The organism is Bradyrhizobium sp. SZCCHNGR1005, assembly GCF_032489995.1.
Lineage (GTDB): Bacteria > Pseudomonadota > Alphaproteobacteria > Rhizobiales > Xanthobacteraceae > Bradyrhizobium.
Map to the genome: position 1 here is coordinate 170,408 of NZ_JAUEZC010000010.1, position 41,086 is coordinate 211,493.

The following is a 41,086-nucleotide window of genomic DNA, read 5'->3' on the forward strand; positions in this document are numbered from 1 at the left end:
TCGCGATCAGGCTGCGCTTCAACAGCCGCATCGATCATGCGCGTTCGCGGCTGAAGCTGCTCGCGCCCGATGGTACCGAGCAGACATTGACGCCGACGGCCGGCACACCGCCGGACGAGCTTGATGCCGAAGCCAAGGCGCTCGCGCCTGGCGCCTGGCGCCTGCGCTGGCAGGTGCTGAGCGTCGACGGGCACATCACGCGCGGCGATATCCCATTCACCGTCCGCTGAGCCGCCCGCCGTGTCGCTCTTTCTCGACATCTTCGGCTATCTGTCGGTGGTGCTGCGCGGGCTGACCCTGCTTGCGCAGTCGTTCACGCTGGGCGGCATCGCCTTCCAGGCGCTGCTGTTGCGGCCGCTGCAGGACAAGTTGTCAGCCGACGCGATCGTCGTGGGGAAAAAGTGCCAGCGCTTTCTGCGCCTCAGCGCGCGTGCATGGTTCTCGGTGACGCTCGCCTCGCTCGCGATCAATGTCGCGGCGCTGACCGGCACGCTCGACGTGTCATGGCGCGAAGCGGCTGGCGCGGATTTCGCGCGCTTCGAGCTTGCGGTGGCCGGCTGCGCGCTCGTCCTTTCGCTGCTGGCGCGGACAGGCACGTGGACCGCGTGGCGAACGACAGCCCTGATCGTCATCGCCGCGTTCGCGCTCGCGCTGCAGCTCAATCTGACGCATGCGGCAAGCCGCCTCGATGTGCGCTGGCCACTGATGCTCGCCGATGCCTTGCACATGCTGGGGGCGGGCGTATGGATCGGCGGCCTGCCATATTTCCTGATGGCGCTGAACGGCTGCAAGGCTGCCGGTGACGAGCGGCTGATCGGACGCCGCTACTCGCTGATGTCGATGGCCGCGGTGGCAGCCATCGTGGTCGGCGGCACCGTGATGGCGATCGCCTATCTCGGCTCGTTCGAGGCGATCTACGGCACGGCCTATGGCGTGATGACGTCAGCCAAGGTCGCGATGTTGCTGATGCTGCTCGCGCTCGGCGCCGGCAACTTCCTCGCCGTGGAGCGGCTGCGCCGGCGCGATCCGGAAGCGCCGCTGCTGCGGCTGAAGCGCTTCGTCGAGGTCGAACTCGGCGTCGGACTCACGGTGCTCATGACCGCAGGATCGCTGACGTCGCTGCCACCCGGCGTCGATCTCAGCCAGGACCGCCTGAGCTGGCAGGAGATCGTGGAGCGCGCAGCGCCGCAATGGCCGCGCCTGATCAGTCCGCCGGCCGACCAGCTCACCATCTCGCAGCTCCAGGCCAAGATCGACGCCGCCGATGCGCAGCGCGTGACCGCGCCGCCGGCTTACGTCCCGGGCGAAGGCATCATCCTGCCGCGCAGCGCCGAAGACATCGCCTGGTCCGAATACAACCACCATTGGGCCGGCATCTTCGTCCTGCTGATCGGGCTGCTCGCGCTGATCGAACATTTCAGCTGGGGCCGCTGGGCGCGGCACTGGCCGCTACTGTTCCTGGTCATGGCGGCATTCCTGTTCTTCCGCGCCGACGAGATGGCTTGGCCGATCGGGCCGATCGGCTTCTTCGCTTCGCTGCGCGATCCCGAAGTGGCCCAGCACCGTCTGTTCGTGGTGCTGATCATCCTGTTCGGTCTGTTCGAATGGCGGGTGCGGCTGCGCGGAGAGGCCGCGGGACGGGCGGCGCTGATGTTTCCGCTGACGGTCGCGGTCGGCGGCGCGCTCTTGATGACGCACTCTCACGCCATCGCCAACGTCAAGGACCAGCTGCTGATCGAGATGAGCCACACGCCGCTGGCGCTGTGCGGCATGACGGCAGGCTGGGCGCGCTGGCTGGAATTGCGCCTGCCGGGGCGGACCAGCCGGATCGCCGCCTGGGTCTGGCCGGTTGCCTTCGTGCTGGTCGGGCTGATCCTGCTAGATTATCGCGAGGCGTGAGTTCTTAGTCCTTGCGCAGGAACACGTAGTCGGCCGAATAGGGCACGCTGCGATAGGTGCCGGCCGCGTCGCAGGCGCCTTCCAGCACACCGCCCTTGGTATTTACCCGCTGCACCGTGGTGATATTGGCCAGGACGCCGTCGCCGCGATGGCCGACGGCGTTGAGCTTGAGCCAGGCGATGTCGTTCTCGGTGGCACCGATCGCGGTGCCCACCACGCGGCCCGTAACCACGCTGCCGTCCTGATGCTCCCAGTTCGGCCCCGCGTAATGGCGGCCGACCGTCTTGCCGTCTTCCATCAGCGTCGCGATCGGCTCGCGGAACGTCCAGGCGAGCTTGCCGTCCTTGTCGGTCTTGCACTCATAGACCTGCGCGCCCTCGGCATGCAGCGTCAGCACCACCTTCTCGCCGGGGGCGATCAGCGCATCGGGGATCGTGGTTTCGCCGGCGCGGGCGCTGCCGGTCAGAGCTGCAACAAGGATGAGCAGGGCAGGGGTCGCGCGCATCGACGGTGCTCTCTGGTTCGTGGAAACGAACGGGCCGCGCTGGTGGCGCGGCCCGTAATGATGCCAGTCGCACTCTGGCGAAAATGGGGAGGCGGCTTAGGCCGCCATCGCCTTGGTGAGATTTTCCGCGATCTTGTCGAGGAAGCCGGTGGTCGACAGCCAGCGCTGGTCGGCGCCGACCAGGAGCGCGAGGTCCTTGGTCATGTAGCCGGCCTCGACGGTGTCGACGCAGACCTTCTCCAGCGTGGCGGCGAACTTGGCGAGCTCCGCGTTGTTGTCGAGCTTGGCGCGGTGGGCGAGACCCCGGGTCCAGGCGAAGATCGAGGCGATCGAGTTGGTCGAGGTCTCCTTGCCCTTCTCGTGCTCGCGGAAATGGCGGGTCACGGTGCCGTGCGCGGCTTCCGCTTCCACGGTCTTGCCGTCCGGCGTCATCAGCACCGAGGTCATCAGGCCGAGCGAGCCGTAGCCCTGCGCCACGGTGTCGGACTGCACGTCGCCGTCATAGTTCTTACAGGCCCAGACATAGCCGCCGGACCATTTCAGCGCCGCCGCCACCATGTCGTCGATCAGGCGGTGTTCGTAGAAGATCTTCTTGGCCTCGAATTGCGTCTTGAACTCGCGGTCGTAGATGTCCTGGAAGATGTCCTTGAAGCGGCCGTCATAGACCTTGAGGATGGTGTTCTTGGTCGAGAGATAGACCGGGTAGCCGCGCTGCAGGCCGTAGTTCAGCGAGGCGCGGGCGAAGTCCATGATGGACTCGTCGAGATTGTACATCGACATCGCCACGCCGGCGCCGGGGGCCTTGAAGACCTCCTTCTCGATCACGGTGCCGTCCTCGCCGACGAATTTCATCGTCAGCGTGCCCTTGCCGGGGAACTTGATGTCGGTGGCGCGGTACTGGTCGCCATAGGCGTGACGGCCGATGATGATCGGCTTGGTCCAGCCGGGCACCAGGCGCGGCACGTTCTTGCAGATGATCGGCTCGCGGAAGATGACGCCGCCGAGGATGTTGCGGATGGTGCCGTTCGGCGACTTCCACATCTCCTTCAGCCCGAACTCCTTCACCCGCGCCTCGTCCGGGGTGATGGTGGCGCATTTGACGCCGACGCCGACCTTCTTGATCGCGTTGGCGGAATCGATGGTGACCTGATCGTTGGTCCTATCGCGGTTTTCCATCCCGAGGTCGAAATACATCAGGTCGATATCAAGGAAGGGGTTGATCAGCTTGTCCTTGATGTACTGCCAGATGATCCGGGTCATCTCGTCGCCATCGAGTTCGACGACGGGGTTGGTCACCTTGATCTTTGCCATGCGGATAGGGCCTCTTGGGAACAGCGCACTTTTTCGAAGAGCGGGATGTGAAAATCAGCGCGTCATAGCACCGGTCCGGGGCGGGCGAAAGCCGAGCTGGTATGCATCCGGAGCTGATTTGCCGCGTGAGCCCGGCGTTCTTCGAGGCGCTCTCGGCCTGTGCTGCGGCCCAGGCTCCCCACAGCTTCGGTAAAACGGCAAAATCGGCCATTAACCGGGTTATTTTGCTTGAGAATTCTGCCCAGCCGGGTCAACGGGGGCAGAGTGGTCCAAAGCTGGGTGGCCGGGTAGGCACTCAGCCGCTTGATGAACTGGAGAAGGATCGACGTGTCCGGGACCGACAAGACCAAGACGGGGGTGGAGATCGACGGCCCTGTCGTCATCCTGGTCGAGCCGCAGCTCGGCGAGAACATCGGCATGGCTGCCCGCGCCATGGGCAATTTCGCGCTGACGCAGCTCCGCCTGGTCAATCCGCGCGACGGCTGGCCGAACATCGCCGCCCGGCGCGCGGCGGCGGGCGCCGACCACATCATCGAAAACGTCCAGCTGTTCGCGACCCTTGATGAGGCTATCGCCGATCTCGACCTGGTGTTCGCCACCACCGCCCGGTCGCACGACCAGGCCAAGCCGGTGATGGGGCCGGAGGGCGCCGCGCGCGAGATCCAGGGCCACGTGGCCGCCGGCGGCAAGGCCGGCATCCTGTTCGGCCGCGAGCGCGCCGGGCTGACCAACGAGGAGGTGGCGCGGGCCAACCGCATCATCACCTATCCGGTCAACCCGGGCTTTGCGTCGTTGAACCTCGCCCAGGCGGTGCTGCTGATGGGCTACGAATGGTTCAAGCTGATCACCTCCGGCGCCTTGCCGTTTTCGATGCCGGAGCGCTCCGAGCGGGCCTCCCAGCACCAGATGGAAGCCTTCTTCGAGAACCTGGTACGCGAGCTCGACCGGGTCGAATTCCTGCGGCCCGTCGAGAAGCGCGAGACCATGCTGGTCAACCTGCGCAACATCTTCTTCCGGATGGAGCCGACCAAGCAGGACGTGCACACGCTGCACGGCGTGATCATGGCCATTGCGGAAGGGCGGAAGGGCCCGGCCAAGGGCGGGGTGCTCGACAGCGAGCAGGCCACGCGGCTGCGGGCGCTGATCGCCGAGCAGGGCACGGTGGCGAGCCTGCCGGATTCACGCGGCTCGTTGCGTGGGCTGGCACGGCTGCTCCGCCGCAATCCGACCGATGCCGAGCGCATGCTCTGGCATGCGCTCACCCGCGACCGCCGCTTCGCCGGCCAGTTCAAGCGGCAGACCCCGGTGGGCCGCCAGATTCCGGATTTCGTCTCCTTCGTCCATCGCCTCGCGATCGAGCTCGTGAACACCGAGGAGAGCGAGGCGATCGCCGCCGACCGCGCCGCGCGCCGCACCTGGCTGGAGAGCCGCAACTACCGCGTGGTCGATATCAACGTCGCCGATATCGAGGCCGACCTGGAGCAGGAGCTGGCACGGCTGGCGAGGATCGTTGCGGAGACGAAGTAGCTGATCGGCACCCTGAGCGGCGGCGCAGCCGTTGCCGCCGCCGGACTTGGTAACATGATCCGGCTTGGAAATGGGGGCTGGGATGCAATCGGAATGGCGGGTGTTCGTCGCTGCGGCAATGGCGGCGGGACTAGGTGCGTTGACGTCGATCCCAGGTGCCCTCGCGCAATCGTCTCCGATCATATCGTTTCCGACCATCAAGTGCCACGGGACCGGGAATATCGCCCTGGACGATCGCATCGCCGGCTGCACCGCCTTGATCGAGAGTTCTGCGGCCACATTGAGAAGCCTGAATATGGCCCGCCTTCGTCGGGCGATGTTCCATGTTCAGAAAGGCGAAATGGAGCTCGCGATCGCGGACTATGATGCAATCCTTGCCCGCGATGCGGACAATGTCCCTGCGCGGCTTGCGCGTGCCTCCGCTCATCTGCGGAAGCACGACAATGATGCAGCCCTTGCCGACTACGACCGGGTCATCGAGTCTGACCCTCAGAGCATCTATGCACTCAACGGGCGAGCGCTGGTCTATCTGGCAACAGCGAACCCGGACAGCGCGATCGCCGACTACGGACGGGTTCTCCTAATTCATCCCGAGAATGTCGGCGCCTATGTCGGCCGCAGCGGCGCCTACAGGGCCAAGCAAGATCCGGAGCGGGCGCTCGCTGATTGCAACAAGGCGATCGAGATCAGCCCGGAGCGTGAGTACGGCTATCTCTGTCGCGGTGCAGCCTATCGGGACCAGGATCAGATCGATCGTGCGGTGGCGGATTTCGAGCGGGCGACTGAGCTCAATCCCAAAAATCTGCAGGGCGACCTCAATCTGGCCAGCGCGCATGAGCGGCGCGGCGACATGGAGGCTGCGTTGGCCCGGCTCGACCAGGCTTTCAAGATCGATGCGGACAATGCCGTCCTCCATCGGGCGCGGGGAGTTGCTCGGCTGGAAAGCGGCGGATCGCGCGAGGCCATCGAGGATTTCGGCCGAGCCGCCGAGCTCAGGCCCAGGGATTCTTACGTGCAGCTCTGGCTCGATCTTGCGCGTCGCCGCAGCGGCGAACCCAGCGAGCTGGCCGAAAGCAGCAAGCAGCTGGACATGTCGGAATGGCCCGCGCCCGTCGTTCGCTTCTATCTCGGTGGCCTGACGTTCGGGGCCTTGCTTGTTGCCGCCGAAGATCCCGATCCAAACAAGCGCAAAGGCCAAGTCTGCGAAGCCAATTTCTATGCGGGAGAGCTGACGCTCGCCAACGGCGCTCAGGACGAGGCTCTCAAGCTGCTGCGCGTTGCCACCGATGTCTGCCCGAAGCATTTTGTCGAATGGCCCGCCGCTCATGCCGAGTTGCGGCGGCTCGGCAGTGGCCGATAACGGCCGGAGTACCACGGTGGATCTCCTGCAGCCGGTCTGGCGATATGAGGACGATCCTTCCGTACCTTGCCGAAGTTCACACCATGATATGCGCGAGCGTGGACGCTCGCGTTCGGACGCGATCATGCTGCATCGAGCTTTTTCTGTTCGCGGCTGGAGGAGATGACCACGCGCGACGGCGGTTAGAGTCTGCGATTCCATTTACATCGCCTGAAGCATGATCTGCGAATGCAGCTAAAGATTGTGGCGAGATCGGCGTGTGTTGCTAGCATCAAGCAACACACAAGGAGACGATCATGGCTAGGCACCGATGGTACTCGCTTACCGGTTGCGCGTTGATTTTGGCTTTAATCTCCGCCATCTCGGCGAGCGCCCAATCATCGGCGGCAAAGCGGTGCATGATCGCGGTGGGCGTCACTCCGGACGAGCGCATTGCCGGCTGCACCGCCGTGATCGAGCGCGGCAGGCCGGCGACCCCACAGGTGGTCACGGCCCGATTCAGGCGCGCCGAGGCCTATTTCCGCAAGGGAGATATCGATCACGCAATTGCCGACTACGACGATGTCGTTGGGCAGTCCCGGGCCGACCTTCGTGCCGCGTATGATTATGCCGACGCCGATCCGTCCGGAGCGGTGCCGACGAGGTCCGCGCGGACGTCGGAGCGCGTTCGGTACGTTGCGCAGGCCTATCGCGCACGGGGGATTGCGAGCTTCGAGGCGGGCCTGCTGGAGCAGTCGCAGGACGATTTCAAGCGGCTCAGCGCGATGGATCGGAAGGATGCCGAAGCCGCCTTGTGGCTGGACCTGGCGCGGCGCCGCGCCGGTCTGGCGAGCGACCTCGCCGACAGGGCAAAGCAGCTCGACATGAGCAAATGGCCCGCGCCGATCGTGCGCCTCTTCCTCGGCCAAGGGACGGCAGAGGCGGCGCTTGCTGCGGCCGAGGAGGGCAATCGTGTCATGCGAAGGACGCGGCGCTGCGAGGCGAGTTTCTTCGCCGGAGAGCTGATGCTGCAACAAGGCCAGGATGCCGGCGCCATGCGGCTGATCGATCGGGCTCTGGCTGAATGCGCGCCGGCGTCAGGCGAACGATCGGTCGCCGATGCAGAAGCGCGCACCCTCAGGGTCATGCCTTGATGATCGTCTGACGCTCGCATCGCGCTCTGGAGCAGGGGCTTCTGTGTTCGTGCGATCCCCCGTCGATCGGGCGCGGAGCACTTCGACCTCTTAAGAGGCTCCTAACGGACTCCGGCACATTTAAGGAACAACTCGCAGCAAAATGCCTGCGCGCAAGTTTACGGAACACTCGCGTTCGGTGGCTATCGTGCAGCATTGAATTTTCTCTGTTTGCGGGTTGCGGTTGTTCCATGATGAGCGAAACGAAATCGGTACTGCGGGATCTCGACGAGGCGATTGCGCGCGGCAGCGCCGAGAGCCGCGCCCGCGCGCTCTGGCACGCGACCGACCTCTTGATCGCCGGACGGTATTGTGAGGAGGAGATCGCGGTGTTCGGCGAGGTCATCGGCCGCCTGGCCGATGAGATCGAAACGGCTGCGCGCGCCACGCTGGCGGACCGGCTGGCGCGGATCGAATATTCGCCGGCGAGCGTCATCCGCAAGCTTGCCTTCGACGACGCGATCGAGGTCGCTGGCCCAGTGCTGCGTCACTCCGAGCGGCTCGACGATGCGACGCTGATCGAGAATGCCGAGACCAAGAGCCAGGACCATCTGCTGGCGATCGCTCAACGCGAGAGCCTGAGCGAGGCGGTCACCGATGTGCTGGCCTCGCGCGGCAATCGCGACGTCGCCAATGCGGTCGTCCGTAACGAGGGCGCCCGGTTCTCCGGCGCCGGCTTCCTGCATATGGTGACGCGCGCCGAGAACGATTCGATCCTGGCGGAGAATCTCGGGTTGCGCAGGGACATTCCCCGCCATCTGTTCCAGCAACTGATCGCCAAGGCTTCCGACGACGTCAAGAACCGGCTGGCCGGCGAACGTCCCGAGATGCTCGACGAGATCCATAGCTCGGTGGCGAATCTCGCCGGCGAACTGCAATCCAAATTCGGCCCCGGCTCGCGCAACTATTTCGTCGCCAAGCGGGTGGTTTCGATCCAGCACCGGCAGGGCAATCTGGATGAGCGCAGCATCGCGGGCTATGCGATGGCGCACAAGGTCGACGAGGTCACGATCGGCGTGTCGCTGCTGTCGGGCCTGCCGGTCGACGTGATTGAGCGCGCGCTGTTCGACCGCAATCGCGAATTGCTGTTGATGCTGGCCAAGGCGCTCTCGTTTTCGTGGGATACGACCATGGCCCTGCTGTTTTTGGGCGCACGCGAGCATCGCATCAGTGCGGGCGAGCTGCAGGATCTGGAGCGGGACTACGGCCGTCTCAAGGTGCAGACCTCGCGCAGCGTGCTGGAGTTCTACCAGTCGCGCAAGAATCCCGCCGGCAAGCGCACGCAGCGTGTGCCGAGCCTGCTGGCCCATTGAGGCTGCGACGTTCATGCGAGGTGGTCAAGGATGAACAATATGAGCTTCCACTTCGCATCACGTGAGCGCGTCACGCCGGGCGGCGATGACCGCTCCGCCACGGAGGCCGCTTGGCTGGTGCTCGAAGCCGCCAACGATCTCGGCGATCAGGTGGCGGTGGCCGCCTGCCGGCGTGTCATCGATGCGAGCCTGAGCGGCCTCGCTCCGGCGCTGGCGGACGTGCATCTGGTGCTGGATTATTTTCGCTAAGGCGCACAATCGTAACCGCATAGACAGCGCCATACCCGCGAAGGCGGGTATCCAGTACGCCGCGGTCTCTCGGGACATCACGAATGTCTCGGAGTACTAGATCGGCCGGTCAAGCCGGGCGATGACGCAGAAATTTGCTTTAGGAGTAAGCGCCCTCACACCGCGGCGAGCTGACCGTCCGCCTTGCTCGTCCGCTTCGCAGGCTTCTGTTTCGCCGGGGCGAACAGCGAGTTCGCCGCGATCCCGGCAGTGTCGGCGACATCAGGGTTGCGCGAGACCATGGCGGCGACGATCGCCCCGTCGATCAGAAGCGCCAGCTGATGCGCGAAGCTTTCGGGATCGAGCGCGCCCATTTCGCGCGCGAGCTTCTCGATATGAGTGAGCACCACCTTCTTGTGGCGCATCGCGATGGTGCGAAACTGCTTCTGATCCTTGTCGTGCTCGGCGACGGCGTTGATGAACGGGCAGCCGTAGAACCGATCTTCGCTGAACCAGCTTTTCAGCGCCGGGAAGATCCGTGACAGCTTGGTCTCGGCATCGCCGCCGCCGCGCTCGATCTCGCCGATGAACCACTCCCGCCACTGCCGGCCTTCGCTTTCGAGCACGGCGTGAACCAGCGCGGTCTTGGAGCCGAACAACTTATAGAGCGTGGTCTTGGCGGTGCCGGCCTCATTGATGATCGCGTCGATGCCGGTGGCGTTGATGCCGTCCTTGCAGAACAGGCGCGTCGCCGCACCGAGCAGGCGACCGTGCGCCGATTCATCGTCGATCCCCGCGCTCGCTTTTGCAGCGATGCGCTTCTTTGATGGCTGTTTGCCCGCAACCGATCTGCCCATGCGCGGCAGCTTAAACAGAGCAAGCGCACCTCATCAAGCTGCATCTTCGATGATCAACCCTGCTGCGCTCAATTTGATCGCGGCGTGCAACAGACTGCACCCGGTTTGAGCAGAAGGCCTCGGTCAGTTTCGCGGCATCCTCTCTAAGCGACGAGAAATGCTTCGGCTTTTGTTTTCCAGCTTGCTGGCACGCTTCGTGCAGGAAACAGACCGTTCGGTATCCTCGATCCCAGGGAGAAAAGACGAGATGACCGCTGTTGTTCAGAAGACGGTGCTCACGGGCTGCCTTGCCCCCATCGACAAGAACGGGCTGGAGCAGCTCATTGCCACTGGCAAGGCCAATCCCAAGGTCATCAAGACCCTGAAGTGCAAGACGGTGGCCGAGGGCAAATTCCGCCACGCCAACTACATCCGCAACCTGCCGCCTTATATCGTCGACGAGCCGCCGGGACTGCTCGGCGACGACACCGCTCCCAATCCGTCGGAGGCTTCGCTCGCGGCGCTCGGCTCCTGCCTCGCCGTCGGCCTGCATGCCAACGCCGTGCACCGCGGCTGGATCGTCAACAAGCTCGAGCTGGAGCTCGAAGGCGATCTCAACATCACGGCCGTGTGGGGCACCGGCGACGTCAGCGACAAGCCGGTCGGCTTCACCGACGTCCGCGTCAAGGTCGACATGGAGTGCGAGGGCGTCGCGCCGGAGGAGATTCAGGCGCTGGTCGCACATGTGAAGAAGTGGTCGCCGGTGGCCAATACCTTCACCCGCCCCGTCAATCTCGAAGTCGGCATCTGAGCGGGCCGGTAGCCGCCAGCAACGGAGGGCGTCATGGGTTCACTCGGATCGAATCTCGCGACCGATGACACGGGCGTCGTGCCCGTGCCCTCGATGATCGAGCAGGTCACGGCGATCGTGCGCAAGGAGCTCGCGCCGATCGCCCCTGCCATCGATGCCGGCACGGTGTATCCGGCGGAACTGCTGCGCCATCTCGGTGATGCCGGTGCCTGGGGCAGTCATGTCCCCGAGAATGGTGCCGCCGATCTGAACGCTGCGATCCAGTCGATCGCGGCGATGGGCGAGATCTGTGGCGCCACCGCCTTCATGGCGTGGTGCCAGAATACGCTGGTCTGGTACATCGCCAACTCAGCTAACAAGGCGTTGGTCGATCGTCTGCTCGATGACACCGCGAGCGGACGGTTGCTCGGCGGCACCGGCCTTTCCAACCCGATGAAGAGCTTCTTCGGCATCGAGAAGCTCAAGCTCAAGGGGCGGAAGGTCGAGGGCGGCTATGTCGTGCGCGGCGTGCTGCCCTGGGTTTCCAATCTCGGCCCCGACCACATGTTCGGCACGATCTTCGAGCGAGAGGATGCGCCCGGCGAGATCGTGATGTTCATCGCCGATTGTGCCGATCCGGCGGTGACGCTGCAGCCATGCCAGCCGTTCCTGGCGATGGACGGCACCGGGACCTATGGTGTGCAGTTTCGCGACCTGTTCGTGCCGGATGAACTGATCCTTGCCGACCCGGCTGGGCCTTTCGTCAAGAAGATCCGCGCCGGCTTCATCCTGCTGCAGGCCGGCATGGCGCTCGGCCTGATCAAGGATTGCATCAAGGTGATGCAGGAGGTCGAGGCGCCGCTCGGCCACGTCAACCGCTATCTGCCGCAACAGCCGGTCAATTTTTCCGAGCTTGCCGCCGAGCTCGCGCATGAAACGGCTGCGCTCGCCCGCGATCCCTTCAACCCGGACGAGACCTATTGGCGCCAGGTCGTCGCGCTGCGCCTGCGGGCCGGCGAGGCCAGCGTGGCGGCCGCGCACGCCGCGATGCTCCATTGCGGAGCCCGCGGCTACATCAAAGGCAATCGCGCCGAGCGGCGACTGCGCGAGGCCTATTTCGTCGCGATCGTGACCCCCGCGACCAAGCAACTCCGCAAGATGCTCGCCGACGGCTGACGCCGGCGAGAAGAGGGACCATCGAATTCCATAACAGGAGAGGCCTGCCATGACGGACGTTTTGATTTCTGCCGGCGAACTCGCTGACCTCATCACCAAAGAACCGTGTGTCCTGATCGACACCCGTAATCCCGACGCTTACGGCGCAGGCCACATTCCCAATGCGGTGAATGTGCATGAGATCTTCACCTATCTCGCCACCTCGACTCCCGAAGGTATCGAAGAGCTGAAAACCAAGTTCGCGGACGCCTTCGGCGCCGCCGGCTTGTCCGGTAACGAGACGGCTGTCGTCTACGAGCAGTCGATGAATTCCGGCTTTGGCCAGTCCTGCCGCGGCTATTTCCTGCTTAGCATGCTCGGCTATCCCAAGGTGAAGGTGCTGCATGGCGGCTTTGAGGCCTGGGTCGCAGCCGGCCTGCCTGTCACGACCGACGCACCGTCGCCGGTGAAGGCGTCGTTCTCCATCGTGCCGGAAGCCGGCAGCATCCTGATCGACGCCAAGGCGATGCTGGCAGCGGTCGGCAACCCGTCCATCGCCATTCTCGACGTGCGCGACGTCGATGAGTGGATCGGCGATTCGTCTTCGCCCTACGGCAAGGACTTCTGCCCGCGCAAGGGGCGCATTCCCGGCGCCGTGTGGCTGGAATGGTATCGCATGATGAAGCCCACGGCCGAAGGCCCGCGCTTCAAGTCGAAGGACGAGATCCTCGCCGAATGCGCCACCGTCGGCATCACCACGGAAACGCCGGTGTATTTGTACTGCTTCAAGGGAGCCCGAGCCTCGAACACCTTCCTCGCGCTGAAGAATGCCGGCGTGAAGGACGTGCGGATGTATTTCGGCTCCTGGAACGAGTGGTCGCGCGATCCGTCGCTGCCGATCGAGGAGGGCCTGCCGCTTCCTCCGGCAATGGCCAGCAAGGCGGCATAGAAGCTGCATGTTTTGCATCATCCGGCGGCTGAAGGTGTCGCCGGATGATCAGTCAGAGGGCGCGCCGCAACGTTGCTGCGCGCGGGTGCGACAAAGGGGCGCAGCACATGTCGATTTTCGATGATCCGTTCGATGCCGATAGCAGCGCGAATGCGGGCTGCGTGTGCGGCCAGCACCGTTCTGCAGCCGAACACGACCACGCCATGCTGGCGCTGCGTTGTGCGCCGGTCGCCGACACCGATGAGAAGCGGTATGAAAACGTGGTCGCCTCGGCAGTGCTGCGCGCCGTGTTTCCGCAGTCCGCAACACGCCGCGCCTTTTTGAAGTCTGTCGGCGCAGCGACCGCGCTCGCCGCGGTCTCGCAGTTCTTCCCGCTGAAGACGGCGACCGAAGCCTTCGCCGAGGCCGGCGCACCCGAGAAGAAGGACCTCAAGGTCGGCTTCATCCCGATCACCTGCGCGACGCCGATCATCATGGCGGCGCCGCTGGGCTTCTATGCCAAGGCGGGGCTGAACGTCGAAGTGGTCAAGACTGCCGGCTGGGCTGTGATCCGCGACAAGACCATCAACAAGGAATATGACGCCGCCCACATGCTGGCGCCGATGCCGATCGCGATTTCGCTGGGGCTCGGCGCACAGCCGATCCCGTTTACCGTGCCTGCGATCGAGAACATCAACGGGCAGGGCATCGTGCTGGCCATGAAGCACAAGGACAAGCGCGATCCCAAGGATTGGAAAGGCATGAAATTCGCCATTCCGTTCGACTATTCAATGCACAACTACCTGCTGCGCTACTATCTCGCCGAGCACGGCATCGATCCCGATACCGACGTGCAGCTCCGCTCGGTGCCGCCGCCGGAAATGGTCGCGAACTTGCGCGCCGACAACATCGACGGCTTCCTGGCGCCCGACAACATCTGCCAGCGCGCGATCTATGACGGCGTCGGCTACCTGCATATTCTGTCCAAGGAGATCTGGGACGGCCATCCCTGCTGCAGCTTCGCCGCCAGCCGCGAGTTCATCACGGCGGCGCCGAACAGCTTTGCGGCGCTGACGCGCGCCATCGTCGACGCGACCGCCTATGCCTCCAAGGCGGAAAATCGCAAGCAGATCGCCGAGGCGATCGCGCCCGCCAACTACATCAACGCGCCGGTCACGGTGCTGGAGCAGGTCTTGACCGGCACCTATGCCGACGGGCTCGGCGGCGTGAAGACCGACCCGAAGCGGGTCGATTTCGATCCGTTCCCGTGGCAATCCTTTGCGGTGTGGATGCTCACCCAGATGAAGCGCTGGGGCCAGATCAAGGGCGACGTCGACTACAAGGCCGTGGCCGAGCAGATCTATCTGGCGACCGACACGCGCAAGGTGATGACCGAGATGGGCCTCGCTCCGCCGAAGGACTCCTACAAGTCGTTTGCGGTGATGGGGAAGACCTTCGATCCGAGCAAGCCTGACGATTACGTCGCGAGCTTCAAGATCAGGAAGGCGTCGTGATGGGGGAGACAAGCGCGACGCCGTCGACCACGCCAATGCTGTCGTCCCGGCGCACGCCAGGACCCATACGCCGTGACCTTTCTTTGGGCACCTGCGGCGATGACCTTTTCTACCAGCTGAGGACGGTGATTATGGGTCCCGGCGTGCGCCGGGACGACGGCGGGGAGGGGGCATCGGCATGACCGCATCCCTCCGCCTCCGCGCTGCCGTCGTCTCGATCGGATTGCTCGTCGTCTTTCTCGGCGCCTGGCACATCGCCACGCGCAGCGCCGGCCCTGCGGCCAATATGAGCCCGGAATATGCCAAGCTGATGGGGATGACCGCGACCCAGGGCAAGTCGGCCATGCCGGGTCCGCTCGACGTCGGGGCTACGCTGTGGGAGCATCTGAAGCGGCCGTTCTATGACAATGGTCCGAACGACAAGGGGCTCGGCATCCAGCTCGGCTATTCGATCGCGCGCGTGATGCTGGGTTATCTGGTTGCGGTTGCGGTCGCGATCCCGCTCGGCTTCCTGATCGGCATGTCGCCGTTAATGAGCCGTGCGCTCGATCCGTTCATTCAGATCCTGAAGCCGATCTCGCCGCTCGCCTGGATGCCGCTGGCGCTCTACACGATCAAGGACTCCAGCCTGTCGGCGATCTTCGTCATCTTCATCTGCTCGGTGTGGCCGATGCTGATCAACACGGCCTTTGGTGTCGCCAGCGTGCGCAAGGAATGGATCAATGTGGCGCGGACGCTGGAGGTCGGCAATCTCCGCCGCGCCTTCACCGTGATCCTGCCGGCAGCGGCGCCGACCATCCTCACGGGCATGCGGATCTCGATCGGCATTGCCTGGCTCGTGATCGTCGCGGCCGAGATGCTCGTCGGTGGCACCGGCATCGGCTACTTCGTCTGGAACGAGTGGAATAACCTCTCGATCACCAATGTGATCATCGCGATTTTGTTGATCGGCGTCGTCGGCATGCTGCTCGATCAGATCCTGGCGCGCTTTGCGCGGCTCGTGACGTTTCCGGAGTAGGGGCCGCATGATCGGGCAAGCTCTTACAACGGGCGCAACTCTGTTCCCCTCCCACTTGCGGGAAGGCGGCAGGGGTGGGGGGGCCTCAGGCGCGAGTCTTTGTGGGGGCCCCCCCTCCCTGACCTCGAGAGCGAGCTTCGCTCGCCTCGGACCCCGCAAGGGGGGAGGGAACGGTGAGGCCTGCCATGACTGACAAATTCATCTCCATCGAGGGCATCGCCAAGCGCTACGATGGCGCGCGCAGCACGACGATCTTCGAGAACCTGTGGCTTGCGGTGGCGCGCGGCGAGTTCGTCTGCGTGATCGGTCATTCCGGCTGCGGCAAGACCACGGTGCTCAACATTCTCGCCGGTCTCGACAGTCCGAGCGAAGGCGCCGTGATCGTCGACGGCCAGGCCATCGAGGGGCCGAGCCTCGATCGCGCCGTGATCTTCCAGAGCCATGCGCTCTTGCCTTGGCGCAGCGTGCTCGGCAACGTTGCCTATGCCGTCAGCTCGAAATGGCGCAAATGGGATCGCGCCAAGGTCAAGGCCCATGCGCAAGGCTTCATCGATCTCGTCGGCCTGTCCGGCTCCGAGCACAAGCGCCCATCAGAGCTGTCGGGCGGCATGAAGCAGCGCGTCGGCATCGCGCGGGCGCTGTCGATCACGCCGAAGATCATGCTGATGGACGAGCCGTTCTCGGCGCTGGATGCGCTGACCCGCGGCACATTGCAGGACGAGGTCCGCCGCATCTGTCTGGAGACCGGACAGACCGTGTTCATGATCACCCATGACGTGGATGAAGCGATCTATCTCGCCGACAAGATCGTGCTGATGACCAACGGTCCGGGGGCGGTGCTGGCGGAGATCGTCGAGAACCCGCTGCCGAAAGAGCGCTTGCGCGGGGATCTGCATCGCCATCCGCTTTACTACGGCGTGCGCAACCACATCATCGATTTCCTGGTGAGCCGCAGCAAGACGTTCACCGCCGATACACCCGACCATGACCCGCGCAAGGTGCCGCTGGTGCGGATCGGCCGCACCGAGCCGACGATCGTGAGTGCGCCAAAGTCAGTGGAGACCGGCTCGGCACAGGCCAGAGCCGGCTAGCCTTCAAGCCAGGGAGACTAAACATGAAACGATCCGACCTCACCGAGAAGCTGCTCGACATCAAGCGCGAGAAGGGATGGAGCTGGAAATATATCTGCGAAAAGATCGGCGGTTATTCCGAGGTGCTGATCGTCGGCGCCATTCTCGGCCAGATGAAGCTGACCAAGCCGCAAGCGGCCAATGCCGGCGAGCTGTTCGGCCTCTCGAAAAGCGAGATCGCGATGCTGAACGAGACGCCGATGCGCGGCGAGGGCGTGCAGATGCCGCCGACCGATCCCTTGATCTATCGCTTCTACGAGCTCGTGATGATCAACGGCCCGGCCTGGAAGGAGCTGATCCAGGAGGAGTTCGGTGACGGCATCATGTCGGCGATCGACTTCGACATGGTGATGGAGCGGCTGCCGAATCCGAAAGGCGATCGCGTCAAGATCTCGATGTCGGGCAAGTTCCTGCCGTACAAATATTACGGCGCCAGCGGCAACGTGCCGGAATACGGTTTCAAGGAAGAGTAGAGTAGTGAATGGCGAGTAGCGAGTAGGACAGAAGGCCGATTTGCCGCTCGCCAGTCACCCGCTTCAGCTATATGTCTAAGCTTTGATATGACATGGCGGGAGCGGGCGTGACAGTCGCGAAGGAAGTATTCCTGTTCTCTTATGGCACGCTGCAACTGGAGAGTGTCCAATTAGCGTCTTTCGGTAGGCTTCTTGTCGGACGCCCCGATACAATGCCGGGCTTCAGTAAGAGCATGGTTGAGATCACAGATCCTGATGTGATCGCCAAGAGTGGTGAGCGATTTCATCCGATCGTTGTTCCGACGGGCAATCCGAACGACGAGGTGGATGGGACCGTGTTCGAAATCACCCCATCCGAATTGCTCGCGGCGGACCAGTACGAGGTCGCCGATTACAAGCGCGTGACGGTGGGGCTGCGCTCAGGTCTTCAAGCCTGGGTGTACATCAAGGCTTAGGCGATCGGCGCGGAGTGAGTGGCAAATAGTGAATTGCCCTGTTCGCCACTCACGATTCGCTATTCGCCCTTCACTGTCCCGCCTTCACCTGCGCGACCGCCTCGGCCAAGAGTTCGCTCATCTTGGCGCGGATGTCGGTCTCGGTCACCGCAGCGCCCTTGGCGGTGAGGTCCCCCAGCACCTTGCGCAGCACGTCGGTATCGCCGGCTTCCTCGAAATCGGCGGCCACGACCTCCTTGGCATAGGCCTCGGCGTCGGCGCCGCTCTTGCCGAGCTTTTCGGCCGCCCATAGCCCGAGCAGCTTGTTGCGGCGGGCCTCAGCCTTGAATTTGAGTTCTTCGTCGTGGGCGAACTGCCTTTCGAAGGCTTCTTCGCGCTTGTCGAATGTGGTCATAGCCGGAAGTTCCAGTGTTGCCGAAAAGGAGCCGGAGCGGCGGTTGCGGGCAGGTGTCCGCGTGCCTAAATAATTGGAACACCTTGCCAACACAATGCCAAGGCGAAGCCATCTCAACCGGCAAGACGCCGCAGGGAAGAATGGTAAAACTCCGTCCCGCCGGCCCGGATCGATTGTGCTCGGGGAGCCAATCAGATAGGTTTCCCCCAGGCCCGGTTCTTGTTCTGTTTCCATCAGGTCCAGGCCTTCGCGGCAGCTCCGTCGTGGTCCTGTCCAAAATCGTCCGGAGCCCACCTGTTCATGGATTTTAACAAAACACGGTACATCCCAATGAGCCGCCGGCGTCGCATTTATGAAGGTAAGGCGAAGGTCCTGTACGAAGGTCCGGAGCCGGGTACCCTGATCCAGCACTTCAAGGACGATGCGACCGCCTTCAATGCCAAGAAACATCAGGTGATCGAGGGGAAGGGCGTCCTCAACAACCGGATTTCGGAGTACCTGTTTCAGCACCTCAACGACATCGGGGTGCCGACCCACTTCATCCGCCGTCTCAACATGCGCGAGCAGCTGATTCGGGAAGTCGAGATCGTGCCGCTCGAAGTCGTCGTGCGCAACGTGGCGGCGGGCTCGCTGTCGCAGCGCCTCGGCATCGAAGAGGGCACCCAGCTGCCGCGCTCGATCATCGAGTTCTATTACAAGAACGACCAGCTCAACGATCCCATGGTCTCCGAGGAGCACATCACGGCGTTCGGCTGGGCGACCCCGCAGGAGATCGACGACATCATGGCGCTCGCCATCAGGGTCAACGATTTCTTAACCGGGCTTTTCCTCGGCATCGGCATTCGGCTGGTCGACTTCAAGATGGAATGCGGCCGCCTGTTCGAGAACGAGATGATGCGCATCATCGTCGCCGACGAGATCTCCCCGGATTCGTGCCGGCTGTGGGACATCAAGTCGAACGAGAAGCTCGACAAGGATCGCTTCCGTCGCGATCTCGGCGGGTTATTGGAGGCCTATACCGAAGTCGCCAAGCGGCTGGGCATCCTGATCGAAAACGAGCGGCCGGCCGGCTCCGGCCCGGTACTGGTGAAGAGCTGAAGGTGAGTGACGTGAAAGCGCGTGTCACGGTGACGTTGAAATCCGGCATCCTCGATCCGCAAGGAAAGGCGATCGAGGGGGCCTTGAAGTCGCTCGGCGTCGATGGCGTTGCCAGCGTCCGGCAGGGCAAGGTGTTCGACATCGAGCTCGCCGGTGCCGACAAGGCCAAGGCAGAAGCTGCGCTGAAGGCCGCGGCCGACAAGCTGCTCGCCAACACGGTGATCGAGAATTACCGGGTGGAGCTGTTGGGGTAGGCGTCCTCCGCCCTCTCCCGAGCGACATTTGGACCACGCTCTCCCACAAGGAGAGAGGCTAAGCACACAGGGCCAGTTGAGGCTATGAAATCCGCCGTCCTCGTCTTCCCCGGCATCAATCGCGAGCGCGACATGGCGCGCACGCTGCGCCTGATCTCCGGCCATGAGCCGGCGATGGTCTGGCACGCGGAGAGTTCGCTGCCGAAGGGCACCGACCTCGTGGTGGTGCCAGGCGGCTTCTCCTATGGCGATTATCTGCGCTGTGGCGCGATCGCGGCCCGCGCGCCTGTCATGGATGCGGTGCGCGACTTCGCCGCCAAGGGCGGGCTCGTGCTCGGCGTCTGCAACGGCTTCCAGATCCTCTGCGAGTCCGGCCTGTTGCCGGGCGTGCTGATGCGCAATGAGAAGCTTAAGTTCATCTGCAAGGACGTGCATCTGCGCGTCGAGCGCTCGGATTCGCCGTTCACGCGCGGCTACAACGCCGGGCAAGTGATCCGTGTCCCGGTCGCTCATGGCGAGGGCAACTACGAAGCGGATGAAGAGACGTTGAAGCGTCTCGAAGGCGATGGCCGCATTCTCTATCGCTACTGCTCGCCGGAAGGCGCGGTCGATGCGGATGCCAACATCAATGGCGCGGCACATTCGATCGCCGGCATCGTCAACGAGAACGGGAATGTGCTCGGCATGATGCCGCATCCCGAGAATCACGTCGAAGACATCATGGGCTGCACCGACGGCCGTGGTCTCTTCGCGGGCCTCGTGGCCCATCTCGACCGCGCGGCGTAACGCGTCCGGCGAAATCGTTCCTTAAATTTTTGCAGCGGTCGCGCGCAACGGCGTGCGGCCCGTGGCGTTGTATGCCCGTTCCACGGGGCAGGGGAACCCCAGGAGGAGGTTCACCCATGACGACGACATCGAAATATTGGCTTGGCACTGCGGCCATCGCGCTGGCGCTGGCGACCGGCTCGGGCGTAGCTCTCGCCCAGAGCCAACCTGACATGAAGCACGAGGGCGCACGCACCGAGCAGCCCTCGACATCTCACGAGGCGAGCCGTCCGGGCAGCGAAGCCAAGGGGTCTGCTGCCGGCGAACGCTCGGGCGCCGCCGAGCGCGCCGGCTCTGAGATGAAGCAGAGCGCGCAGGACCAGCGGCGCGGGGAAGGCGGCGCATCGTCCGGCCGTGAGCAGGCTGAAGAGCGACACTCCCGCGACAGCAAGCAGACCGTCGGCCAAGGCGCGGCGCAGTCCGACAAGGCCGGATCGAATGCGGCGCAGTCTGAAAAGAGCGAGCGTTCGCCATCCTCCAGCGCTCAGCGCGACCAGCACGAAGGCCGCGACGCCAAGGAGGCGACGGAGACCAAGCGGCAGCAGGGCCAGACGGACGAGCGCAAGGGCGAGAACCGTGCCGCCGAAACCGGCAAATCCAGCCAGCCGAACCAGCCGCAGGACCGTGAGGCCGATCGTCACGACCGCAATGCCACCGGCTCCGCGCAGCAGAGCCAGGAGCAGCGCAAGGCTACCGATCGCGCCGCGGAGAAGCAGGGCACCGAGCGCAATAGCCAGGCGACGACCCAGTCGAATCGCCCGGACAACAACGCCGCCGCGCAGCAGCCAATGCCTCGCGGCAGCTCGACTGCGCAGCAGAATGCGCAGCCTGGACAGGCGACCGGCCAGGCTCAGAACCAAAACCAGAACCAGCCCGACCGCAACGGCTCGCGCATGTCGGCCTCGGTGAATGACCAGCAGCGCACGCAGGTGGTCGACCGGCTGCGCCGCGACCGCGATCTCGACCAGGCGCGGACCGATATCAACATCAACATCAATGTCGGTGAGCGCCTGCCGGAGCGGGTGCGGCCGCGTCCGCTGCCGGCTGATATCGTGTCCATCGTGCCCGAATATCGCGATTACGAGTACACCGTGGTTCACGACGAGATCGCAATCGTCGATCCGCGCAGCCGCGAGATCGTCGATGTCATTCCGGAGCGCGGCGTCAGCGCCGACAGCGGCTATGGCTACGCGTACAGCGGCGGCCGCTCGCGGATCGTGCTCTCGGACGAGCAGCGCCAGATCCTGCGCCGCGCTTCAGGCGAGTCGACCACGGTGGGCACGGCCTCATCATCGTCCTCCGGGTCGAACTGCTTGACCTTGCGGCGTGTGCCGGACGAGCTCGCCCAAAGCAACCCGGAGCTGGCTTCCTATCAGTACGTCGCGATCGGTGATCAGTTCGTGCTGGTCGACCCGCAAAATCAGAAGGTCGTTCAGGTGATCGATCCGCAGCAGCAACAGCAGTAAGCGGTCGCAGGCTACGACCGGAAGCGCGGCTTGATCGCGCTTCCGGTCGATTCGTGCTCAAGCCCCCCAGACAGGGCGAGGAAGCTCGTCGGTATCTCCGTACTAAGGCGAACTGACCGTCTCCGGCGTCCGCCGCTTGACCCGCTTGATGGTGCCGGAGAACGAGAACAGCGGCCGCGTACCGGACTTCAGCATGCCGCGCAAAAAGATCAGCGAGGCGCCGGCGCGGGTGACCTCGCCGGTGGCCTCGACCAGCTCGCCTTCGCGGGCGGCATCGAGGAATTCGGAAGCAAATGAGACGGTTACGCCCGGACCTTGCAGGATCGGTGCAGCGAAAGCGAACAGGCAATAGTCCGCGAACGTCATCAAGCAGCCGCCGTGGACGTTGCCGGCGCCATTGAGGTGCTTCTTCTCCACCCGGAACGCACAGCGAATCGAGCCGTCGTCCTCCATCCGGTGCCAGAACGGCCCGGTATGGCTCTCATAGCTGTCGCGCAGCCAGGTGCGCCAGCCGGCGAATTCGCCTTCGGTGGCGATATGGAGGCCGGGACGGTTGTCGAAGGCGGATCGGGCGAGGTCGTGCACGGGCAAGGGCCTTTAACTGCTGGTTTGCCGTCTTAAATCCGATTGACCGCCGATCTGCAAATCGGTGGACCGGTCGGCGGGGTAAAGCTCTGGACAGGGCGGAATAGGGCCGTAAAAGGCCTTTTCCGGCCCGGCCGATGTTTCTATGAACGCAACTGACGCCCCCGATCCCGGTGGGATGGTCAAGGCGCGGTTTCCGCGAGAATCCGACACGATGCACAGCAACGAACCGCAGATCACCCCCGAGATCGTCGCCGCCCACGGCCTGAAGCCGGACGAATATGAGCGCATCCTGCAGCTGATCGGGCGGGTCCCGACCTTCACCGAGCTCGGCATCTTCTCGGCGATGTGGAACGAGCACTGCTCGTACAAGTCATCGCGCATCCATCTGCGCGGGCTGCCGACCAAGGCGCCCTGGGTGATCCAGGGCCCGGGCGAGAACGCCGGCGTGATCGACATCGGCGACGGCCAGGCGGTCGTGTTCAAGATGGAGAGCCACAACCATCCGAGCTACATCGAGCCCTACCAGGGCGCGACCACCGGGGTCGGCGGCATCCTGCGCGACGTCTTCACGATGGGCGCCCGCCCGATCGCTTGTCTCAATGCGCTGTCTTTCGGCGCGCCGGAGCATCCCAAGACGCGGCACCTCGTGTCCGGTGTGGTCGCGGGCATCGGTGGCTACGGCAATTCCTTCGGCGTGCCGACGGTCGGCGGCCAGATGCGCTTCCACACCCGCTACGACGGCAACATCCTGGTCAACGCGATGGCGGTCGGCCTCGCCGAGGCCGACAAGATCTTCTATGCGGCGGCCTCCGGCGTGAACATGCCGATCGTCTATCTCGGCTCCAAGACCGGCCGCGACGGCATCCACGGCGCCTCGATGGCCTCGGCCGAGTTTGACGATGCCTCGGAAGAGAAGCGGCCGACCGTGCAGGTCGGCGATCCCTTTGCCGAGAAGCTCCTGCTGGAGGCTTGCCTGGAGATCATGGCGGCCGATTGCGTGATCGCGATCCAGGACATGGGCGCGGCGGGCCTGACCTGCTCGGCGGTGGAGATGGGCGCCAAGGGCGATCTCGGCGTCGACCTCGACCTCGATGCGGTGCCGACCCGCGAGATCGGCATGAGCGCCTATGAGATGATGCTCTCGGAAAGCCAGGAGCGCATGCTCATGGTGCTGAAGCCGGAGAAAGAAAAGGAGGCGGAAGCGATCTTCCGCAAATGGGGGCTCGACTTCGCCGTGGTCGGCTATACCACGCCGAGCAAGCGCTTCATCGTCAAGCATGGCGGCGACGTGATGGCCGACCTGCCGATCAAGGAGCTGGGCGACGAGGCGCCGCTCTATGATCGGCCGCATGTCGCTTCGCCGGCGCTGCCGGTGATTCATGCCCGCGACGTCAAGGCGCCGATGGACATCATTCCGGCGCTGGAGAAGCTGCTCGCAACGCCTGACCTGTGCTCCAAGCGCTGGGTGTGGGAGCAGTATGACCACGTCATCCTCGGCAACACGGTGCAGCGGCCGGGCGGCGATGCCGCCGTGGTCCGCGTGCAGGAGGGGCCGAAGGGCTTGGCGCTGACCGTCGACGTCACGCCGCGCTATTGCGAGGCCGACCCGTTCGAGGGCGGCAAGCAGGCGGTGGCGGAAGCCTGGCGCAACATCACCGCGGTCGGCGGCCGGCCGCTCGCCATCACCGACAACCTCAATTTCGGCAATCCGGAACGGCCTGAGATCATGGGGCAGTTCGTCGGCTGCCTGAAGGGCATTTCGGAGGCCTGCCGCACGCTCGACTTCCCGGTCGTGTCCGGCAACGTGTCGCTCTACAACGAGACCAACGGCAGGGCGATCCTGCCGACGCCTTCGATCGGCGGCGTCGGCCTCCTCGACGACTTCACCAAATCGGCGACGCTTGCGTTCAAAACGGAAGGCGAGGCGATCCTGCTGGTGGGCGAGACCCATGGCTGGCTCGGCCAATCGGTCTACTTGCGCGAGCTCTGTGGTCGCGAGGAGGGCGCGCCGCCGCCGGTCGATCTCGACGCCGAGAAACGTAATGGCGATGTGGTTCGCGGCATGATCCATGCGGGCACTGCGACTGCTGTGCATGATCTGTCCGATGGCGGACTTCTCGTTGCGATTGCCGAGATGGCGATGGCATCGGGCATCGGCGCGCGGCTGTTGGCTGCATCCGGCGCGATCGTGCCGCACGCCTATTGGTTCGGCGAGGACCAGGCTCGCTACCTCGTCACGGTGCCGGAGAGTGAGGCGGGCCGGGTGCTTGCGAAGATGCGCGGCTGCGGCATTCCCTGCGTCAGGATCGGCACCACCGGCGGCGACGCCATCGCGATCGCCGGCGAGGCCTCGGTCGCGGTCGAAGCGTTGAAGACGCGGTTCGAGAACTGGTTGCCGGCCTACATGAGCGGCGAGCTGTAGGGGGCATTGCCTGCTCGTCGTCCCGGCCAAGCGAAGCGCGAGCAGGGAGCCAACTCCCAGGCCGGAGTTGGCTTACGCGCTGGTCGAAGATCGCGGGGACGACAGCGGTATTTGTTCGTCGTGCGCAATCTCGCTCTTGTGATTGCGGATCGCTCTACAACACGCTGTTTGCACCGGGAATCTGCCGCAGCGCCCGCGTCGCGCCCCAGCTCAGCAGCAGCGTGCCGACAAAGGCGATCGTAGCCTTGACGATCGCTGGCAGGTGGAAGTCGAACAGCCAGTATTGGATCCACAATACGAACGGATAATGCACCAGGAAGATGCCGTAGGCGTCGGCCTGCATGCGATCGAGCACGGAGAATTCCGAGCGCCGATTGTTCAGGAAGTAGGCGAGAATGCAGAACATCATGCCGGCGCTGAACACCGCAAAGAACAGGCCGTAGCTTGCTTCATACCAGTCGGGCTGGTCCGGAGGATTGCCCAGCACCTCGCGCTTGATCGCGATCAGGCCCCATAGCAGGCAGTACGGGATCAGCGTGGCGATGATCCAGCGCGGCAGCCCGTCTTGCGAGAGCTGGCCATCGGCGCCCAGCACGCCGCGCTCGAAATTGGCCGCTCCAATGCCGGCTCCAACGTAGAAATAGGCCGCATAGAGCAGCACACGGCTCGTCTGCACCGAAAAAGGGCCGAATTCGAACCATTCGTTTGGACCGAAATAGACCCGCGAGGGGACATAGACGATTGCGGTGAGGGCGACCAGGAACAGGAAGACGGTGCGCGGCCGGTCGAAGCCGCGCAGCGATAGCCGGTTGATCGGATCGAGCAGGTTCGGCGACAGCTGATGGAGCAAGCAAGCCGAGAGATCGAAGGCGAGCAGCACCCAGACGAACCAGACCGGGCCGCTTGGCCATGGGCCAATCGTGACGGTGGTCCACCAGAAGGCGGAAAAGCTTGTGCCGGGATTGGCTCGCAATTCGATCGCATAATAGGCGAGCGGGATGATGGTCAGGGTGGCGATGGCGAAAGGCAGGCCGAGCCGCAACAGGCGATCGCGCAAGAAGACATGCGGCGCCTTGTGCTTCAGTCCCGGCCACACGAACAGCCCCGACAGGAAGAAGAACATCGCCATGAAGAAACTGTCGGTGGCGAGCACGATGCAGTCGAAACCTATGAACGAGCTCGGGTCCGTGTGTCCGAAATAGGTGTAGGGGATGACACTGTGGTGCAGCACGACCACGATGGTCAGGAACGTGCGCGCGTGGTCGAGCGCGGCATTGCGCGCCCTGGTGTGCGGCAGCGTTTGGAGTTCCACCTTTCCAGCCGCAGCGGATTGCGAAACCGAGATGACCATGCGAGCCCGCCCCCTGATGCCCTGATTCCGCAACCCGCAAATGAGCTTGCCGAGCGAACTTCGGAATCGAAGCACTCGTTCCATGTTGTCGGTTGCACTGCAAATGGCAAGGGCAGCGCACCATGTTGCTCAGTCTGTCTTGCGGAAACACCCCCGTTCCGGCGGCGGCTGGCGCTCGCTCTCCGCGCATTCGCTGGAACTGTCTCCAACCCTCCTCGTTAATCACGTGGACTGCGCCGCTGCGGCGCACAATTCACTACTGGGAGGATTGGACCGTGACACTTCTGAGATGGGCGCTGCTCTTCTTCGTGATCTCGGTGGTCGCCGGCATTCTCGGCTTCACCGGAATCTCGGCGGCTTCCGCCGACATCGCGCGCATTCTGTTCTACATCTTCCTCGTGATCTTCCTGGTGCTCTTGGTCCTCGGACTTACGGTCTTCAGGGTATAGCGTTGTGTGCCGATACCGTTGGCCCTCCGGCGTCCGGTGCCTTCGCGCCAGACGCTGGAGGCTGAACGATGGAGTCAGCCGGCCACTTCCTCGATCCTGACCCTGTCCGGGTAGAACGCCAGATAGCCCGAGATCTCGGCCATGGCCGGGAACGGCGTCTCATACGTCCAGATCGCATTATCCAGCGTCTTGCCGTCTGCGGCGACGCTGAAATAACTGGCGTCGCCCTTGTACGGACAATGCGTTACACGCTCGGTGCGCTGAAGCAGCTCCATCTTGGTGTCCGCGCGTGGCACATACTGGACGGCGGGATAGCTTGCCTCCTTCAAGGTCAGCGCCTTCGTGGTGTCGGCGATCACCACGCCGTCGGCTATGACGCGCACCCGGTTCGGATTCGCGGTAATCGTGATCGGATGATCTGGTCCCGGGAGTTTCATGACGGGTTGGCCTCCAAATCGCCGCAGGCAAGCAAGTCGCCGCAGGCAAAATAAGTCGCTCCGGATAAAATCCGCCGCAGATCATGCGGTCTGCTCGTCCCCGGCGCTGTGGTGGTTATATAGGCACTTGAGAGGTGACGCTGGAAGCGGTTCGGGCTAAATTTCCGCATCACGGTCGCGCGAGAGGGCCTTGATTCGCGCCGCTCAATCGGCACGAATGAGCGCGACGATCGATTGGCTCAACTGAAGGAGACAAACTGGGATGCCGATGGATGCCCGCGATATCGAAGCGATGATCAAGGCTGCGATCCCTGATGCCGAGGTGACGATCCGCGATCTCGCCGGCGATGGCGACCATTATGCGGCGACCGTCATTTCCGAATCCTTCCGGGGCAAGTCCCGTGTCCAGCAACATCAGGTCGTCTATCAGTCCCTGCGCGGGCAGATGGGCGGTGTTCTGCACGCGCTGGCGCTCCAGACCGGCGTGCCGGAGCGCTGAAACCGGCCGCTTTCTTTACGGCTCCGCGACCAGCGCGTGAACCGAGAACATCTTCGCGTCATCGGTCCAGGTCGTCCTGACTCTCCAGCTCGAGGCGTGGGCGAGGGCGTCAAAGCGCTCGATACTGTATTTGTAGCTGTTTTCGGTGTGGATGCTTTCGCCTGCCCGAAAGTGGAAGCCCGCGCCGAGCAGGCGCACCGTCTGCGGCTTCTTGGCGATCAGGTGCATCTCGACCCGGTGCTGCTCCCGATTGTAGATCGCATCGTGAGCAAAGGCGGATACGTCAAAATTGCCGCCCAGTTCGCGGTTGATCCGGACCAGGAGATTGAGGTTGAAGCGCGCCGTCACGCCGGCTGCATCATTATAGGCCGCGTGCAGGATCCGCTCATCCTTCTCCAGGTCGACGCCGACGATCATCAGCGCGCCCGGGCCGAGGATCTCACGTGCCGAGCGGAGAAAGCGGCAGGCTTCGTGCGGCTCGAAATTGCCGATCGTCGAGCCCGGGAAGAAGCCGACCTTGGGCAGGTCCTCGATGACATCAGGCAATCTGAATGCTGTCGTGAAATCTGCCGTGACCGGATGCACCGCCAAAGCCGGAAAATCGTGGCGCAGAGCGTCGGCTTGCGCATTCAGGAATTCCCCGGAAATATCGACGGGTACATAGGCGGCGAAGTTGCAGCTTTTCAGCAGAAGCCGAACCTTGGTCGTAGCGCCGGCGCCGAACTCGACCAGCGCCGCACCCTCGGGAATGATCGCCGCAATATCTGGCCCGCGATCGCGAAGAATGCCGAGTTCGGTCCGGGTCGGATAGTATTCCGGCAGGCGCGCGATCTGCTCGAACAACTCAGAGCCAGTGCCGTCATAAAAGTATTTGGGTGACAGCTGCTTGCGGCTTTCCGAGAGGCCCGCGACGACATCTTTCGCAAATGCCGAGGTCTGTTCATCGGGCAGATGCGCATTGGCCAAGGCAGACATGTGCATACTCATGAGACTCTCCTCAACACGCAATCCCGCGCGCTGCGATCGAAAACTGGAGACGGGTCGAAGACGGCGGTAGTCAGGCGTAATCGGCGAGCCGCAGCCCCGTGAACTGCCAGCGGTGGTGCGGGTAGAAGAAATTGCGATAGCTGATACGGCTATGACCGGCCGGCGTTGCGAGCGACGAGCCGCGCAGCACGAGTTGATTGACCATGAACTTCCCGTTGTATTCGCCGAGCGCGCCTTCTGTGGCGCGATAGCCGGGATAGGGAGCATAGGCGCTGCGGGTCCATTGCCAGACGATGCCAAAGGCGTCGTGAAGTTCGTTGCTGCGCGCGGCAACCTCCCATTCCATTTCGGTGGGCAGGTGTTTGCCGCTCCAGCGTGCGAAAGCATCTGCCTCGTAATAGCTGACGTGACAGACCGGCGCATCGGGATCGATTGGCCTGAGTCCACCGAGCGTCATGATCTTCCATTCATCACCGACCCTGTACCAATGACCGGGGGCTTGCCAGCCATCCTTGGCGGCGGTTGCGAAGCCGTCCATCAGCCAAAGGGTCGCTGTTTCGTAGCCGCCGTCCTTCATGAAGGCGAGCCACTCGGCGTTGGTGACGAGATTGCGTGCAAGCTTCACCGGGCCGACCAGCGCGCGATGCGCGGGTTTTTCATTGTCGAAATGGAAGCTGGTGCCGGAATGACCGATGGTATGGATGCCTTCCGGCAGCGTCACCCACGCGTCGCCGCCTCGGTTTGACGACGGAAAGCGCCAATTGACGTCGTAGGCTGGAGCGACCGGATTTTGCGCGAAAGCATGCAGGATGTCGGTAAGCATCAATTCTTGATGCTGCTGCTCGTGGTTCAGCCCCACCTCGATCAGTGGAGCGACGGCGGACAACATCGATGCATCCGACGCACCCAGGAATTCGACCACGGCCGCATCGACATGATGGCGATAGGCGCCGATCTCCTCGACGCCGGGGCGCGTGATGAGACCGCGCGCGCCACGGGTATGGCGCGGGCCGGCGCTGACATAATAGGAGTTGAACAGGAAGGCGTAGTCAGGGTGAAAGGGCTGGTAGCCTTTACAATGGTCCGTCAGCAGAAACTGCTCGAAGAACCATGTCGTGTGCGCGCGGTGCCATTTGGCCGGGCTTGCATCCGGCATCGACTGCACGACCTGGTCCTCGGGGCTCAGGGGGGCCGCGCGGCGCTCGGTTTCGCCGCGCACCGCCAGATAGGCCTCGATCAGATTCCGGGCGAGCGGCTCGGAGCCGAGGGGTGGCGCTGGGGCGATCGGGGACAGCGTGGCCGCGGCGGAGGCTTGACTGGTCACGAGGAGCTCCGTGTGGATGGGGAAAACGTTGCTCAGGGAAACAGGTTCCAGACAGTCCGTCCTAGATAGGGGCTCGGTTGCAGGATAAAACCCTCGACCGGCCATTATATTGTTCCCATCAGCCCATCGATTTCCGGCCCGTCCTTTGCATGCCTGCTCTTCGGCATTTTACTTTGGCGAAACAAGCATTTGCGCTACATATAGATTCAGTGAAGGTTTGCCGGGGACCGAGCCGGTCCGACCACCCGGCGGCAGGGGGCTTCAATCGCCCCAGAGGAAGCGAAAATGAGCATCGATCAATTCATTGAAAATGAAGTGAAGTCGAACGACGTCGTGTTGTTCATGAAGGGCACGCCGCAGTTTCCGCAGTGCGGCTTCTCTGGCCAGGTGGTGCAAATCCTCGATCATGTTGGCATCGGATATAAGGGCCTGAACGTGCTGGAGTCTGCCGAACTCCGCAACGGCATCAAGGTCTATTCGAACTGGCCGACCATCCCCCAGCTCTACGTCAAGGGTGAGTTCGTCGGCGGTTGCGATATCGTGCGCGAGATGTTCCAGAGCGGCGAGCTGCAGCAGTTGTTCGCGGACAAGGGCATCCCGGCCGGCACGGCAGCCTCCGCCTGAGCTTCCCGGCCCGCAAGATCGGCGCGACGGCGTTCGAGGTCGTCATTGCCGACATTGCGGGCGGATGGGCTTCCCGCGATCTCAACCGGCCTCTAGCGCCCTCTGGCCGAACGCGCCGCGCCCATCGCGGTCGGCGTGACGATCGAGGCTACGCGGGAGGAAACCTACCTCAGTCAGATTGTTTTCTGCTGCTTCTCGGACAAAAGCGCGCAATGGCATGAGCAAGCCCTGAGCGACATCATCGCCCAGGGCAGTTGTTGAGGTTCGTCCGTGGCTATTGGGCCGCTTTCCCGGCGTCAGATACTTGGCGGTCTTGCCGCAGCTGCGATCGTAGGGCTCGCGCACGCCGAACCGCCAGTGACGTCCGCCCGTCATTTCAATTCTCAGGCGCTGCAAAGGGTGGACGACTATTTCCGCCACGAGGTCGCCACCGCCAAGATTCCGGGTGCCGTCGTCCTGATCCAGCAGCACGGCCAGCCTGTCTTTCTTAAGAGCTTCGGCATGCGCAATGCGGCCAGCGCCGCGCCGATGACGCTGGACACGATCTTCCGCCTCTATTCGATGTCGAAGCCGATCACATCCGTGGCAGCGATGATGCTGGTCGATGACGGGCGGCTCAGGCTCGACGATCTCGTATCCAAATACATCCCGGCGTTCGCGGATGTGAAAGTCGCGCTGGCGGCACGCGACGGCAAAACTGTGCAATCGCTACAACCCCCGGCACGCTCGATCACAATCGAGGATCTGCTGCGCCACACCTCCGGCATTACCTACGGCTTCTATGGCGAAACCGCTGTGCGCAAGCTCTATGGGAGCTCGGATCTGTTCGAGGGAGACATCGATAACGCCACCTTCGCGGATCGTCTGGCGAAGCTGCCGCTGGCGGAGCAGCCGGGCACCGTGTGGGACTACGGCCATTCCGTGGATGTGCTGGGCCGCGTCATCGAGGTGGTCTCGGGGCAGACGCTCTATCAGTTCGAGAAGGAAAAGCTGCTCGATCCGCTCGGCATGCTCGATACAGCATTCTCGCTCACCGATCCGGAGAAGCGTGGCCGCGTTGTCGAGCCGCTGCCGCAGGATCGTTTCGACGGGCCGATCGCCGGGCTGGACGATCCCGTCCGGCCGAGGAGATGGGAATCCGGCGGCGCCGGGATGACCGGTACGATTGGCGATTATGCGCGGTTCGTGCAAATGCTGTTGAACGGCGGCACGTTCGACGGCCGCCGCTATCTGAAGGCCGAGACGGTGGCCTCGATGACGCGCGACCATCTCGGCCGGGAGATCGCGCACGATGATTTCTATCATCCCGGACCGGACAGCGGCTTCGGGCTTGGCTTTGCGGTGCGGGTATCCGCCGCACCGCCGTTCACGGCCGGCGAATATCGCTGGGACGGTGTCGGCGGCACCTTCTTCTTCGTCGATCCCAAGGACGACATGTTCGCGGTGGTGATGATGCAATCGCCGTTGCAGCGCGGCCGGATCGAGACCGAGGTGCGGCGCCTGATCTATCAGGCGCTCGCGCCGTAAAGCCGCAGTCTTACGCCGCGCGCACGATCTCCCGGACGTGGCCAATGGTTTCTTCAATCATCGCCGATGTCACGTCGAGATGGGTACAGGCGCGGATGCGGCCGTCCATCATGGCGAGCAGCACGCCGCGCTTGCGCAATTCGCCGACCATCTTCGCACCGGAGACGCCGGCTCCGTCAGGGGTGAAGAACACGAGATTAGTCTCGGGCTCCTGCACCGTTACGCCCTCGATCTGCGATAGCCCCCGCGCGAGCGCTCGCGCATTGGCATGATCATCGGCCAGACGCTCCACATGATGATCGAGCGCATAGAGACACGCCGCGGCGCACACACCGGCCTGGCGCATGGCGCCGCCGAGCCGCTGCTTCCAGCGCCAGACCTCGTCGATGAAGGCGGCACTGCCGGCGAGTACGCCGCCGATCGGCGCCCCCAGTCCCTTGGAGAAATCGATCCAGGCAGAATCCCAGCCTGCGGCCATTTCCGCGGGAGCAATGCCTGTCGCCACCGTCGCATTGAGCAGCCGCGCGCCGTCCATATGGGTTGCCATGCCGTTCGCCTTGGCAATGGCGGCGATCTCGTCGAGCGCGGCTTTCGTCCAGATCGTGCCGCCGCCGATATTGGCGGTCTGCTCCACGCTCACCACCGTCTGCGGCGGCTGGTAGCGGCTGCGCGGGTGCAGCGCGGCGCGCAGTGTGTCCGGCGTGAACTGGCCGTTATCACCCTTGAGCGGCATGATCTGGAAGCCGCCGAGTGCCGCGTGCGCGCCGCCCTCGCGGGAGATGATATGCGCGGTCTCGTGCGCCAGGATCTCATCGCCCGGCCGGCAGTGCACGAGGGTTGCCGCGACATTGCACATCGTGCCTGACGGCATGAATACCGCCGCTTCCTTGCCAAGAAGGCTGGCGACGCGCTCGCATAGCAGGTTGACGGTCGGATCATCGCCGATCTGCTCGTCGCCGACCTCCGCGCGGGCCATCGCCTCGCGCATCGCCGCTGTCGGGCGCGTCTGCGTATCCGATAGAAGATTGATCCGCACGGGCGGGGCGTTCGGATCTCGCGGAGGGGGGGTATAGAACATTGGCTGTGGTCCGCTTCAGGTCTTCAGGCTGCAAGCGGCGGATGTAGCCAGATATCCGGCCGGCGGGAAGGGGCCGTTTCGAACGGCACGGCAACCAGGGGCGGCGCCTCGGCATAGTCGAACAGCCAAGGGACCAACCGGCTCTGCCGCGACGGCGACAGGTAGAACGCGCTGTTCAATCCCGGCGGGCGCTGTCGCCGGACATTCCAACCGACATTCAAGGCAGCCCAGCCGATCAGCATACTTCGCCACTCATCGGCGACTTCGCGCGCATCTTCGAAACAGTGCAAAAGCTCGAGCGCGTGCGGATCGTAAAGAAGCCGGGGGTCCGTAAACGTCAGCCCGCTCTCCAGATGCCGGATGACGTGGGCGGTGGGATCGGATTGAACGTGCCAGTCGGACCGTTCGAGAATGTCAAAGACCGTCGAAGGAAACGTGCCGTCGTTGAACCGGTAGCGAATTCCGGAGGGACGGCCGCGTAACGGGGGCGAGGCCCGCAGCGGCGGCAAGGGGGACGCGGTGACCGCCTCGGTCATCATCGCGCCAAAACCGATACTGCGCCTGTTGAACTCCATGGCGAACGCCCCGCTACTTTACGAACGCAAACATTGAATCACGGGACGGATTCGCTGTCAGCGGGGGGTAAGGCGATTTCGTGGCACCTGTTGCATTCGGGAATCGGTTGCCGATTCACGACAAAAGGCCCCGGCAACGCCGAGGCCTTTGACGACTGCAATTGGTGGCGGGCAAGCCGCCGGTCAAGATCAGCGCGAATAGAACTCGACGATCAGATGCGGCTCCATCTGCACCGCGAACGGCACGTCCGACAGGGCGGGGACGCGCACGAATTTCGCGGTCATCTTGGAGTGGTCGGCCTCGATGTAATCAGGCACGTCACGCTCGGCGAGCTGGGTCGCCTCGAGCACGAAGGCGAGCTGCTTGGAGGCTTCCTTGACCTCGATCACATCGCCCGGCTTGAGCATGTAGCTGGCGATGTTGACCTTGCGGCCGTTCACCTTGATGTGACCGTGATTGATGAACTGGCGCGCGGCGAAGATGGTCGACACGAACTTGGCGCGGAACACCGCCGCATCGAGCCGGCGCTCCAACAGGCCGATCAGGTTCTCGCCGGTGTCACCTTTCAGGCGGCCGGCCTCGACATAGATGCCGTGGAACTGGCGCTCGGAAATGTTGCCGTAATAGCCCTTCAGCTTCTGCTTGGCGCGCAGCTGCACGCCGAAGTCGGAGAGCTTGCCCTTGCGGCGCTGGCCGTGCTGGCCGGGGCCGTATTCGCGGCGGTTCACGGGGCTCTTCGGGCGGCCCCAGATATTCTGGCCCATGCGGCGATCGATCTTGTACTTCGCCTCACTGCGCTTAGTCATCGCGTCCTCTTTTCAAGTCGGAAGTCGTGGGTTGAGGAAACGCGCCCTCCTGTGTGGCCCGAGAGTGTCAGGCCACCGACAGGTCCGGCCCCAAAGCTTGCAAAGGGACGGACCACGGGTCGCGAAACGCTTCGCGGGCCGAAACGGCCCGCGAGCAGGGCGGGTTCTAGGCGAGAAACCGGTGGTTTGTCAAACCCTTCAGCTCCCATTTTGAGCCAGAATCCGACGAAAACCGGCCGAATCCGCCGGGATCAGAGGCCCAAATGGCCGCTGCCCCGCGCCCCGGCCACCCGCACCGGCTCTCGAAGGGCCTTGAGCTCGACCGCACGCAGCCCGCGCAGCTCGGTTGCGATCTCGGTATTGAGCACCTGCTCCAGCTGGCTGAAAACCCGGGCGATCAGGGCCGCATCGGTCACCCGGTGGTCCCAGCGAATCATCACGGCGATGCTGCCGTCCGGCTTGGCCACGTCGAAGCTGAGGATATACGGCCCCGGGCTCAGCGCCTGCAGCTCGCCCCCGCCGTAGGCAGCAACGCCGGTGACGGCGAAAGTGCCGAACCAGTTGCCGCGCTGGCGTGCGAAATTCAGCCCGATCCGCCAGGCCAGCCGCCGCAGCGGCCAGGGCAGGTGCGTCGCCCGCATGATCTTGCGGAACATCGGCACCTCAGCGATCGGCGCCTCCTTGGCATGGCGGATCAGCCGGTCGACCTCGGTGAGCGCAAGCCGGTCCGGTCCACAAACGCACTGCGGCAGAACGCAAGGTTCCCCATCCTCGACGCGGGCGATTGCGACCATCGCCATGCTGCGCGGCAGCTCGTAGAAGCAGGGCCAGGGCCATTTGGCGTAGACGGTGCGCAGCGTCGGTTCGTCACGCGCCACGATCGCGAAGGCCTTGGCGAAAATCGCCGCGAAACCCGGCGGCTGGGCGAGCAGGCCGCGCGCCTCCAGCAGCGCACGGATGTTCAGCGACCGTGCCAGTGATACGAACGGCACGTCTCGTGACGCGAGCATCAAATCGACGATGAGGCGGCGCGGCGGCGATATTTTCTTGCTCGTTCCGCGCATTCCTGTCCCGGACTCCGAAAGGCTCGTTACGGTCTGGCCGACCTCACGCCAGCGACGTAGGGCTTGGCTAGCTACCGTTTATGGTGCCTGCGTGGCAAGCGGCTTCGTCCTGCAGGACAAATCGCCACGGGTCCTCAATCGCTTACTGTGCTGGGCTGGCCCCATCGGGAACTTCCGCCGCGCTGCAGGTAATCGGGGTAAGACCAAGATCGGCTCATCGGCGCTTGATTCCCTCAAAACTCGCCGCGATGCCGCGCTGAAACAACGACCAGTCGAAGCCGAGCGCCAGTGCAACATAACCGCGTGCGATCATCGCATTCGCCTGCTCGGCGGTGCGCGCGACCCCGCCGATCGGTACGCCGCTTCGCAAGATGCCTTGCTCGGCGCGGGCCACCAGCTCCTGCACCTGCGGATCATCGATCAGGCCGCGCTTGTTGATGGAGGTGGCGAGATCGCCGGGGCCGATCACGGCGATGTCGATGCCGGGCGTGGCCATGATCTCGTCGATGCGTTCGACCGCCTCGACATGCTCGATCGTGATCATGCAGATCATGTCGTCGTCGGCGCTCGCCATGTAGTCGGCCATCGAGACGTTCCAGCGGAACGGGGCATGGAACGGCCCCCACAGCCGCTCGCCGCGGGGTGGGTAGCGCAGGCTGCGCGCCGCCTTCTCGGCGTCGGCCCGGCTCGAGATCATCGGAAAATTGATGCCGAGCGCACCGATGTCCATCGGCGCCTTCGCCAGATGCGGCTCGTTGGCGGCGACGCGCGCGAGCGGCACGCAAGGCGTGCCCGCCGTCGCCATGATCATGCCGTGGGCGGTCGAGAGGTCGATCGGCCCGTGCTCCAGATCGACGATGATCCAGTCTAGCGCCTGCGCCATGATCCGCACGGTCTGGATGCTCGGGATGGTGGCGATGGCGCCGAAGGTCGGGCGTCCCTCGCGCCAGGCCTGCTTGAGACGGTTGAGGGGTGGCGTCGGCATCGGCGTCACAACTCCAGGCGATCAGGCCGGCACGCGGCCGCCAAAGAACGGCGTGAAGGCCTCGCTCAGCCGATGCGATTTGTTCGACGTGAAGATCATGGTCGCCCCGGCCGGGTCCGCCGTCGGGCCGGCAGGCCCCAGCAGATCCGATACCCGGCGGGCGATCGCCGGCGCCGGGTCGATCCAGGCGACCGGCCAGGGCGCGAGCCGCGTCAGGCGGTCGAGCAGCAGCGGGAAGTGGGTGCAGGCGAGCACGATGGTGTCGGTGCGATCAGTGGGATCGGCGGGGTCGCCGACGAAACAGGGGGCGATCTCGGCCGCAATGGCGTCGTCGGCCGCGCCGGCCCCGCTCAGCGCGGCCTCGGCAAGCGCGGCAAGCTCCGGCGCGCCGACCAGCGTCACCTCGCAGCCGCCGGCGAAATCGCGGATCAGCGCGCGGGTATATTCGCGCTGCACGGTGGCCTTGGTGCCGAGCACGGAGACACGCTTGGTCTTGGATTGCGCGCAGGCCGGCTTGATCGCCGGCACCGTGCCGACAAAGGGCACGCTATAGGCGGCGCGCAGCGGCGCCAGCACCTGCACCGAGGCGGTATTGCAGGCGATCACGATCAGGTCTGGCCGATGCGCGGCGATCAGGTCCCCCATCAGCGGGACCACGCGGGCGATCAGCGCCTCCTGGGTGTGATGGCCGTAAGGGAAGAAGGCATCGTCGGCGACATAGACGTAATGCGCGTCGGGCCGCGCGCGGACCACCTCGCGCAGCACCGAGAGGCCACCGAGGCCGGAATCGAAGACAAGAATCGTAGGGCTGACTGTCACGGGATGAGTGTAGCTGATTTGGCTTGCGGATTCAGGCGGTAATTATGCGGGTTTTAGGGCGTGGCCGGCGTCCAAGAGTCGCTGTCCTCCCGGCCTTGCGCTGGGACCCATAAGTCCCGGCAAGGCGGTTCGACTCGACGTTCGATGAGTGTGCGCCACCAAATTCCGTCCCGGAGCGGATACGATCCCGCGTCGCTGGACAAGGGAGAGATGCAGGGCCGGCCTGTCGTTTTGGCGCGCTATCCCCGATCTCACCGTCGTCTTGGCGAAAGCCAGGACCCATAACCCCAGGGAGATGTCGTTGTGGTTCGATGGTCCGACCAGCGTGCGGCAACGACTTCATCCTGTGGCTCTGGGTCCCGGCGCAAGGCCGGGACGACGCCGAATATGCTGTTCAGCCATTCGCGCATGATCTCACTGTCCCGCGGCACGAGGTGCCCGGGTTTTGCTGCGTCTCGCTCACCCTCTGAATCGAAGAGGGGGCAGGGAATGCCGGGTGAAGGCCTCACCCATGGCCCGCCTGCAGTAAGAAAAGCAGGCGGCAGTCACCACAGGATCAGCCGAATCATCCGGCATTCCCTGCGCGATGGCTTTAACGGCTGCTTCGCGTTCTCCCCGGTGCGCCGGGCTTTTTGGCCACCGTCGTCCGCGCGAGGCGAAGCCTCGTCGCGAACTTGATACTAGCGTCGGAGTATCAGGACCGCGCGACTTGACCGTGCGTATCGTTGCTGTTCGTCGGCGAGATGAACCCGCTGCAGCCTCGACACGCCCACCGCATCCCGCGCTCAACGTCCGTGACGATCGCGATACGCCCCTCCAGCGAGGCGGGATGGAGCGTAGCATACACGACTTCTGAAAAAGCGAAAGAGAAATCTTCGCTAACGTGGGACGTCCAACCTGGATATTGCTGCCGCTCACGGCCGATTATCGCTGGCTGCTGAACAGTGACGACAGCCCCTGTTACGCTGCCCTTCGCCTGGTCCGGCAGACTGAAAGTCGGAAATATGGAAGTGTCATCGAACGCTCCGTGCCGAACTGTTCGGTCGCGGTTGGGAGCGCTGGTCACGAAGCCAAGCAGGTGTCGCGGATAAAGCGGCTGCGCTTGCCGTTAGGTCTGACTGCGCGAGGGCGCCCGAGCCCTCCACGCGAGCATTTGTGGCGGCGAGGCGGGTACTCACAAATGGTCGTTGATGTCGGCTCCGCTCCATCATCGACCGTCTTGGTGCGAGCGCAGAAAATGTCGCGATGGACCAGAAGGAGACGATCCTCCTAAGCCGCCCATGTAGCGCGTTTTATCTGCAACCTTGATCGTGGTGCACGGAGATCATCTGTGCGACGGTGCCCATCGCCGCCAAGTCTCAGAGGACTCGACAAAACTGAATCGGCACGCAAGAGTTGAGATATGACCAAGCATCGCCTTTCCAGACTACTGATAATGGCCGCCCTGGTGGTTTGCGCTATCTTGGCGGTATGGCCCGGCATTTGGATGCCGATCAGTCTCGACACGCTCAAGGAATGGCAACCGCTTATCGGCGTTGTTCTTGGTGTGGCGGTACTTGCTTTCGGGATGAGAACCGCCATGAGCAGGCAGGAGCCTGTCGATATTCCCGCGTGGCTCAACGTGATTCTCACTTTCGCGTTGGCAATCTTCGCCCTCGCAGCTTGGCTCGACACGAAGGAGCAACTCAGGGCGGCCCGGGATCAGGTCGATGCTGCCAGGGAGGCTCAGCGAGCTTGGTTGACAATTGACGTCAACAAAGTCTCTGCGTTTCGGCTCGTTGGTACGCCTTATCCCGGTCGGTTCGACTACACGACGAACGTCGACCGAACGATCAAGAACATCGGTCATGTCCCTGCGCAAGCGGTGGCGGTTGGTCTCGTCGCGATTGTGCCGAACGCCTCCGACCAGACGCAACAGTTGAAGGAGAGCCAACAAGGCACTTGCGCGAGAGGCAAGCGCGCAGTCGGCTTGACAATCTTCCCCGACGCGACCTCCGCAACGTCTCCCATCACTGTCGTTCATCAAGAGGATTGGCCAAAGACATTTCGGACCCAATCCTATTTGTACCTGGTTGGGTGCGTGATTTATCGAGCCGGCGAGGACAACAAGGACCACCACACCGCCTTTGCCTATAGCCTTGAGCCATCCGAGGATGGATGGATTGATCTCCCGAATGACCCGACACAGATCGACCCTACTAAGATCCGGCTCAATAAGCTGGGCATCTCCGATTTGAATATCGCTGACTAGCCGCTCCACGCCGCAAAAGATGGGATTGAGCGCTGATCATGTCGGCACCCGCACAAGCAGATCAACTCCGAAACGACAGATGCGCATCGGCGACACATATTCGGCTCCGGCGCGGCATGTTCCGTCCGCTGCCGTGTCTTCCGGGCGCATATCTTCGCGCCGGCCAACTTGAGGGCTGAAGATCGCCTCGCGCTTCTTGGTACTCATCGGGGGCGGCTTTACAGCGGCTGTTGCGAACGGGTGCAACGCGACTAAGATTGGCGGGGCGAGATGGCCCAACCACACAACATCTTTGTCCGCTAGTAGAAAACGCCGCAAGAAGGCGAAGCGGCACCGAAGACAATAGCGTCGGGGAATTTGCTGATGACAACCGCACCGTCAAAACCATTTTTCAAGAAATTTACGTTTTGGGTCGGCGTAACGCTTGCCGCAATACCAATCGTTTTTTGCTCCCTTCAGGCCTACGCTGGAAATGTTAGGGTTCCGGAGTTCGGCGCCACATCACTTGGCCTACTGATCGGCATGTTTGCCGGGTTCTTCGTGCAAGAAGTCAAGGAATGGGACAAACACGCTTTAACAAGCGCGGTGCTGGTCCTTACAGGCGGGGGCGTAATGGGATTTCTGCATTGGGCCTCTGGCTCAATGGGCGCTCCCGACACTATTTGGTTTTATCCAGTCGGGCTTCTGGCTGGGTTCGGCGTAGGCACGATTTGGGACGTGGTCGACCCCGCATAGTCCCGCCGCCTGCGTCTCCAAGTGCCTTCTACCATCGCGAGATAGCTATGCCGTTAACAGCCACCGCTGATCTCCCGTTCCGAGCATCGTCCCGCTTTGGTTGGGTGACCTGCCCCTAAGAAATTCCTCCAGACCGAGTTAGAGTCCGCCCTGACGAAGGACGGACAGATGAAGCGAAAGCGGTTCACGGAAGAGCAGATCATAGCGGTGCTGAAGGAGCACGAGGCTGGGGCGAAGACGGCGGACCTGGTCCGCAAGCACGGGATCTCGGAGGCGACGTTCTACAACTGGAAGGCCAAGTTCGGTGGCATGGAGGTCTCGGAGGCGAAGCGTCTTAAGGCTCTTGAGGACGAGAACGCGAAGCTGAAGAAGCTCTTGGCCGAGCAGATGCTCGATGCGGCCGCGCTGCGGGAGCTGCTCTCAAAAAAATGGTAGGGCCTGCCGCCAAGCGCGCCGCAGCGGCGCACCTGCAGGCCGGAATGGGCCTGTCGGAACGGCGGGCCTGTTCGATCGTCGGGGCGGACCGCTCGATGGTCCGCTACCGGTCTCGCCGGCCACCTGACACCGAGCTTAGGGCTCGCTTGCGTGAGCTTGCCAGTGAGCGCCGGCGGTTCGGCTACCGTCGGCTGTTCGTCCTGCTGCGGCGGGAGGGCGAGCCGTCCGGCATCAACCGCATCCACCGGCTCTATCGGGAGGAAGGGCTTGCCGTGCGCAAGCGTCGTGCCCGCCGCAAGGCCGGTGGGGTCCGCGTGCCGATCCTGGTGGAAGCCAGGCCGAACGCACGCTGGTCTCTGGACTTTGTGTCGGACCAGTTCGCCAATGGACGGCGCTTCCGCATCCTCAACATCGTCGATGACGTCACCAAGGAGTGCCTGGGCGCGATCGCCGACACCTCGATCTCGGGCCGGCGGGT

Annotated in this window: 41 protein-coding genes and 1 pseudogene (1 of these 42 only partly in view); 27 read left to right on the forward strand and 15 right to left on the reverse strand. The window is 63.7% G+C overall.

What is annotated here, in order from left to right; translation table 11 throughout:
- A protein-coding gene (locus QXZ85_RS30290) for a copper resistance protein CopC (protein ID WP_315741442.1) crosses the window boundary here: on the forward strand, positions 1–230 show its 3' portion. 133 nt of this gene lie to the left of the window's left edge; 230 of the gene's 363 nt are visible here — the last part of the coding sequence; its start codon lies beyond the left edge, outside the window; it ends in the stop codon at positions 228–230.
- Between the two features lie 10 nt (positions 231–240).
- A complete protein-coding gene (locus QXZ85_RS30295; protein WP_316175430.1) occupies positions 241–1,899 on the forward strand; it encodes a copper resistance D family protein in 1,659 nt (552 codons plus the stop codon).
- Between the two features lie 4 nt (positions 1,900–1,903).
- On the opposite strand, the gene QXZ85_RS30300 is transcribed toward QXZ85_RS30295, so the two are convergent.
- Together QXZ85_RS30300 and QXZ85_RS30305 are read right to left on the reverse strand one after the other, a co-directional pair.
- A complete protein-coding gene (locus QXZ85_RS30300; RefSeq protein WP_315741440.1) occupies positions 1,904–2,404 on the reverse strand; it encodes a DUF3455 domain-containing protein in 501 nt (166 codons plus the stop codon).
- A 96-nt stretch (positions 2,405–2,500) separates the two neighbouring features.
- A complete protein-coding gene (locus tag QXZ85_RS30305) occupies positions 2,501–3,715 on the reverse strand; it encodes an NADP-dependent isocitrate dehydrogenase (RefSeq protein ID WP_315706071.1) in 1,215 nt (404 codons plus the stop codon).
- Positions 3,716–4,042: 327 nt separating this feature from the next.
- Between QXZ85_RS30305 and QXZ85_RS30310 the strand changes: the two genes are divergently transcribed.
- The 5 genes from QXZ85_RS30310 to QXZ85_RS30330 all read left to right on the forward strand — a co-directional run bounded on the left by QXZ85_RS30310 (position 4,043) and on the right by QXZ85_RS30330 (position 9,336).
- Entirely contained in the window at positions 4,043–5,242 is a 1,200-nt protein-coding gene (locus QXZ85_RS30310; protein WP_315728566.1) for a TrmJ/YjtD family RNA methyltransferase, read from the forward strand.
- Between the two features lie 295 nt (positions 5,243–5,537).
- Positions 5,538–6,602, forward strand: a complete 1,065-nt coding sequence (locus QXZ85_RS30315) for a tetratricopeptide repeat protein (protein ID WP_315706069.1) — start codon at positions 5,538–5,540, stop codon at positions 6,600–6,602.
- A gap of 398 nt (positions 6,603–7,000) precedes the next feature.
- Positions 7,001–7,735, forward strand: coding sequence for a hypothetical protein (locus tag QXZ85_RS30320; RefSeq protein ID WP_315768684.1), 735 nt, complete (start codon positions 7,001–7,003; stop codon positions 7,733–7,735).
- Between the two features lie 233 nt (positions 7,736–7,968).
- Positions 7,969–9,087 carry a DUF2336 domain-containing protein gene (locus QXZ85_RS30325; protein WP_315706067.1) on the forward strand — a complete coding sequence of 373 codons (1,119 nt, stop codon included), beginning with the start codon at positions 7,969–7,971 and terminating at the stop codon, positions 9,085–9,087.
- Between the two features lie 30 nt (positions 9,088–9,117).
- Positions 9,118–9,336, forward strand: a complete 219-nt coding sequence (locus tag QXZ85_RS30330) for a hypothetical protein (RefSeq protein ID WP_315768683.1) — start codon at positions 9,118–9,120, stop codon at positions 9,334–9,336.
- Positions 9,337–9,491: 155 nt separating this feature from the next.
- Here the strand turns inward: QXZ85_RS30330 and QXZ85_RS30335 are convergent, their stop codons facing one another.
- Positions 9,492–10,172: a TetR/AcrR family transcriptional regulator gene (locus QXZ85_RS30335; protein WP_315728572.1), complete on the reverse strand. Its 681-nt coding sequence runs from the start codon at positions 10,170–10,172 to the stop codon at positions 9,492–9,494.
- Positions 10,173–10,419: 247 nt separating this feature from the next.
- On the opposite strand from QXZ85_RS30335, the gene QXZ85_RS30340 reads away from it, so the two are divergent.
- From QXZ85_RS30340 to QXZ85_RS30375, 8 genes are all read left to right on the forward strand, one after another.
- Positions 10,420–10,962 carry an OsmC family protein gene (locus QXZ85_RS30340; RefSeq protein WP_315706064.1) on the forward strand — a complete coding sequence of 181 codons (543 nt, stop codon included), beginning with the start codon at positions 10,420–10,422 and terminating at the stop codon, positions 10,960–10,962.
- A gap of 33 nt (positions 10,963–10,995) precedes the next feature.
- On the forward strand, positions 10,996–12,117 hold the full coding sequence (locus tag QXZ85_RS30345; protein WP_315706063.1) for an acyl-CoA dehydrogenase family protein: 1,122 nt from the start codon (positions 10,996–10,998) through the stop codon (positions 12,115–12,117).
- 49 nt (positions 12,118–12,166) lie between these two features.
- A complete protein-coding gene (locus QXZ85_RS30350; RefSeq protein WP_315706062.1) occupies positions 12,167–13,045 on the forward strand; it encodes a sulfurtransferase in 879 nt (292 codons plus the stop codon).
- Positions 13,046–13,152: 107 nt separating this feature from the next.
- Entirely contained in the window at positions 13,153–14,538 is a 1,386-nt protein-coding gene (locus QXZ85_RS30355) for a CmpA/NrtA family ABC transporter substrate-binding protein (protein ID WP_315706061.1), read from the forward strand.
- Between the two features lie 178 nt (positions 14,539–14,716).
- On the forward strand, positions 14,717–15,556 hold the full coding sequence (gene ntrB, locus QXZ85_RS30360) for a nitrate ABC transporter permease (RefSeq protein WP_315706060.1): 840 nt from the start codon (positions 14,717–14,719) through the stop codon (positions 15,554–15,556).
- Between the two features lie 185 nt (positions 15,557–15,741).
- Complete coding sequence (locus QXZ85_RS30365) at positions 15,742–16,647, forward strand: ABC transporter ATP-binding protein (RefSeq protein ID WP_315706059.1); 906 nt, start codon at positions 15,742–15,744, stop codon at positions 16,645–16,647.
- Between the two features lie 23 nt (positions 16,648–16,670).
- A complete protein-coding gene (gene cynS / locus QXZ85_RS30370) occupies positions 16,671–17,159 on the forward strand; it encodes a cyanase (protein ID WP_315706058.1) in 489 nt (162 codons plus the stop codon).
- Between the two features lie 92 nt (positions 17,160–17,251).
- Complete coding sequence (locus QXZ85_RS30375; protein WP_315706057.1) at positions 17,252–17,614, forward strand: gamma-glutamylcyclotransferase family protein; 363 nt, start codon at positions 17,252–17,254, stop codon at positions 17,612–17,614.
- Positions 17,615–17,684: 70 nt separating this feature from the next.
- On the opposite strand, the gene QXZ85_RS30380 is transcribed toward QXZ85_RS30375, so the two are convergent.
- On the reverse strand, positions 17,685–18,008 hold the full coding sequence (locus QXZ85_RS30380) for a DUF1476 domain-containing protein (RefSeq protein ID WP_315741437.1): 324 nt from the start codon (positions 18,006–18,008) through the stop codon (positions 17,685–17,687).
- A 330-nt stretch (positions 18,009–18,338) separates the two neighbouring features.
- Between QXZ85_RS30380 and purC the strand changes: the two genes are divergently transcribed.
- The 4 genes from purC (at position 18,339) to QXZ85_RS30400 (ending at position 21,651) form a co-directional block, all read left to right on the forward strand.
- Complete coding sequence (purC, locus tag QXZ85_RS30385) at positions 18,339–19,106, forward strand: phosphoribosylaminoimidazolesuccinocarboxamide synthase (protein ID WP_016843454.1); 768 nt, start codon at positions 18,339–18,341, stop codon at positions 19,104–19,106.
- An 11-nt stretch (positions 19,107–19,117) separates the two neighbouring features.
- On the forward strand, positions 19,118–19,360 hold the full coding sequence (gene purS, locus QXZ85_RS30390; RefSeq protein ID WP_315706343.1) for a phosphoribosylformylglycinamidine synthase subunit PurS: 243 nt from the start codon (positions 19,118–19,120) through the stop codon (positions 19,358–19,360).
- 84 nt (positions 19,361–19,444) lie between these two features.
- Entirely contained in the window at positions 19,445–20,146 is a 702-nt protein-coding gene (gene purQ, locus QXZ85_RS30395; RefSeq protein WP_315706055.1) for a phosphoribosylformylglycinamidine synthase subunit PurQ, read from the forward strand.
- Positions 20,147–20,262: 116 nt separating this feature from the next.
- Positions 20,263–21,651: a DUF1236 domain-containing protein gene (locus QXZ85_RS30400; protein ID WP_315706054.1), complete on the forward strand. Its 1,389-nt coding sequence runs from the start codon at positions 20,263–20,265 to the stop codon at positions 21,649–21,651.
- 102 nt (positions 21,652–21,753) lie between these two features.
- Here QXZ85_RS30400 and QXZ85_RS30405 read toward each other — a convergent pair whose 3' ends face one another.
- Complete coding sequence (locus QXZ85_RS30405; RefSeq protein ID WP_315768755.1) at positions 21,754–22,236, reverse strand: PaaI family thioesterase; 483 nt, start codon at positions 22,234–22,236, stop codon at positions 21,754–21,756.
- A gap of 214 nt (positions 22,237–22,450) precedes the next feature.
- On the opposite strand from QXZ85_RS30405, the gene purL reads away from it, so the two are divergent.
- Positions 22,451–24,661: a phosphoribosylformylglycinamidine synthase subunit PurL gene (gene purL / locus QXZ85_RS30410; RefSeq protein ID WP_315741795.1), complete on the forward strand. Its 2,211-nt coding sequence runs from the start codon at positions 22,451–22,453 to the stop codon at positions 24,659–24,661.
- Between the two features lie 154 nt (positions 24,662–24,815).
- On the opposite strand, the gene QXZ85_RS30415 is transcribed toward purL, so the two are convergent.
- On the reverse strand, positions 24,816–26,012 hold the full coding sequence (locus QXZ85_RS30415) for an acyltransferase (RefSeq protein ID WP_315706053.1): 1,197 nt from the start codon (positions 26,010–26,012) through the stop codon (positions 24,816–24,818).
- Between the two features lie 275 nt (positions 26,013–26,287).
- Between QXZ85_RS30415 and QXZ85_RS30420 the strand changes: the two genes are divergently transcribed.
- Complete coding sequence (locus tag QXZ85_RS30420; RefSeq protein WP_315706052.1) at positions 26,288–26,461, forward strand: DUF1328 domain-containing protein; 174 nt, start codon at positions 26,288–26,290, stop codon at positions 26,459–26,461.
- A 74-nt stretch (positions 26,462–26,535) separates the two neighbouring features.
- Here the strand turns inward: QXZ85_RS30420 and QXZ85_RS30425 are convergent, their stop codons facing one another.
- Positions 26,536–26,898, reverse strand: a complete 363-nt coding sequence (locus tag QXZ85_RS30425) for a DUF427 domain-containing protein (protein WP_315706051.1) — start codon at positions 26,896–26,898, stop codon at positions 26,536–26,538.
- Positions 26,899–27,160: 262 nt separating this feature from the next.
- On the opposite strand from QXZ85_RS30425, the gene QXZ85_RS30430 reads away from it, so the two are divergent.
- Complete coding sequence (locus QXZ85_RS30430; RefSeq protein ID WP_315706050.1) at positions 27,161–27,397, forward strand: BolA family transcriptional regulator; 237 nt, start codon at positions 27,161–27,163, stop codon at positions 27,395–27,397.
- A gap of 15 nt (positions 27,398–27,412) precedes the next feature.
- On the opposite strand, the gene egtD is transcribed toward QXZ85_RS30430, so the two are convergent.
- The gene (gene egtD / locus QXZ85_RS30435) at positions 27,413–28,384 is read right to left on the reverse strand and encodes an L-histidine N(alpha)-methyltransferase (RefSeq protein WP_315706049.1); all 972 of its coding nucleotides are present in this window, start codon (positions 28,382–28,384) and stop codon (positions 27,413–27,415) included.
- A 70-nt stretch (positions 28,385–28,454) separates the two neighbouring features.
- Positions 28,455–29,708 (reverse strand): ergothioneine biosynthesis protein EgtB, encoded by a 1,254-nt coding sequence (gene egtB, locus QXZ85_RS30440; protein WP_315706048.1) that lies wholly within the window; start codon positions 29,706–29,708, stop codon positions 28,455–28,457.
- A 285-nt stretch (positions 29,709–29,993) separates the two neighbouring features.
- On the opposite strand from egtB, the gene grxD reads away from it, so the two are divergent.
- Positions 29,994–30,332 carry a Grx4 family monothiol glutaredoxin gene (gene grxD / locus QXZ85_RS30445; protein WP_315741436.1) on the forward strand — a complete coding sequence of 113 codons (339 nt, stop codon included), beginning with the start codon at positions 29,994–29,996 and terminating at the stop codon, positions 30,330–30,332.
- Between the two features lie 327 nt (positions 30,333–30,659).
- Positions 30,660–31,859, forward strand: coding sequence for a serine hydrolase domain-containing protein (locus tag QXZ85_RS30450; RefSeq protein WP_315741793.1), 1,200 nt, complete (start codon positions 30,660–30,662; stop codon positions 31,857–31,859).
- 10 nt (positions 31,860–31,869) lie between these two features.
- Here QXZ85_RS30450 and QXZ85_RS30455 read toward each other — a convergent pair whose 3' ends face one another.
- From QXZ85_RS30455 to murI, 6 genes are all read right to left on the reverse strand, one after another.
- On the reverse strand, positions 31,870–32,937 hold the full coding sequence (locus QXZ85_RS30455) for a threonine aldolase family protein (RefSeq protein WP_315706046.1): 1,068 nt from the start codon (positions 32,935–32,937) through the stop codon (positions 31,870–31,872).
- 23 nt (positions 32,938–32,960) lie between these two features.
- Positions 32,961–33,512, reverse strand: a complete 552-nt coding sequence (locus QXZ85_RS30460; RefSeq protein ID WP_316175437.1) for a hypothetical protein — start codon at positions 33,510–33,512, stop codon at positions 32,961–32,963.
- Between the two features lie 189 nt (positions 33,513–33,701).
- A complete protein-coding gene (rpsD, locus tag QXZ85_RS30465) occupies positions 33,702–34,319 on the reverse strand; it encodes a 30S ribosomal protein S4 (protein WP_315706044.1) in 618 nt (205 codons plus the stop codon).
- Positions 34,320–34,570: 251 nt separating this feature from the next.
- Positions 34,571–35,383 (reverse strand): acyltransferase, encoded by an 813-nt coding sequence (locus QXZ85_RS30470; RefSeq protein WP_316175439.1) that lies wholly within the window; start codon positions 35,381–35,383, stop codon positions 34,571–34,573.
- Positions 35,384–35,597: 214 nt separating this feature from the next.
- Positions 35,598–36,368, reverse strand: a complete 771-nt coding sequence (locus QXZ85_RS30475; RefSeq protein ID WP_316175441.1) for an HpcH/HpaI aldolase family protein — start codon at positions 36,366–36,368, stop codon at positions 35,598–35,600.
- 21 nt (positions 36,369–36,389) lie between these two features.
- Positions 36,390–37,187, reverse strand: coding sequence for a glutamate racemase (gene murI / locus QXZ85_RS30480; RefSeq protein WP_315762090.1), 798 nt, complete (start codon positions 37,185–37,187; stop codon positions 36,390–36,392).
- A 1,402-nt stretch (positions 37,188–38,589) separates the two neighbouring features.
- On the opposite strand from murI, the gene QXZ85_RS30485 reads away from it, so the two are divergent.
- The 3 genes and pseudogenes from QXZ85_RS30485 to QXZ85_RS30495 all read left to right on the forward strand — a co-directional run.
- Positions 38,590–39,438 carry a hypothetical protein gene (locus QXZ85_RS30485; protein ID WP_316168769.1) on the forward strand — a complete coding sequence of 283 codons (849 nt, stop codon included), beginning with the start codon at positions 38,590–38,592 and terminating at the stop codon, positions 39,436–39,438.
- Positions 39,439–39,801: 363 nt separating this feature from the next.
- Positions 39,802–40,173 carry a hypothetical protein gene (locus QXZ85_RS30490; RefSeq protein WP_316168771.1) on the forward strand — a complete coding sequence of 124 codons (372 nt, stop codon included), beginning with the start codon at positions 39,802–39,804 and terminating at the stop codon, positions 40,171–40,173.
- A gap of 168 nt (positions 40,174–40,341) precedes the next feature.
- Positions 40,342–41,086, forward strand: a pseudogene (locus QXZ85_RS30495) (IS3 family transposase); the annotation flags it as partial.

Bases quoted from the DNA above. Each gene is read 5' to 3' on its own strand.
- QXZ85_RS30300 (WP_315741440.1), bottom strand. From the start codon at position 2,404: ATGCGCGCGACCCCTGCCCTGCTCATCCTTGTTGCAGCTCTGACCGGC.
- QXZ85_RS30305 (WP_315706071.1), bottom strand. From the start codon at position 3,715: ATGGCAAAGATCAAGGTGACCAACCCCGTCGTCGAACTCGATGGCGAC.
- QXZ85_RS30315 (WP_315706069.1), top strand. From the start codon at position 5,538: ATGGCCCGCCTTCGTCGGGCGATGTTCCATGTTCAGAAAGGCGAAATG.
- QXZ85_RS30320 (WP_315768684.1), top strand. From the start codon at position 7,001: ATGATCGCGGTGGGCGTCACTCCGGACGAGCGCATTGCCGGCTGCACC.
- QXZ85_RS30325 (WP_315706067.1), top strand. From the start codon at position 7,969: ATGAGCGAAACGAAATCGGTACTGCGGGATCTCGACGAGGCGATTGCG.
- QXZ85_RS30330 (WP_315768683.1), top strand. From the start codon at position 9,118: ATGAACAATATGAGCTTCCACTTCGCATCACGTGAGCGCGTCACGCCG.
- QXZ85_RS30335 (WP_315728572.1), bottom strand. From the start codon at position 10,172: ATGGGCAGATCGGTTGCGGGCAAACAGCCATCAAAGAAGCGCATCGCT.
- QXZ85_RS30340 (WP_315706064.1), top strand. From the start codon at position 10,420: ATGACCGCTGTTGTTCAGAAGACGGTGCTCACGGGCTGCCTTGCCCCC.
- QXZ85_RS30345 (WP_315706063.1), top strand. From the start codon at position 10,996: ATGGGTTCACTCGGATCGAATCTCGCGACCGATGACACGGGCGTCGTG.
- QXZ85_RS30350 (WP_315706062.1), top strand. From the start codon at position 12,167: ATGACGGACGTTTTGATTTCTGCCGGCGAACTCGCTGACCTCATCACC.
- QXZ85_RS30355 (WP_315706061.1), top strand. From the start codon at position 13,153: ATGTCGATTTTCGATGATCCGTTCGATGCCGATAGCAGCGCGAATGCG.
- ntrB (WP_315706060.1), top strand. From the start codon at position 14,717: ATGACCGCATCCCTCCGCCTCCGCGCTGCCGTCGTCTCGATCGGATTG.
- QXZ85_RS30365 (WP_315706059.1), top strand. From the start codon at position 15,742: ATGACTGACAAATTCATCTCCATCGAGGGCATCGCCAAGCGCTACGAT.
- cynS (WP_315706058.1), top strand. From the start codon at position 16,671: ATGAAACGATCCGACCTCACCGAGAAGCTGCTCGACATCAAGCGCGAG.
- QXZ85_RS30375 (WP_315706057.1), top strand. From the start codon at position 17,252: ATGGCGGGAGCGGGCGTGACAGTCGCGAAGGAAGTATTCCTGTTCTCT.
- QXZ85_RS30380 (WP_315741437.1), bottom strand. From the start codon at position 18,008: ATGACCACATTCGACAAGCGCGAAGAAGCCTTCGAAAGGCAGTTCGCC.
- purC (WP_016843454.1), top strand. From the start codon at position 18,339: ATGAGCCGCCGGCGTCGCATTTATGAAGGTAAGGCGAAGGTCCTGTAC.
- purQ (WP_315706055.1), top strand. From the start codon at position 19,445: ATGAAATCCGCCGTCCTCGTCTTCCCCGGCATCAATCGCGAGCGCGAC.
- QXZ85_RS30400 (WP_315706054.1), top strand. From the start codon at position 20,263: ATGACGACGACATCGAAATATTGGCTTGGCACTGCGGCCATCGCGCTG.
- purL (WP_315741795.1), top strand. From the start codon at position 22,451: ATGCACAGCAACGAACCGCAGATCACCCCCGAGATCGTCGCCGCCCAC.
- QXZ85_RS30415 (WP_315706053.1), bottom strand. From the start codon at position 26,012: ATGGTCATCTCGGTTTCGCAATCCGCTGCGGCTGGAAAGGTGGAACTC.
- QXZ85_RS30425 (WP_315706051.1), bottom strand. From the start codon at position 26,898: ATGAAACTCCCGGGACCAGATCATCCGATCACGATTACCGCGAATCCG.
- QXZ85_RS30430 (WP_315706050.1), top strand. From the start codon at position 27,161: ATGCCGATGGATGCCCGCGATATCGAAGCGATGATCAAGGCTGCGATC.
- egtD (WP_315706049.1), bottom strand. From the start codon at position 28,384: ATGAGTATGCACATGTCTGCCTTGGCCAATGCGCATCTGCCCGATGAA.
- grxD (WP_315741436.1), top strand. From the start codon at position 29,994: ATGAGCATCGATCAATTCATTGAAAATGAAGTGAAGTCGAACGACGTC.
- QXZ85_RS30455 (WP_315706046.1), bottom strand. From the start codon at position 32,937: ATGTTCTATACCCCCCCTCCGCGAGATCCGAACGCCCCGCCCGTGCGG.
- QXZ85_RS30460 (WP_316175437.1), bottom strand. From the start codon at position 33,512: ATGGAGTTCAACAGGCGCAGTATCGGTTTTGGCGCGATGATGACCGAG.
- rpsD (WP_315706044.1), bottom strand. From the start codon at position 34,319: ATGACTAAGCGCAGTGAGGCGAAGTACAAGATCGATCGCCGCATGGGC.
- QXZ85_RS30470 (WP_316175439.1), bottom strand. From the start codon at position 35,383: ATGCGCGGAACGAGCAAGAAAATATCGCCGCCGCGCCGCCTCATCGTC.
- QXZ85_RS30475 (WP_316175441.1), bottom strand. From the start codon at position 36,368: ATGCCGACGCCACCCCTCAACCGTCTCAAGCAGGCCTGGCGCGAGGGA.
- QXZ85_RS30485 (WP_316168769.1), top strand. From the start codon at position 38,590: ATGACCAAGCATCGCCTTTCCAGACTACTGATAATGGCCGCCCTGGTG.
- QXZ85_RS30490 (WP_316168771.1), top strand. From the start codon at position 39,802: ATGACAACCGCACCGTCAAAACCATTTTTCAAGAAATTTACGTTTTGG.